The sequence below is a fragment of the Shewanella sp. HL-SH4 genome (genome assembly GCF_051164845.1).
Lineage (GTDB): Bacteria > Pseudomonadota > Gammaproteobacteria > Enterobacterales > Shewanellaceae > Shewanella > Shewanella glacialimarina.
The window spans coordinates 4,111,075-4,168,745 of record NZ_CP195037.1; the positions used below are offsets into that span (position 1 = coordinate 4,111,075).

Genomic DNA, 57,671 nt, shown 5'->3' on the forward strand with positions numbered 1-57,671 from the left:
TCATTATTTCCTTCAATCACTACCAGAAACTCATCTCCGCCTAAACGCCCGACGGCATCGTTGCTTCTAAGTGTTTTTAATAATCTGTGTGCCACTTCAATAAGAAGCGTGTCGCCGACATCATGACCTAAAGAATCGTTGATAGTTTTAAACCGGTCCATATCAATAAATAAAACCGCCACTTTAGAATTGTTTCGTTTGGCGGTGATAATCGCTTGTGATAATCGGTCTGCTATAAGTGTTCGGTTGAGTATATTTGTCAGTGGGTCTCTCGTTGCTAGGTTTCTGAGTTGTTCTTGAGCACTAATGAGACCTTTTAACATTTGCTGGATGTGATTTACTAGCTGCCCCATTTCATTTGTAGCATGAATAGTTAAGCTCTCCAGTGTTCTTGGATCTGGATTTTCAGGATCAATTTTTGATATGGACCTAGTTACTCGCCGCAAAGGCGAAGTCAATAGCCAAGAAGATAACCATAATAAAACCAAAGCAATAGTTACGGCCTGCAACAGTCCTGTAATGATTACGCTGCCGGCAAAGGTCAAAAACTGTTGCGCTAGAGGGGTGGGATTTAATTTTATTGATAACACGCCAACTTGGCGCATTTCATTATTCAGTTCAATATAGAGTTTTCTTTCACCGAGAATTTCGTCGCCGATAAAGTTAGACGTTACCCATGCAATTAAATACTTTTTTTCCTGAACGGGTTTTCTGTCGGCAGCAATAATATTCCCAGTTTCACCAGTAAGTACCGCATCTTGAACCATGCCCAGTGCCGTCATACTCGCGACAATTTGTTCGGCAAGAACAGGATCTAAAGTCCAAGCTGCATTGGTCGCGCCACCTTCAGCAGCGGTAAGGATCTCTTGAGCCAAACTAAAGGCTTCATCTCTTTGGTCTGACAGATGCAAGCTAAGCGAGTATCCACTGACTAACAGAGCAATGAGAATACTTAGCACTAAAGCGATTATGGCTTGTGTTAGCGCTAACGATTTTCTTAAATAATCTATGATGCTCATCAGTATCTATGCCCTAAAAGATCATATAGCTTAAGAAAAATAAACAACGAATGTGGATTTTTTAACCTAGCTGCCAAAATATAAAATATCCTTATATTTATTGTTCTCTTTAATCAGCTTTAAGTTAGTCACGCAAGCATCTCTTGCTGCTTCTGATTTAAATAGAAAACCATTGGGACTCTTTCCAAATAGCGGGGCTCTATCCACCGCAACGGTCTCGTCAAATTCGTTGTCATTTATCAATTCTTGCCGATAAAATTGATAGATTTGCCCATCCATTTGAATAAAGTCGACCCTTTTACTTAATAACATTCTTAACTGAGTTTTTTGATTATGAGTTTCACTATATTTTCTATTCTGCGTTGCCATTGCAGCGTACTCACCGCCAATATGTGCAATTGCTCCCTGCCATGAAATTAATGAGTATTCAGCAAGATCAGCTATTTTGTTGACCTTAAGAGCCCTTTCTGAAAGAGAAAAAAGAAAGTTTTCATAGGCGTAGATATCGCCAGTGTAATAGCCTTTAAGTCCTCTTTCAGCAATGGTTTTTTCATTGATATCTGTCACCACACTAACCTGATTTGTCAGATACTCTGCAATTCGTCTTGCGTAAGGCAGTGTTTTTGGCTTGAGTTGATAACCAGAAGGTTCTAGGCAATCTTGCAACAAGTTGACCAGTATTCCAGTGGGACCTTCTTCAATTACCCACGGAGGTAAGGACTCCCCAAAAGAGGCAACAATTTCTTTAGATTGACTAAATACAGGGTTGGAGAACATCAGTGAAAAAACGAGGGACAAGGATAATTTGACCATATTTGCTCTCAAATAGGATAAGTATTAAGACTCTGTTCAGAGTTTAGCTCACTATATACGATATGCAATTGCATAACTTGAAGTGACCTTTATGTCTACTACACATTATTTACGCTTATCGCTGTTTGTCTGTTATGGCTGCTAATGATAAGGCTTTGCCAGATTCAATGGGTCGAGTATTCCTTTAAGTTTATCTTTGTCCAAATCGGTTTCTTCAAGTGCAATTACTAATACTGATTTATGTTCATTATCAGCACGTTTAGCAATTTTTGCGGCCATATCGTAACCCACCACTGAATTAAGTGCGGTAGCCAGAATGGGGTTTTTCTCCAATGCCCGGGTCAAATGATCTGCATTGGGCTTAAATTCGGCAAACACTTTATCGGTCATGGCCTGGCAGGCATGGGTTAATAAATCAATACTGGACAGCAGTTTGTCTGCAATCAGTGGCAGCATCACATTTAACTGAAAATTACCCGATTGCGCCGCGATGGTGATGGTTGTTTCATTGCCGATAACCTCAGCAGCAATCATGGCTACGGCTTCTGGGATAACGGGGTTAACCTTACCGGGCATTATCGATGAGCCGGGTTGCAGCGCCGTTAAACTAATTTCTTGTAATCCTGCCACAGGGCCAGAGTTCATCCAGCGTAAATCATTGGCGATTTTCAATAAGGTAACCGCTAACCCTTTGAGCGCCGAAGCCATGCCTAAGGTATGATCTTGGCTACTCATATACAATGCAGGCATTACCGCCGCTTGCCAGGGGATTTGATCTTGCTGTTGCAAATAATCACATGCAAGTTTGGCAAAATTGGGGTCACAATTAACGCCAGTACCCACCGCAGTGCCGCCCAATGGTAAATGATGCAGACTTAGCTCAATGTGCTGAATTCTAGCTTGAGCACTGTTTAGCTGTTGTTGCCAACATTGCAGTTCTTGCCCAAGCGTAATCGGCATGGCGTCCATTAAATGGGTGCGACCGGTTTTTACTGTATTGGAATACTCATCGGCCAAAGTTGCTAATTTGTCACTTAAGCCCTTAATCGATGGGTACAACAAGCCCTTTAATTGCCTAACCGTACTGATATGAATGCAGGCGGGCACGACATCGTTACTGCTTTGACCCATATTGATATGATCATTAGGGTGAACTTTTGCCTGCAAAATGTTGCTAGCTAGGCTGGCAATGACTTCATTAACATTCATATTAGAACTGGTGCCAGAGCCTGTTTGGAACAAATCAATTGGAAAGTGCTGCGAAAAATCAAGCTTCTTACTGGCGATAATCGCTTGTTGAATTGCTTTGGCCATAGCGTTATCTAACAAGCCGAGTTGGCTATTAGCCTGTGCTGCAGCTGATTTTATGTCGAGTAGGGCGATTATCGCTGGCGTCGGAAAGCGCCGCTTCGAAAACTGAAAGTTATCTCGTGCGCGTTGAGTTTGTGCCTGATAATAAACATCATCTGGCACCTGAACGTTCCCCATACTGTCATGCTCTATACGCATCTTACTCATAAGGTTTTCGACTCGATTTTTGATTGGGTTAAGGTAGTGTATTCACTAAGCTTAGCAGGAAGTGCCCGTAAATGTTTATGGGGAGACCAGCGATGAATCATGCTATGCAATTATTGAAACAGCTTGAAAATAATAGAAAATATTTTTGGTTTTATAGCTTTGATTGATTTGGCGTCAATTGTATTAGTCTCGACTTGAGCTATGCGGGTATCTTGCGACTATTAATCAAGGTATAGGCCTGTTAATTGCAGCAACCGACTTGAATGTATAATCATTAATCAGTGTTAATATTGATGCATGCAGACATGTTAAAAAATTCATAAATTTACTTTACTAGAAGACATACAACCCTTTAGCGCAAGCAGCCTTAAATGATATGATATGGCAATATGTTTTAACAAAGCTAAAGCTCACCGAGTGAAGATGCGGCTATTTCGGCCCAACTATCCGCCTGATGAGTGCCGTAAATCGATTTTTATTAGAATGATGCTAGGTGTATTTCTTTCCTGTCGTCCTATAGTTAGGGCGCTTACCCTTATCGTTTTTCAGCATTACTGGAGACAAGACTCATGACAAACGTGAATACCACGCAGTTAACAACTAAGCCATCTGAAGATGGTTTTCATATGCCCGCCGAATGGGCGAGGCAGCAAGCTGTGTGGATGCTTTGGCCATACCGTCCTGACAACTGGCGCTCTGCTGGTGCATATGCTCAGGCAACGTTTGCCAAGGTGGCTGATGCCATCGGTGGTGTTACACCCGTTTATATGGGCGTGCCCAAGGCATTTTTAACGCAAGCTAAGACGGTTATGCCTGCTCACGTTACCTTGGTTGAAATCGATAGCGATGATTGCTGGGCACGCGATACTGGCCCTACTGTCGTGGTAAATGCCAAGGGCGAATGTCGTGGTATCGATTGGGGCTTTAATGCCTGGGGCGGTCATAACGGCGGTTTGTACTCTCCATGGGATAAAGACGAGCAAGTTGCATTACAAATGAACGCGCAACATGGTTTTGAGGGGTATCGCGCGCCACTTATTCTTGAAGGCGGTTCAATTCATGTCGATGGTGAAGGCACCTGCATGACCAGTGCTGAATGTTTACTTAACAGCAACCGCAACCCAGATTTGACCCGTGAACAGATAGAAGCATTACTGTCTGAGTACTTAAATGTGCAGCAGTTTATCTGGTTGGAAGATGGCGTTTACATGGATGAGACCGATGGACATATTGATAATATGTGCTGTTTTGCTCGTCCTGGTGAAGTGATTTTGCATTGGACTGATGATCAAAATGATCCGCAGTATCCTCGCTCAAAAGCGGCCTTAGATGTGTTACAAAATGCTGTTGATGCACAAGGTCGTAAGTTAAAAATCCATTTAATGCCACAACCGGGCCCTTTGTATTGCACTGAAGAAGAAGCGCAAGGTGTAGAAGTGGGCACTGGTGTACCACGCACGGCGGGTGAGCGTTTAGCGGGTTCTTACGTGAACTTTCTTATTACTAATCAGCGTATTGTGTTCCCACTACTTGATCCTGCAACTGACGATATTGCAGCTCAAAAATTACAGGACATTTTCCCTGAATATGAAATTGTTGGTGTGCCTGCACGGGAGATCTTATTAGGTGGGGGTAATATTCATTGTATTACCCAACAGATCCCCTCTGGTCAGTAAATAAAAACCAAGACCAATAGAAGACAGTGAATATTCAGTCACTGTCTTTGATGATATTTATCTTTTAGAGCAATTGATCTTTAACACAATTGCCTTTCAAGAAGAGGTTGTAACATGTTCGAAGTCACTGAGATTTCTATTGCTGAGCTGCGTGCAGCGCTTGAATCAGGTCGTACTACATCGGTTGAACTGGTTAAGTCATATTTAGCGCGAGTTGATGCTTATGACGGCCCAGCAACAGAGACTAAATTAAATGCATTAGTGGTGCGCAATCAAGATGCGATAAAAGAAGCGCAGGCTTCTGATGCTCGAAGGGCTCGTGGTGAAACACTTAGCCCACTCGATGGTATTCCTTATACCACCAAGGACAGCTACCTTGTTAAGGGGTTAACAGCAGCTTCGGGCAGCCCAGCGTTTAAAGATTTAGTGGCTCAATATGATGCCTTTGCCGTGGAGCGTCTGCGCGAAGCAGGTGCTATATGCATAGGCAAAACCAACATGCCGCCTATGGCCAATGGTGGTATGCAGCGCGGTCACTATGGTCGTGCAGAAAGTCCCTATAACGCGAACTACCTTACTGCTCCTTTTGCTTCTGGTTCGTCTAATGGTGCCGGCACTGGCACCGCGGCAAGCTATTCAGCTTTTGGTTTAGCTGAAGAAACATGGTCAAGCGGTCGAGGACCTGCATCTAACAACGGCTTGTGTGCTTATACTCCATCACGCGGTGTCATCTCTGTGCGTGGTAATTGGCCATTGACACCGACTATGGATGTGGTCGTACCTTACACCCGCACTATGCCAGACATGCTCGAAGTACTTGATGTCATCGTGGCTGATGACCCAATCACCCGTGGTGACTTATGGCGTTTGCAACCTTGGGTTCAAATCCCCAAAGCATCAAGCGTGCGACCACAATCTTATTTGGATCTTGCTGCACAAGCCGACACGCTTAAAGGCAAGCGTTTTGGGGTGCCGCGCATGTACATCAATAAAGATGAATTGGCTGGCACCAGCGAAAATCCAGGTATTGGTGGACCAACCGGTCAGCGTATCAATACCCGCGCGACAGTTATCGACTTATGGGAAGCGGCGCGCAAAGCACTTGAGTCTGCTGGAGCAGAAGTCATTGAAGTTGATTTTCCGCTGGTGTCCAACTGCGAAGGTGACCGACCTGGTGCGCCGACCGTGTTCAATCGCGGCATAGTCACCGCGGAGTTTTTGGAAGATGAGCTATGGGAATTATCAGGTTGGGCATTAGATGAATTCTTGCGTGCTAATAATGATCCTAAATTAAATAAGCTTTCTGACGTTAACGGCCATTTAATTTTCCCACATGACTTAGGCACCTTGCCAAATCGTGAGGGCGATTTAGCCGCAGGCATGGATGAATACGTCAACATGGCTAAAAGAGGGCTTAAGTCGTATAACCAAATAGACAGTGTTCCCGATGGACTGCGCGGCTTAGAGAAAACGCGCAAGCTGGATCTAGAAGACTGGATGGACGAGCTAAAACTTGATGCTGTGCTGTTTCCAACTGTGGCTAATGTGGGTCCTGCTGATGCACACCTTAATCCTGCGTCTGCCGACATAGCTTGGAGCAACGGTATTTGGGTTGCCAACGGTAATCTGGCTATTCGTCACTTAGGTGTACCAACGGTAACTGTGCCTATGGGCGTAATGGCCGACATTGGTATGCCAGTAGGTTTAACTTTTGCAGGTCGTGCCTATGACGACAATAACCTGCTTAAGTTTGCTAGTGCATTTGAATCAACGGGCAACAAGCGCGTTATTCCTTCACGCACACCAGCGCTTGGCCAATAATCACTAGGCACTGAACTAAAGCAACAGTATTAAGCTTAAGCATTACAATTGAATAATGGGATTGGTTTTACACACCAATCCCATTTTTTTACTGTAAAACACAGAAATACATAGCGCTAAATTGTCTTGGCCAAAAGCTCTTGTCTAACGATTTCAGCACCTGCACTTAAGGCATTGAGTTTACCTTTTGCCACTTGATGAGATAAGGGTGTCATGCCGCAGTTGGTACAAGGGTAAAGCTTATCAGCATCGACAAATTGAAGTGCTTTTCGCAGAGTATTTGCCACTTCCTCTGGCGTTTCTATGGTATTGCTTGCTACATCAATCGCACCAACCATGACTTTCTTACCGCGAATGAGTTCAAGGAGCTCCATCGGCACATGGGAGTTGTGACATTCAAGTGAGATAATATCGATATTTGATTTTTGCAGTTTGGGAAACGCTTCTTCATATTGACGCCACTCAGAGCCCAAGGTTTTTTTCCAATCGGTATTAGCTTTGATGCCATAACCATAACAAATATGGACCGCGGTTTCGCATTTTAGCCCTTCAATGGCTCTTTCTAAGCACGCTATGCCCCAGTCATTTACCTCATCAAAAAACACATTAAATGCTGGTTCGTCAAATTGAATAATATCAACACCCGCAGCTTCTAATTCTTTGGCTTCTTGATTCAATATAATGGCAAATTCCCAGGCAAGTTTTTCACGACTTTTATAATGATCATCATAAAGTGTATCTATCATTGTCATAGGGCCTGGTAGCGCCCATTTTATTGGTTGCGTGGTTTGCTGACGCAAAAATTTGGCGTCTTCAACAAAAACCGACTTTTGACGGCTCACTGGACCAACAACCGTGGGAACGCTGGCATCATAACGGTCACGAATTTTAACGGTTTTACGTTTTTGAAAATCAACGCCATTGAGGTGCTCAATAAAGGTGGTCACAAAATGTTGGCGTGTTTGCTCGCCATCACTGACAATATCAATACCTGCTCGCTGTTGATCGTGTAACGATAAACGCAGTGCGTCTTGTTTGCCAGCAGCTAACTCATCACCTTGTAATTTCCAAGGAGACCATAGTGTTTCAGGCTCTGCTAGCCATAGAGGTTTAGGTAAACTGCCTGCCGTTGAAGTGGGTAGTAGTATGTGTTTTTTTAATGTTTTCATTATATTGATACCGTAAATTTTGACTAACGTAACCACTGAGCTAAGCGGTTAAACCGTGCGAATAAATATATAAATTACGCATAATTAGCTGACCATTGCTCAAGTACAGTTTGATACGGTTTGATAAAATACTCCGCAGCAAATTTCCCTTGTTCCGTAGCAAGTTGGCTACGTTCTGCGCGATCATAAACAATTTGCGTCAGTGAATGATCTAGATTTTTCAAATTCGGTTGATAGCATTTCCCCGCCACGGCATTGGCATTATAAATCTCTGGTCGATAGATTTTTTGAAAGGTGCCCATTGTGCTTATGGTGCTTATCAGCTCAAGATGAGTGTAATCATTGAGTAAATCACCAAAGAAGTAAAAAGCTAACGGCGCGACACTATTTGGCGGCATAAAATAACGAACCTGCAAGCCCATTTTTTGGAAGTATTGTTCAGTTAATGACGATTCATTCGGCTGGTATTCAACCCCTAATACCGGGTGTTGGTTTTCAGTGCGATGATATGTCTTGTTATCCGAAACACTGAGGCAGATAACCGGTGGCTTAGTGAAGTGCTGTTTATAGGTATCTGAGTTAACGAAATATTTAAACAGTTTACCATGCAGTTCACCAAAGTTTTCTGGGATGCTAAATTGGGGCTGATCTTTGTTATGATCTGGCAGTAATACGCTAAAATCATAGTCGCGAACATAAGAAGAAAAGTTATTGCCGACTATGCCTTCAATACGTCTATTGGTTTTGCTATCAACAATATTGGTTTTCAAAATTTCAATCGAAGGGAAGGCTTGGCCACTGCCTGAAATGTCCATATTAACGGAAATAATTTCAAGTTCTACTGTATAGCGATCGCCTTTTGGATTATCCCAATGGGCTAATGCATTAAAACTATTATCAATCATCTTCAACGCGTTGCGTAAATTGGCCTGACGATAGCTGCCTCTGGCTAAGTTAGCAAAGTTGGTAGTGATACGGGTTTTGTCTGAAGGGTGGTAATTCTCATCAAGACAAATGCTGTTAATTGAAAATGTAAAATTATTATTCATGGCGATTTAGTATCCATTCTATGATTTCAAACCTGAGTTCATGCATTGTGCTTCTAGACATTTTTTATCTACTGATCTGATTTTCTCAGTCAGTTGTCTTACAGTCTTTTAGGTTTTTCGCCTGATGACTTAGTTAAGGAGCAGTTGTAAGTTTGTCTAGTGTTTTGCGCTGAGTAAGTTATACGTGGTTCGGTACATGAACAAAAACGGTATTATTTCACTTCAAACATGAGTCATATTCATGTTGTTTCTGTTTGAATATTAATGTGGGTGTCAGCCGGTTGAGGTTATATTTATTAGCTGGATTAGTGCATAATTTGATTGGCAGATTTGTGTAAGTAGCTGATTTTATGGGTGTATTTTTTGTTGGTGATTGTTATTGATTAAATTTTGCATTTCGCTTTGCGGTAAGATTTCTTTAGCTTGTATGATGGATCTTGTTTAAACTCGGGGTTATTAAGTGATAAAAAATGCGCCGTAAATGGAACTCCTGCCTTTTGTGGTAAGCATAGATGTTTTTCTCTAACTGTTTGTTAACATTCAATCAACTCTGCTAAAGTTAAGCCATAATGCTTTATATAATATGTCTAAAGCATAATTTAAGCTCAGTTACCGCACTTTTGTGGCGTTTCTAGTGCACTTTTTACAGGGAACTTGAATGATAAAGCTCTTAGCAAGTTTGAAGCAATCTATTGTTAGTCATACCTTGATGGCGGTTGGTGTTCGAATTTTATTAGTGATCAGCATATTAACCACCATAAGTTATTTTCATATATTCTCCGAGATAGAGTCGACCAAGTTAGCTGAATTCCAATCTTTTACCCAAGAAAGGGTGGCTAGAGAAAGCCAAATTTTCACTTTGGCAGAAGACAACCACAAATTACTAAAGCAAGATATTCTGAATTCTTATCAGCCATCAAATAAAGCAGCGATGTTGTCCCTTTTCGATCAAGACTTCATTCGCCAGAGCGATCAAGCGGTGCGTTTTAATCCAAAATTATTCGATGCAAATGAACGTGCGGGGGTTTGGATTGCAAAAGATGTCCAATTAACTGACGAGCTTAAATACCGTGCAAGTTTACTTAATACACTCGTCAGCGATTATGGCAAAAGCTGGCGCAATCGCTTCATTAATACTTATGCTTATGGTACTGAAAACTTTGCCGCCATTTATTGGCCAGAAATTCCTGATTTTACCTATCGATTAGCCGCTGATTTTGATATTCGTTTGGAAGAGTATTTTACCATTTCGATTGAAAAAAATAATCCAGAGAAAAAGACGGTTTGGACAGGCGTTTACCTTGATAAACAATCTGATATTTGGATGGTTTCAATAGAAACGCCTATATATTATCAGCAGCAACACATAGCCACCATTGGCAATGACATGTCTTTGGATGAACTGTTCCAAAGAACGATTAATCAGGCTCCCCAAGGGGCGTATAACCTTATTTTTCGTCACGATGGTCGCTTGATTGCACATCACAATTACATTGAACAACTTAAAGCGGCTGATGGTCAGTTTATTATTAATCGGGATGGTAACGATTCATTAAAATCAATTTATCAAGCGGTAATTAATGCAGAACCGAGCCAAAAAATGATTGAATTGACACAGATAGATTCTTATTTAATGGTCAGTAAGCTATCAGGCCCTGGTTGGTATTATGTCAGTGTTATACCTAAGGCCCTGGTGAGTAATGTGGCTTCTAGTACGGCAATAATTGTATTTATTTCAGGGTTTATTGCACTTGGAATTGAGTTGCTGGTGCTATTTTTTGTGATGAGAAAGAAAATTACCCAGCCTTTATCAAAACTTAATCATGCCACCCTCGCATTATCTAGAGGTGAACAAGCAGGAAAGTTAGATGATCTTCGCCCAGATGAATTGGGGCGTCTTGCCAGTGCGTTTAATGCAATGAATCATAATTTAATTAAACGTGACAATCAGCTGGCGACTGCAAATAAAGTACTGGAAACACAATTACATCAAATACAGTTAAGTCAAAGTAACCTTGCTAATGCGCAAGCTGCTGCGCGTTTAGGGAGTTGGCAGTATGACACTGTAACTAAACAATTAATCCTGTCAAAAGAGCTGGTTAAATTATTGGAGTTAAATTCATCTCAAGTAGCAACGCTCAATATCGAAGGATTATTTAATCGGTTAGGCAAAAGTGTTAATGGACCCATATCAGATGTGTTTAAGCAGTTTATCGAACATGGTGTTGCTTTTAGTATGAGTCATGAGTTAATTAGCATTAATGATAAGCATGATCGCAGTTATGTTCATTCAACAGGACAGGTTGAGCAAGATGGACTGCGTTTGACTGGTACAGTACAAGATCTAAGTGAGCAACATAAAGCGGAACAAGCTAAAAAACAAAGTGAGCAGTTGTTCCGTAACGTGTTTCATAATTCGACTATTAGCATGGCTGTGGTAGGACTTGATGGCAAAATATTACAAGCTAATAACACACTCTGCAAAACGTTCGGCTATACCTATGATGAAATCAACCTGTTAAATTATGTCGATTTACTTCAGCCAAGTGAACGTGAATTAGGTTACAAACAATTAGAGCTTATTCGTCATGCACAAGCGAAGTCATTTGATACAGAAATAACCTTGGTCTGTAAAAATGGTACAGAACTTTGCTGTTATATTAATGTTTTTGTTCAAAAAAATATCGATGGCCTAGCCGACTATATTTTTATTCAGTGCATTGATATTAGCTTAAGAAAACAAGCTGAACTTAAATTAAATCAGTTAGCTTTTCATGACCCTTTGACTCATTTAGCTAACAGAACATTATTTATTGAATTTCTGACCAAGGCAGTAAGGCAGTATAAACGTGATGCTGAACACAATTTTGCTCTGTTGTTTCTTGATTTAGATGGATTTAAATTAGTCAATGATAGTTTAGGTCACTTAGAAGGCGATAAATTACTCGTTGCGATCGCTGAAAGGTTGAGTCATGAAATACGTAATTCAGATACTCTGGCAAGATTTGGTGGCGATGAATTTTGTATATTAATGGAGTGTATTACAAATGAAGATCAGGTGGTTAAACTTGCCGAGCGTATTAATAGGTCACTTAATAAACCCTTTATGTTAAATAATGAGTCTGTTGTGACCAATGCTAGTATCGGTATTGTTTTGGCGAGCAAAGAGCTACTTGATGCGCAAGAATATTTACGTGATGCAGACAGTGCTATGTACCATGCAAAGCGTGAAGGCCGAGGGGGTTATGCAATCTTTAATGAAGATATGCATATGATGGCGAAAAATCAGTTAAGGTTGCGTAATGAGTTAAGTCAGGCTGTAGATGAAAAGCAATTTATTGCTTATTTTCAACCAATTATAAAATCTAGTACAGGCCATGTAGCCGGTTTTGAGGCATTAGTTCGTTGGTTGCACCCAACCAAAGGATTGATTGAGCCGATAAAGTTTTTAGGTATAGCTGAAGAGATGCGAAGGATAGCTGAAATTGATTATCTGGTTATTGATCAAGCATTAGGCCAAATAACCCAATGGCGTGAACAGTTAAAACGCGATGATTTAACCGTGAGTTGTAATGCGTCGAGTGACTTAATCTCAACTTATCATGTTGTTGATAAACTCAAAGCACTTTTAGACAAGCATGGATTGCCCGCACACTGCCTTAATATTGAAGTCACTGAAAGTGTATTAATTAATGATCCAGAAACAACGATGAAAATATTATATCAACTGCAGGCCATCGGAATTAATATTCATTTAGACGACTTTGGCACTGGTTTTTCTTCGCTGAGTTATTTACATCGTTTTCCCATTCATAACATAAAGATTGATCGCAGTTTTGTTAGTCGGTTAATGGATAGTGAAAAAGATCATGCCATTGTTGAAAGTATAGTGTTGTTAGCTAATCGCCTCGGAATTGCAATAACAGCAGAAGGGGTAGAAACAAAAGCGCAATATCAGGCATTACAAAAAATTGGTGCAACCAAAACTCAGGGTTATTACCACAGTAAACCAGTAGACTCAGATTCAGCGATGACGCTATTACTGGCTGATACAAAGCAACTTACCGAATTCTAATTAGTGGATGTTAATTGTTGCACATTGGAGATAAAATTTTTGGTGAAAATCTCTCATTAGCCTATTCTTTAGTTATATGAAAAGTCATATTTTTTGCGTTAATTCAACAAGGCACCAGTGACATTTAAATTAAACTGTTTGATTATGCTAAGTTGTATGACTATGACTATGACTATGACTATGAATATGGATAGTAAAGTGGAAATATCTGTTTTGGTCAGTGTTGCGCAGACAGTAACAATATTCAAGATTAAGTCATTTTTATTCGTTAATCAACATACAGCCTTAACCAACCAATTAGTTTTTGCAATGATGGACAAATAATGATTTCTGATACGCTTAAACAACGAGCTCAGGCATTCGACTATTTATTTGATGCAGTGGTTGTCACTGATATGCAGGGTATTATAGCGGATTGGAATAAAGGCTCTGAAGCCCTATATGGCTACTCTAAAGCTGAGGCTATCGGCCAGCCTGTGAATATTTTGCATGTGCCCGAAGACAGCGATCATATCTCTTCTGAAGTGATATCTGCGGTAGAGAAGCAAGGTAAATGGACTGGTGAAGTAAGAATGCGGCATAAAAATGGCAATATTGGCTGGGTTGAGTCTATATGTGTGCCTATTTATGATTCAACTAACCAGATGATTGGCGCATTAGGGATCAATAGAAATATTACTGAGCGTATCATCGAAACTAAGCGGCTTGAGCATTTAGCGCATTACGACTCCTTGACAAAAATTCCTAATCGTTATTTAGTACTTGATCGCTTAGAGCATTTAATCGCGCAAAGTGAGCGAAATAGCCTCCGCTTTGCGCTGTTTTATATTGATTTAGATAAATTCAAAATCATTAATGACACAAAAGGTCATGCGTTTGGAGATAAAGTATTACTCGAAACCGCACAACGGCTTAAACGATCTATTCGTCACGCCGATACGGTTGCAAGAATTGGTGGAGATGAGTTTGTTCTGTTATTAGAAAACATAGCAAGTGAGGACGTTATTTCGTCAATGATTGATACTTTATCTAACAAGCTAAGCCAAATTTATACCATTAATGGTAAGCCGTTTGAGGTGAATTGCAGTATTGGTGTCGCAATTTATCCGGATGATGGCACCACGTCAGATGCCTTGCTTGCCTGTGCGGATAAAGCTATGTATAAATGTAAAAAACAACATCAAAATATTGAATGTTAATTCAACATTTAATGCTATTTCATGTGTATTTTTTATATGACAACATCACCCACTCTTTATAAGTTCTGGTAGCAGCACTTAATCAAAAGTATCGATATATTATGTCCCACAGAATCCTTCTGTATCATAATTGAGATAACCATCTCAATACTATTAAGGACGTAAATGAGTAAGTTAAATTGGGGAATTGTCAGTACGGGCAGAATTGCTGCTTTGTTTTGTCAAGATATAGCCTTTGCTGAAAACAATCATTTATATGCAGTAGCTGCTAGAACTCAAGATGATGCTGATGTATTTGCGCAGCAATATCATGTAGAGAAAGCTTATCAGGGCTATCAAACCCTGTTTGACGATCCTGATGTTGATATCGTGTATATTGCAACGCCACATAATTTTCACTTCCAGCAAACCTATGATGCGTTAATGGCCGGGAAACATGTGCTGTGTGAAAAGCCGATGACAGTTTCGGTTGAAGAATGTCAAATATTGGTCGATTTAGCTAAAGCGAAAAACTTGCTGTTGATGGAGGCGTTGTGGACTTACTTTTTACCCGCCCTTAAACATGCTAAACAGTGGTTAGATGATGGCCTAAATGGTCAGCTAAAGCATATCAAAGTTGATTTTGGCTATCCTATTCCATTTAATCCTGATGATCGAGCCTATAATCCGCAGTTGGCTGGTGGTTGCTTGTTAGATATGGGGATTTATCCTTTGGCAATTTCTAATTACTTTCTTGATGCTGATATAGGCAATCTTTATGTTCAAGCACATTGCTGTGAAACGGGCGTGGAAGATGATGTCATTATCATAGCAAAAAGCGAGCAGGTGATGGTGAGTTTAGCCGCATCGTTTCAGTGCCGTTTGTCGAACAATGCTTATATAATTGGTGATAAAGGTTACATCATTATTCCAGATGCCTTTAGGGCGAGTAAATGTCACTTGTATCATCTTGATGAGCAAGTCGATACCTTTTCTGACAACAGGCAATCGCTAGGTTATCATTTTGAAGCAGAAGAGGCTTACAGACTAATTGAGAATGGCATATTTGAAAGTAAGGTGGTGTCACATCGACACAGTTTGCTGTTGCAATCACAAATGGCAAAAGTAAAATCACTGATTAATAAAAGTTGATTTTCAGGCTGTTTGCCGGGACATTCAATGACAACTTTGATTGATTTAGTTGTTGTCAGTCAATCTTTGTTAGATCAACAGGTAATAGAAATGTTTTATACTTTTGCATGCTGTCTTGCCAATCTGGGTTGTTGCTAAGTAACACAATAAGAGGATTAATTGCCTTAAATTGAGTACTGAGTGCTTTGGGAGCCAGAATATGACGAGTATATTTGTCGTGAGGCTTAGAAGATAAGTAAAGTTGTTGATTTTTTTCGAGTAAGCCTTGGTAGTAAATGGATGTTGCTCTAGACACAATAGCAAAGTCAAAACGTTTTTTGATAAGCATATTAATCAGTTGTGATTCGTTAGAAGTGTCAATGCGAGTCATTAAGCCGTCAGCGACGAGTTTGTCTATAGTGTGATAACGAAAACCCAATATGCCCCCGACGACTTTACCGTACAAAGCTTGCTTATTAACAAATTCGACAGGATTAATTAGATGAGAAATTATATCATCTTGATCGCGCATTAGTGGCTCTGACCATAAATAAGTTGTTTTATCTTTGTCTTTAAACCAAAAAGGGTTTACGCCGATAACCATACCGTCAAATTTCTGTGTCTCGAGCAAATGATTAAGACGTTTTCGAGGAATGTAAGACACGCTGAAATGGTAATCTTGTTGCTGTTGGTTAAAAAAATGTGCCACATCATAAAGCAGGCCTATTTCATTTTTACTATCAATTACATAAGGCGGCATATAGTGATAGGTATACAGTGATATATCTTGGCGTGTGTGTTTGCTTGTGGATGTTTCTCCCCACGCACTAAAACAGCTTAATAGTGTTATTAGTAAAATAAGTTTCAATCTGCACTCCTTTCCAGGTTGAGTTATTTACATCAATTTATCATTTCATCACATAAATCAAGCTCAATAACCAAGCAATCCTATGCATTGTTTTATACTAGCCTATGGTAACCAAGTTAGCACATTCTAATGTTGTAATTAAACCAAGATATTTTCATAAACAACACTGTTAATCTCTAAACTGCGATCCCTAATACATAATCTATTTAGTATTGTTGCTATATCTAAGTAACAAGATAAGCATAAGTGACTGACTAATAGGCTCATTAGGTCTTAACATTATCAATATTAGTTTCTTTGCATAATAAATGCTCAACATACCAGTGTTTGGTTTAAACGTTTTACGACTGAATTGACCTTTAAATGTGTATTGAGAGGTTTTATGTTATCCCTATTTACCACATTAGCTGATTGGCTAGTATTTTCAGTATTGGGTTTGGTTCCCGGAACTAAACTCGGCGATGCGATTCAGTTTTTTATTGAAGACACCACTAAGATATTCTTCCTGCTAGTATTGATGATTTACGTCATAGCGTTGATCCGTGCTTCACTCAATATTAACCGGGTACGTGATTATTTAGCCTCAAAAAATAAATTTATGGGTTATTTAATGGGGTCAACATTCGGCGCTATCACCCCTTTTTGTTCCTGCTCCAGCATACCGATTTTTCTGGGATTCACATCCGCGGGAATACCTGTAGGTATTACCATGTCGTTTCTCATCACGTCACCGCTTATAAACGAAGTGGCAGTTCTATTGTTGTTAAGTTTAGTTGGATGGCAAATAACTGTTATTTATATTCTAGTAGGTATGGCAATAGGTATTGCTGCGGGGATGTTTCTTGATCTCATTCGGGCTGAAAAAATGTTACAGCCATTTGCACTTAAGGCATATCAAACCGCAAATCAGCCAGATAGCCCTCAGAAAACTCATACTAAGTTGACGTTTAAAGCACGGCACGATTTTGCCAAAGCGGAGTTGTTAGATATTTTAACTCGGGTATGGAAATGGGTTTTTATTGGGGTAGGATTAGGCGCAGCTTTACATGGTTTTGTCCCTGACTTGTGGTTTGCTGCCAATTTAGGTAGCGGCCAATGGTGGTCTGTGCCAATGGCGGTGTTAGCTGGCATTCCTCTGTATTCAAATGCAACTGGGATTATTCCAGTTATGGAAAGTTTAATCATTAAAGGGCTTCCGCTTGGTACAACATTAGCATTCTGTATGAGTACCGTTGCAGCAAGCTTTCCTGAATTTATCTTGTTAAAGCAAGTCATGACCTGGAAGTTACTGACTATCATTTTTATGCTTTTACTCGTTTCATTCACCCTTGTTGGGTGGATAATTAATGTTATTTATATTTAATGGTGGCCTTATGAAAAAAATTGAAGTGCTTGGCAGCGGATGTGCAAAATGTGTCAAAACGGCAGCATTAATTCAGGCAGTTGCAGATGATTGTGGCGTGACAGTTAGCGTGGTTAAAGAGCCAAGTCTTGAGGTATTACTTAAACATAATGTAATGAGTACGCCCGCGGTTGTAATAGATAATCAATTAGTGCACACAGGGTCTATACCGGATAAAGACGCGGTTCAGAAATGGTTGCTAAAATAGACTCACTGTAATGGCAGCCATAAATGGATTTACAAAGCCATGTGCAGGATTATATCTGACGAATGGGTGAGTTCGTCTCCGTATCAGGCTTAATGTTTTATTTATCTTATACTTGCGTCTTTAATGGTTCCATCAGTAGAATGTCAAATCTACAACGGGTTCATTATTAAGTCGGAGTTTTCATTGAGGTTAATATTAAAATTAGTCAGCAGCCTTTTACTGTTGTTTATCATTTTTTCGACTATTTATTTTTTAGTTAATCGTGTGCCTGACCGTTCTGTCGAGCAACTTAAGCCACAATGGGCACAAACTCCATCACAGTTTATTGATATCAGGGGTATGCAGGTACACTTAAGAGATGAAGGGCCACGTGATGATGCCATCCCTATAGTGCTGTTACATGGTACAAGCTCATCGCTTCACACCTGGGATGGCTGGGTTAATGCGTTAAAAGATCATCATAGAGTTATTCGTTTTGACTTACCCGCCTTTGGATTAACAGGCCCAGCCTTAGACAGCAATTACAGTATTGAAAGTTATTCCCGTATTGTTATTGAGGTGCTTGATAAGCTCGAGGTCGACCGTGCTATTTTGGTTGGTAATTCTTTAGGAGGGTATGTGTCGTGGGCTACGGCTGTCTTTTATCCTGATCGCGTTGCGCAGTTGGTGTTGATTGATTCCAGTGGATATCCATTTCAACCAGAGTCAATCCCAATAGGCTTTAGAATTGCTAGCACGCCGATTTTAAATAAACTCATGCAACAAGTGCTACCAAGGGGACTTGTCGAAAGCAGTGTTAAAAATGTTTATGGTAATCCTGAGCTGGTCACCCCTGAGCTAGTGGAGCGATATTTTGATCTCACTACCCGATCAGGCAATAGGCAGGCCTTAACCGAGCTGTTGCCAAAACTCCGTTCCGGGCAGCTAGCATCGCGATTATCTGAGCTTAAACTGCCCACTCTGATTATTTGGGGTGAGCAAGATAGGCTTATTCCGCCTCAAATTGCAGACCAATTTCACCAGGATATTGTTGGTAGCCAACTAGTGCGCTTTAACGAACTTGGTCATGTTCCTCAGGAAGAAGACCCGCTTAAAACCGTTAATGCTTTCAAAGCCTTTTTAGCGCAACAACCAAAAGTGAATCGTTGAATATAAGTCGTTTTTCATTTGTTGTTTGTCATGACTATGAATTTAATAATGCATTAATGTTAACAGGGTAGATGTTTTATGCGGCTAGATAAATTTGTACTTAAAAGTACATTATTTACTAAAGCTCAAGTTATAGATCAAATTAGTCTTGGTAATATCAGGGTTAATGGTGTGGTGAATACTGACATGACTAGCCAGGTGCATGAAAATAACCTGATTCAATTAAATGGGCAGACGCTTACCACAAGGCCATTTCGTTATATGTTGATGCATAAACAGGCTGACACCATTTGTTCTAATGCTGATGGCCATTATCCTTCGTTACTTAATAGCATCGATGTTGCCCATAAAGACGAGCTGCATATCGCAGGGCGCCTAGATGCCGACACCACAGGGCTTGTGTTGATAACCGATGATGGACGTTGGTCATATAATATTACTCGACCAGAGTGTGTTTGCCGTAAAGTGTATCGAGTGCAGTTAGCTAAACCTATTAACCATGATGCAATAGACTTGTTTAAAATAGGCTTATTGTTGCAAGGTGAAAGTAAACCTACATTACCCGCCGAACTGGTTATTATGAGTGATACTGAGGTGCTGCTATCGATTACAGAAGGGCGATATCATCAAGTTAAAAGGATGTTCTTTGCCATAGGCAATCGCGTGAACGGCTTACATCGTCAACAAGTAGGTGAAGTGATGCTTGATATGCCAGTTGGCCAGTGGCGAGACTTAACAGCAGACGAAGTGAGTTCGTTTCAATAAGAAAATCAAACTGAAATGCTGCTAAATAAAATGTTAAAAAGGCTTTACCTGTGGAAGGTAAAGCCTTTTTGCTGAGCGGTGTAGTCATTATCAAATTTAGGTTAATACGAATAATATTAACCGGTTACTATAACCCTTGTTGGTATTGGGCATTAGTTGAAATGGTGACTAACTGCTTAAGGCTCGTTTTCGATTCAGTAATCCCTTTCAGCACGTTTTCAAAATGGCTGACTAATTCCACTTTATCTATTTTAGCTTTAGAGCCTGAGCCTATGTCGGTTAAGTCGATAAAGAACTCATCAAACAAATGCGATAAGTCTTCAACCGCGTCAATATTTAAAAATTGTTCGTGGTTATAAATACTCGGGTAACCGCCTTTTTGTTTATCAACCGCAAATGAAATGCCTTTAACATTGGTGATGGTTGTGGCTTTTTCACATTTCAGCATACAGCCATCTTCAATACTGGGCTTGTTACAGCCAACCGTTTGCTGGAAGAAGCACTGTCTGCTAGTCATCATCAAAATAGGGTGGTAAATACTGTAAAGCATTTTAAAGTTTTTCGGTCTAGCAATATTCTTAATTTGGTTACGGTTTATTTCATTTGAAATAAACGCGCCAGCGCAATTCAGTCTCTCTTGCAGCGTTAACAAAGCATATGAGTTAGTGGTATTGAGAAACGGCCCAGCAATCCACTCAATGCCCATATTGGTCGCAATAAACGCCACACCGGTATTGTTACTGACTATGCGTTTAGGCTTTACTGTTTCTAACAACCTAACGGATTCCAGATAGTCTTTCCCAATTAACACTGCCGGAAACCACGGAATTAATCTTGGGTTACGCAAAAATATGTCAATGTACTTGTTGTCATTAACTTTAAAGCTTTCAGGCAATTTAAAGTAAATGTCAGCGTCTGTGACGTCACACAAATCAACATCTTTTTCATCGCAAATAAGCAATGACAATGTTGGCTGGGTATTTAATTTGGGGTAATGGGTTAATGCCGGTAAGGTTACCGCGCCTATGTATTCTCTTTTTGTCAGCTTGAACAACAGTTGATTTTTCATCTGCGTTAGTTGGCTAAAAGGAATGCTTAAGTCACTCTCTAACCCATCAAAATTAAACGGTAATAACTCAAATTCACTTTGCTTAAGACTTTTAAAGCGTTTTACTATTGCCGCTTCGTCAATACGAGAATCTGTTGCTAATGTCAGTGTTACTGCCGATTGAATTTCAACTGTGGTGTCTTTTGTGACAGCAGTAATGGTTAAGGGCTCGTTTAGCTTACCTGAGAAATGCAGTGACAAGCTGATTTTTTCAATGCTGAGTTGGCTCACCTTATCGGCTACCAGTGAAACGATGGCATCTTTGTCTGATGACAGTGTTTGCTGCGCCTCTTGAATTTGCACCACCGAAATGGCATTACTTTTATCATTGGCATGTTTAAAGCTGTTATCGCGCGGATTGTCGATAAACATGTCTTTAGTCAGGTTGCCCTTCAAAAAAGAGTTAGTAAAGTCGCGGTTAAACACTTTATAAAGATTTGAGTCATCTGACAGCAATTTGCCTGATTCCACAAATTTATCAATTTGCTTACGCCAGCTATCCACTACCGTATGGACATATTGCGCGCCTTTAATACGACCCTCAATTTTTAATGAGTCAACTCCGGCGTCCACTAACTCAGGCAAGTCAAAATAAGCTGAATTATCTTTGAGGTTTAGTGGAAACTTATTGCCCGCAGCAGTAATGTCATATTCATCACGACACGCTTGGCTACAGCGGCCACGGTTGCCTGAGTTGCCCACACTGACTGAACTTGAATAGCACTGGCCTGAAAATGCAATACATAATGCACCGTGCACGAAGACTTCGGTTAGTACATCTAAATCATGTGCATAACGGGTGAGGCTTTTGATTTCAGCCAGATTCATTTCGCGCGACAAATTAACCCGGGTTGCGCCCACTTTGGCTAAAAAGCCAATTTGGCCTTCATTGTGGGTGGTTAATTGTGTTGACGCATGGATAAGTAAGCTAGGGAAGTGTTTGTTGACTAGGTGAAACAAAGCCAAATCTTGAACAATAATGCCATCTATGCCGGTATTAACCAGTTGATTCAGCAATTTAACCAAAGTCGGTATTTCATTTTCAAGGATCACGACATTCATGGTCAAAAAAACTTCGCATTGATATCGATGGGCTAGGGAAATAACACCAAGAAGATCATCAAACGTAAGGTTAGCGGCGCGATTTCGTGCGTTAAAGGTTTCTAAACCACAATATACCGCGTTCGCGCCAGCAATGATTGCTGCTTTAATTGCGTCAACATCGCCGCCTGGTGCGAGTAATTCGATTTTTCTATTCATGATACTTTCGCTATTTGGGTTAATGTTGCTTAAAAGAAACAGGCGTTAAAGCCAAATTAGGTGCCGACTCTTTTTATTCTTTATTGATTTTGTTGGTCTTGTTCTGCCTATAGCAAAACGGTTAATCAATATGAATCATCAATACGAGTAGGTATTCAGTGTTTACTTATCAAAACGGGAAGACTAAACGTTAGGGTAAATAAAAAGGCCTTCATTAATATTGTGATTCTTATCCCATAGTTGGATATCACAATGAAGGCCTTAATTTACTGTGTCAATTCCTGCTTACAACGGCGGTTGACTTGCAAGGTACTCATCAAATGTACCGTGGAAGTTGACCAATTTTTTATCTTTTACGTCAATAATGCGTGTTGCAAGTGATGAAACAAACTCACGATCATGGCTAACAAATATTAATGTGCCTTCAAATAATTTCAACGCTTGGTTAAGCGCTTCAATTGCTTCCATATCCATGTGGTTAGTTGGCTCGTCCATGATCAATACGTTAACGTCCATCATCATTAACTTACCGAATAACAGACGATTTTTTTCACCACCAGAACAGTTGCGCACTTTCTTGTTCGCGTCATCTTCAGTGAATAATAAACGACCCAACATGCCACGTACCATAAGGTCGTTGTGCTTAGGTGTACGCCATAATGACATCCAGTCAAATAAAGTCATGTCATTGTCAAAATCTGCGCTACTGTCCTGCGGACAATAACCAATGGCAGCATTTTCTGACCATTTAATCCGGCCATGGTTATGTTTAATTTCTTCAACTAAACAACGTAGTAGTGTTGTTTTACCCACGCCGTTTTCACCAATAATAGCCAGTTTTGAACCTGCGTCTAAAATAAGATCGCCATGTTCAAATAATACTTCATCAAAACCGTGCCCAAGCTCTTCTAACACTAATGCTTGGCGATGTAGTTTTTTACATTCAGTAAAGCGTATAGACGGGGTAATACGGCTTGATGATTTAACATCATCAAGTTTAATTTTGTCCATTTTCTTAGCGCGAGAACTGGCTTGTTTGGCTTTGGAAGCATTAGCGCCAAAGCGGTTAACGAAGTCCTGTAACTCTTCAATCTCAGCGCTCTTTTTCGCATTACCAGCCAGAAGCTGTTCACGCAATAAACTTGATTGTGCGAGGAAGTACTCATAATTACCAGGGTAAATCCGCAGTTCGCCATAATCGATGTCTGCCATGTGGGTACAAACAGAGTTTAAAAAGTGTCTGTCATGGGAAATAATAATCATGGTGCATTTGCGTTTGTTCAATTCGTTAGCAAGCCAACTAATGGTATGAATGTCCAAGTTGTTGGTGGGTTCGTCAAGTAGCAGTATGTCGGGGTTGGCAAATAATGCTTGTGCTAATAACACTCGCAATTTCCAACCTGGGGCAACCTGTGCCATCAAGCCATAGTGAAACGACTCTTCAATGCCTGCTTCTAATAGGATTTCGCCAGCGCGACTTTCAGCGCTATAACCGTCCATTTCTGCAAATTGGCTTTCTAAGTCACCGACGCGCATGCCGTCTTCATCACTCATTTCTGCCTGGGAATAAATGCTGTCACGTTCTTGTTTCACTTTCCAAAGTGCCACATCGCCCATGATCACCGCGTCAACCACGCTAAAGTTTTCGAAAGCGAATTGGTTCTGGTTCAAGGTGCCTACTTTTAAGCCTGGCGAAATTGATACATTGCCTGATGTTGGAGCCAGTTCACCACTGAGAATTTTCATGAATGTGGATTTGCCACAACCATTAGCACCAATCAAGCCATAACGATTGCCGTGGCCAAATTGCGCCGAAATGTTTTCAAACAACGGCTCTGGGCCAAACTGCATAGTAATATTTGCGGTAGAAATCAAAACATGTATCCAATTGAGTAATTACAGAATATTGATCGACAAAAAAGCGATAATCGGCTTTAGTGAGAATAAGACTGACCTGGGTGTATTAGTAGGCGCCGAATTATACAGGGAAGTAGTCAATTGTCGATTTATAATGCGATCTAGTTTGCATTATGAGGATGTGTTTTGCGGTTTATTTGTTTTATTGAATAATATATTTGCGATAAATTAACAATGGTTGAACTTTCAGCTGAATACTTAGAGGTAACCTAGTTAAACAAAGCCGGATGTTACTGATTAATAATGCCGTGTGATTCAATATTTATAGTGAGATTAATCCATTTCTGTTAGCGTTTAATCTTGTACAATTTAACCTCAAATAAGCCTAAGTAGCACGTCATGTCTAAAAATACCTTGCCTAAATCAGTCATTGCTAAAATTAGTGCCCCAAGTCTTTTATCTGAACGCTTTGTTATTCGTCGCTTCATCACGTCTGATTTAGTGGTTTTTTCTGAATATCGAAATGTTGCCGACATCGCCAAATATCAAAGTTGGACTGCATACAGTTTAGATGATGCTAAGCAGCTACTAGCACAAACGGATTACACTGATTTCGCTGTGCCAGGTAATTGGTATCAATTGGCGATTGCTGATCCATTAACCGATCAAATACTGGGTGACTTAGCGGTACATTTCATTGATGAACAACAAGTTGAAGTGGGCTTTACCGTTGCGCCACAACACCAGAACCAAGGCTTGGCAACACAAGCATTACTGGGTTTACTAGAGTATTTATTTACTGAGTTGAGGCTGCATCGTGTTATTGCAATGACTGATTGTTTAAATAAAGCCAGTATAGCAGTGTTAGAAAAAGCCAATTTTCGACAAGAAGGCCATTTTAAGCAAAATGTGATGTTTAAAGGGAAGTGGGGCGATGAATACCTTTATGCCATGCTAGCAAGTGAATTTAGTCATTGTTAAGCCAATTGGGTTATTATCTTCTTTTAGGCTCATCAACAGAATCACTTAATAAGTAATAACATGACTTGTAATCAATGTGATGAATCAATTTTTATACAAAAACTGGGACGATGCTTGCGGTGTATGGCACAGTTAACTGTACTATCTGTGATCGGCTGGCCGTTATGGTGGTGGTTTTATGCAGAACAGCCAACTAAGGTAGAATCGATAGGGTTACTTTTTTTCTGTTCAGCTTTTAGTGCGTTATTGCTACTGCATCTTCTTTTTCTAGCTTACTATGAAATTAAAAAGCGCATCACGTGAATTGCTGATAAATAGGCTTAAAGGCTGGTAATATTGGATGTTTGCTTGTGTCATCATATCAGCTTGATATCTGTTTTTAACTTAGCTTATTGCAATAGGAAATGTCAATAACTCAGTACTAAAAGTAATCTCAAAAATACACTGGCAATGTAAAGCTTATTTACGCTTTTGCCATTTAAACAAGATTGAATACTTCCATAAACTATTAATAACTAAATAGCCAATAGCAGCAAACACCACGCCTAAAACAAAGCAGCCGAGTAAAAAAGGTGGCCCTATGGTCGATATTGATGTTTCTACCCATTGCCAACTTGCTTCAAATTCAAAGGGTAACTTTTCAACCCCGAGTAATTTTACCCCTAATAAATATGCCATGTAGAACATAAATGGCATGGTGATAGGATTTGTTATCCATACTAATGCCACCGCAATTGGAATGTTAACGTTAAATAAAATGGCTAACCCGGCAGCGGCAACCATTTGAAATGGCATTGGTACCCAACCAATAAAAAGACCTACCGCAAAAGCCCCAGGGGCAGATTTACGGTTCAACACCCATAAATTGGGTTTATCCAATAATTTACCAAACACTCGCAAATATTTATGCTTTTGAAGTGTTTTTGGGTCAGGCAAAAATCTTTTTATGAATTTTTTTGGCATCTTGAGTGATTACTGTCTTTACTAGTAGCCTATGAATCGATTTATATTCGGCTTCTGTATCAGTAGCCTCATTGGATTACTTTGGCCTGTAATCCCATCGCCTTGGTGTTTACCTTTTTTATTATTCTTGGCTTTGGTCTGCCTATTCAAAGCACCTCGATTAAGTGGTGCTTTTTTTGCTGTTTTTTGGGTAAGTATCTATTTCTATTCGTTAGACTTTCAGGTGGAAGTTACACCAAAAACTAACAAAACCTTTACAGCGGAGATAGTATCACTAGTAAATCATAACCGCGACTGGATAAGCATTGATGTGCGTGTAATTGAGCCTAAATTAACCAATATTAATATATCTGGTTTATTTAAAACCATAACAGGCGATCAAATTTACCGTTTAACTTGGCAACAAGCGCCAAAAGTAGAGCTAGGTCAAATATGGCAGTTTGATTCAAAATTAAAGCCTATTACAAGTATAGCTAATCAAGGCGGTTTTAATCAGCAAAGGTATTATATTAATCGCCATATTGTCGCAAAAGGGCGAGTTAAACAGGCTGACTTGTTATCGTATCAGCCGTCTTTGCGCCAGCGTTGGTTAACTGAGTTTGCAGCCATTACCCCCAAGATAGCCAATGGTGATCTGCTACTGGCACTACTGTTTGGTGATAAAAGCCAAATATCTGATCAGCGTTGGCAGCAATTACGTCAAACGGGTACCGGCCATTTAATTGCCATTTCTGGATTACATCTGTCAGTGGTGTTTGGTTTAGTATTCGGCTTGTGCTTTTTAATGCTAACCCGGGTTAAGCTGGCGCAAATTGCTATGGGCAAAGTTAACTTGCAGTTCGGTATGTTTGCTGTTTATTTAGCATTAACTTTGGCAGTATTGTCAGCATTGGGTTACGCCTATCTTGCCGGCTTCGCTGTTGCCACTCAGCGCGCCCTGTTTATGTTGATATTCTTGGTACTGTTTAGTGTGTTAAAACAGCATCACAGTGTTTGGCAACGACTAATGTATGCCTTGGCGGGAGTGTTGTTTATTGACCCGTTATCAATGCTTAGCGCAGGTTTCTGGCTATCTTTTATTGCACTGGCCATTATCTTACGCTTTGTTGATACCTCAGTAAGTCATGCTAAAAAAGTATCCACAGATCATCATTGGCGACAAAAAGTGACAGGCTATATTGGGTCCCTGTGGTCAATTCAGTGGCGATTAGCCTTAGGTCTAGGCTTATTGCAAGCACTGTTATTTGGCACGTTATCGATTCACAGTATCTGGATAAACCTCATTGTTGTGCCTTGGTTTAGTATATTGGTTATCCCCATTGTATTGAGTAGTTTTATAGTCTGGCTGGTGTTGAGCCCCTTAATACATTCCGGCGGTCTAGCGAGTCTATTTCAGTTTTCAAGTGCCAATGAACTTAGCTTCGATAGTGTTTTATTTATTGTAGCAGACAAACTACTTGCCTCTTTTAGTCAGCTATTAACTTGGTCTAGTGACTTTAGTCATAATGTTGTTTACGTCAGTGAGTCATGGGTTGTGGCGGGTATGTTTAGTTTGCTGGGATGGACATTACTGCTGACATTTCGCTGGTCATTTAGCCGTTTACTTACTCATTCATTTAATGGCAGTAAATCAATATTCAATCAACCCGGTCAATCAAATAAGATAGCTAAAATTAATCATCATGGGATCATATTACTCACCGCTTTAGTAATGAACTTGCCATTAATACAATTGGCTATTAGCAAAATGTCGCAGATGGATAATACAGGCGGTCAAAGTCAGGTTTTTACCTTAAATGGACCAATTTATCTTCATGTACTAGATGTAGCACAAGGTTCTGCCATCGTACTTCAACAACAACACCGAGCCATGATTTATGATACCGGCGCAGCCTTTGGTGACTTTAGTTATGCTGAACGGGCAATATTGCCTTTTCTACAGGCAAGGGGCATCACCCAGTTAGATTATATTGTCATAAGCCACCATGATAATGACCACAGTGGCGGGTTAATGCCGATGTTAACGGCATTTCCCAATACCCACTTAATTGCTGATAATGGTAAGGCATTAATCAATCGAGCGGCTGACCTGGTTAACATTAATATCAGTGATTGCCATTCAGCATCATGGCAATGGGGAAGGGTACAAATATCCACTTTGTCAGATCATTTAGGCTCAGATAAAGATAACAATCAATCCTGCGTAATGATGCTGAATATCGAATTTGAGAATGATCACCTTCAAACTGTTGAACAAGGTGCAGACCATCTCGGTAAAGGTGAACTAATGTCTATACTTCTACCCGAATTAACCGCGAAGGCTTTTGCTGTATTGCTGACGGGTGATATTGAGGCGAAAAGAGAGCAAAGTTTAATATCAAACAAGCAACAGATAGATGCTGATATTGTGTTTGTGCCGCACCATGGCAGCCGTACTTCATCTACCGACACTTTTATTGATGCCGTGTCACCACAATTAGCCATAGTGAATGCGGGTTTTAATAATCAATACGGATTTCCTAAATCTGATGTGATGACGCGTTATCAACAGCGGGGGATAAAGACTCTTATCAGCGGAGAACAGGGACAAATTAGTATCAAGTTTAAACACACTGGTTATCAAATAAGCACTTATCGCAACGATTTAGCGCCATTTTGGTATAACCGTTTGTTTAGATTTGGCCAGATAGTTAAAGCAGAGTAGAATGTTGCTTATGTTTGTCAGTTAAGAATTATATAAATGTCGTCATACTCTGATAATGAAATGTGGAGCGTTTTTAAACGCTTAATGATTTATGTTTTACCGATGAAAGCCATGTTTATTATGGCGGTATTGGCCTTGCTTACCTATGGCGCGGTTGATGCTGGTTTTATTGCGTTTATTAAACCTTTTATTGACCAAGGTTTTGCCTCATCAGCGACTACCGTCGCCGGAGTTGAAATACCCTCCCATGGTGGTTTTAATACCGACAATGACATTATGCGAATGGCACCTTTTGTGGTGATCGGCATGTTTACTTTACGCGGTTTGGCTAACTTTGTGTCGACCTATTGTGTGTCTTACATGAGCGCTCAACTTATCATGGACATGCGTCAACAGGTTTTTGAGCACTATCTACATTTACCTGTCAGTTACATTGACCGTGAAAACAGTGGCAACCTTATTTCTCGTGTGACCTTTGATACCGAGCAAATTGCCAGAGCATCAGGCAGTGCGCTTATTTCGATTGTTCGAGACTCAATGACAGTTATCGGCATGTTAGCCATCATGTTTTATTTCTCGTGGAAATTGTCTCTGTGTATCTTGGTAATTGGCCCCGTTATGGGCATTGTTATCAGTGTGGTCAGTAAACGTTTTCGTAAAGTGTCTAAGCAAATTCAATCCGCAATGGGCGGAGTAACAGCCACAACCGAACAAATGATCAAAGGCCATAAAAATGTGCTGTCATTTGGTGGTCAAAAAACTGAAATGGCGCGTTTCTTTAAAGTGAATGACAGTAATCGTCATCAAAATATGAAGCTAGCAGTGGCGCAGTCAGTTAGCCAACCGTTAATTATGGTCATTGGCTCATTCGCATTAGCATTTGTGTTGTATGCTGCCAGTTGGGACAGCATGAAGGCAGAGCTAACGGCCGGTACCTTCACCGCCATTTTAGGTGCAATGATGGCCATGTTACAGCCAATTAAAAACTTAACCCGCGTCAATGCTGAATTTCAGCGTGGTATTGCAGCCTGTACCACCATTTTTGAATTATTAGATACCCCAGTAGAACCCGATACCGGCACCCATAGCGTCGATCGTGTTAAAGGACATTTACAATTTAATAGCGTCAGCTTTAGCTACCCAGAACAAGACAGAAAAGCCCTAGATCAAATTGAGTTTGATGTTAAACCGGGCAAAACCGTCGCTCTAGTTGGCCGTTCTGGTTCTGGTAAATCGACTATCGCTAATTTGATCACCCGTTTTTATGGCGGTTTATCAAATGGTGATATTTTACTCGATGGCACCAGCATTTATGATTACCAATTAAAAAGTCTTCGTAATCAAGTGGCATTGGTGTCTCAGCAAGTCACGTTATTCAATGACACAATAGCTAACAATATAGCCTATGCCTACCCTGGTGAAGCTACCCGTGAGCAAATAGAACAAGCTGCAGAGCTTGCTTACGCCATGGAGTTTATCAACACCTTGCCCGATGGGTTAGACACTCAGGTAGGGGAGAATGGGGTGTTGTTATCTGGCGGTCAGCGTCAGCGTATCGCTATTGCCCGTGCCATGTTACGTGATGCACCGGTATTGATTTTAGATGAAGCAACCTCGGCGTTGGACACTGAATCAGAAAAAGCGATTCAAAAAGGTTTAGATAACTTACGCCATAACCGAACCTCAGTGGTTATCGCGCATCGTTTATCAACCATTGAATCGGCCGATGAAATATTGGTTATTGATCAAGGTAAAGTTATCGAGCGTGGCGTACATAAAGATTTGATTACCCAAAACGGGGTGTATGCCAACTTGTATCAAATGCAATTTAGCAGCTAGGTTTTTACCTCAATGCAAAAATGGATAAATCAAATTTGGTATCAAGGCCACTGGGCAAGGTGGCTTTTACTGCCGTTGTCGGCGTTGTTTGCTGTTATTAGCCATATCAGACGTTCGCTGTTCATATTTAGTATCAAAAAAGTCACCCAACTGCCTGTGCCTGTCATTGTTGTTGGTAATATTACTGCTGGTGGTAGTGGTAAAACCCCAACGGTGATTTATCTAATTAACTTACTACGAGCCAATGGTTTAAAACCTGGCGTTGTAAGTCGTGGTTATGGGGCGAGTATTGATGGTGTAATCAGTGTCACTCAGTCAAGCAAAGCTGTTGATGTGGGTGATGAGCCATTAATGATTGTCAATCGTACCCATGTACCTATGGTGGTTGGCAGTCAACGCGTATTAGCTGCGCAAACATTATTAGCTGACTTTGATGTTGATGTGATCATTTGTGATGATGGCTTGCAGCATTACGCATTAGGGCGTGACATTGAAATCGCCCTAGTAGATGGTGCACGTCGTTATGGTAATCAATGTTTACTGCCAGCAGGGCCATTAAGAGAAGGCTTGTGGCGTTTAGATAATATCGACTGGATTATCAATAATGGTGGTCCGCTATTAGCAAAGACTCAAGGGCCGGAAGAACAGCTGATGCAATTAGTGCCAGCGCCATTATGTAGGGTTAAACCACATTCGTTTGATAAAGCCTTAGTCCCAGACTTGTTTGATACAGAGGTATCAATCATTGAACAACCTATTGTGGCGATAGCAGGTATTGGTAATCCACAACGTTTTTTTGATAGTTTGATTCAACAAGGTTATCAACTTAAGCAGACCGTGGCTTTTGCCGACCATCAAGCTTACGATCAACAACAGCTGATTGAGCTATCAACACAAACCCCTTGCTAATGACCGAAAAAGATGCGGTTAAATGTCGCGATTTTGCATTACAAAACTGGTGGTATTTACCGGTAAATGCGAAGCTAAGTGAACAATTTGATATTCAGTTTATGAGTCGAGTGACTCAACTTATTCAACTTAAAAAGGAAATCTAAATGGCTTTTGATAAAAAGTTACTTGATATTGTCGCTTGCCCTGTGTGCAAAGGTAAACTGGAATTTGACAAAGAAGCCCAACAGCTAATTTGTAAGTTTGATAAAATTGCCTATCCGATTAATGATGGTATTCCAGTTTTACTAGAGAATCGTGCTACGCCATTGGTGGCAATAGATTAAACTTGATATTAGATTTAATCATTTACTCCCCAATATGATCGTTGAGTTTTAACATTTAGATAAAAAGTCCAGGGGGAGCTAGGTTCACATGGCTAGGACTTTTTGTTATTAAATCGGCAAGTTGCACAGCAAATCACCATTTAGCAATGTTATGGTAATTTTTACTTGCAAGCGTTAGCCAACGCCCTTAATATGGCGACCGCTTTGTTAGGAAATCAAAGTCAGTACACCCGTAGCTCAGTTGGTTAGAGCACTACCTTGACATGGTAGGGGTCGGTGGTTCGAGTCCACTCGGGTGTACCAATTTAATCTTATCCAATTTCCAATATACACCCGTAGCTCAGTTGGTTAGAGCACTACCTTGACATGGTAGGGGTCGGTGGTTCGAGTCCACTCGGGTGTACCATTTCTTGTTTATCCTTTCCTCTCTATCTGTAATAAAGTCCCTTGTTTTAAACTATACCAATAGTTTGTTACCACTTTTAAGCGTGATGTTTTTTATGCTGCAACTTTCGATGTGATTATTTATTTGCCACTTAACTCTAGTCATTCAAAGTGATTAAGGCGCGGATATTAGTCTCACTGCGTCGATCGATGAACCGCCCCAAACGTATTCGTAATGTGATGATTGTACAATCTCTTCGACGCATCTTGGAGTGAATAGCGCGTAGCAAGCCGTTAATGGGTTTCTTACCGACGTATAATGAATGCCTTCAATTGCAGATTTTCGCTGCTGTGCTCCAAACTGCTGTGCTTCGCTATAATTTGTTTGGTGGTAAATCGACGACTTTGACATGGCTTCTAAACTTATCACTGTGCTGTCAGTTAATTCGGCGCTAAATACACAACGTAAGCCTCGCATGATAATCGTGTCATAATGAACCCCTTTGATAGCCATTAGCATCTTTTGTTGATGATATTTGGTTTCTGCAATTGCTGTGTCGATATCATCGGCAAGATAAAGTACCCCGAACGAACCATTAGAGAAACGACTGCCATCTTTATTGATGTGGGTAAAAGGGGCTGTGGCGTATGAGCAGCCATTAATACCAAAAGGTATATCTGCTTTGTTAACCAAATCAATATGGCCAAGCTGATCCAGTAACCTTGGGTTGGTTAGACTTTGTAATGCAAAAATAGTATCAAAATCTTCCACAGAAGCGACATCATCAAACATCGAAATGGGTGGAAATTTTGAATTGATAAGTCTATATGCAACCTGATGCTCAACGGTTGATATTGTAGTCATTACCAACCACCACTTCGCATGCTATCGACACGGCTAAAGACTTCATGCAGTTCAGGAAAGCCTCCACCTTTTATTATATCCAGCGGTTTACGCCCCTCAAAATAGGGATTGGCGTTTTCCATCTGCATAAAGCCATATACGTTTTCAGGATTGGAGAAATACATTCTAAGTGCTGCGTGAATGTTCAGTATGTAACTAATGCGTGTTAGCTGATCTTTGTCGAGCACGAATTTCGCCTCTGGTTTTTTAAATGCAAAGTAAGAAGAGCGAGGTAAACGTAAAATATTGAGCATATCTTTTGGCGCACAGCCCCATTTTTCTAGAATAGATACAGCGGCACTAAAACCCACTTTTGAGGTCTTTGCGTCTGCAAAATCAATGTTTGATGTATTGGTATTGTATGCAGTCATAACAATTACTCTCCGTTTTACATTTAAGCTAGAGTGATAACAGGTTTTAATGTTAGCTATATTAGTATTGCATAGGTCTTATTTTAGACCTAAATAGGTTTTTAGTCCAATTTCAGACCGGGGTGTTCTTGGTAAGTATCCTAATGCGATTGAGTCAGTAGAGTCTAAATGAGGTGAACACTGGTAAAAATGGCCTTAGGGAAAAACTTTTTTGTAAAAGAGTGGTAGATAGTACTAAAGCCCGCATAAACAAACTTGAACATGAGCTTGAAGGCAGAGAAGTTGAATGGGCATATAATATAATTAAGGTAGAATTATAACTTACTGATACTTAATTGATATTTAGGTATCTGATAAACATAAAAAAGCAGAATAATGTCATAAACATTATTCTGCTGAGTGATGCTAACTATGATGTTAGTTAAGTCGTATTAAAGACTTATAGCGCGAAAGTACGTGATACAGAGATCACTGCGCGGGTATCACTTGCATCGCTATCTAGGCTGGTATCTTCTACCGCTAGGTTAAAGTCGAAACCTTCCCAGCTTGTCATGTATTCTGCACGATAATGGTTGTAAGAAGCATCGTCGCCCCATGCCCATTTGTCTTCATCTTGCGATGTTGAACGGTCAAAGCTAACACGAATATCATGACCTTCAGCAACTGTAAAAGTATGCGCCGCCATTATGATGTAATGACCTGCATCAACACCAAAATAATCCCATGTGTACCAAAAGTTTAATTCACTTTGCCCCAGTGATGATGCATAACCAAACTTGGTATATAGCTCTGGGTAGTAATATTCATCAGAGGCGTCATCACCATGATAGGTGTAATAAGCAAGACCAGCATCGATAGATAATTTATCTGTTAGCTCATAATATTTACCTGCGTAAAAATCAAGTTCTAACCAGGTGTCATCCGCGTCACCAAAGTCTACATTTGATGCCCAAGAACCCACGTACCAACCATCATCCGCTGCATAGTCTAGGCTAGCTTGTAATGCCGGGCCGCTATCCGTTTGGCTAACACCGTTAAAAGTATAATCAGACGTTGCATTAACTGTGGTGCTTAACTCTCCAGCCATTACTGAGGTTGGTAAAGTGAATAAACTTAATAGTGCTAATTTTTTAATTGTGGTGTTCATCATCATTCCTTTTTCATTATTGATTTAGTCTAACAACTCGATCTTATTGAAATCGATTTTATTATCTTTTGGAGAGAGTTCTATTGCTCCTACTTTACGGTAGTTAGATTTTAAGATGTAAAGGAAACAGCTTAGTATTAAGCCTATGGCAAGCGCGCCTACCCATTGGATCTCTAAAAAGTCTAGTTTGAATAGTAATGTTAAGCAACTTAGCAGCACAATATTTCCGATGATGTAAGTCAGTTTACCAAAACGCTCAACCGTTAGGTTTAAGTTGTCTGTATATAATCGGACTAGCGAATCGAGTGAGTTGATCACAAATGTGATACCCACAATTACCATAGCAAGGTTGTAGAAGCCTGATGTATCGATTCCGTTAGAGCTGTAGTAGTAAAGCACTGTGAACCAAATTGCGATGGGTATTGAAGGGAATACCATCATAGCAATTAATACTTGATAGGTTTTCATTCCACCAACAAAACGTGAAGTAAATTGGCCAATCATGATGCTCCATGCAAACCACCAAAACAGATAGAACTCATGGTAGTCATTAAACGGCAGCACAAAGTGATGTATGTTACCGAAGTAGTCACCAATTAATGCAAAGGTAGTAAAGAATTCACCCACACTTGAGTCATCTGATAAAAAGGCGCCAGACCACATCACGGCAATCAAACCAAAGAATAACCAAGTGCTAGCTAGGCTAAGGTAACGAACATATCGGATGCTGGTGCTAGAGTAAACTGCTGCAGCGATAACCAAAAATACGATGAGATAGAAGCTGCTTACAATGGATTCACCGTCACCTAATTGTGGTAAATACCAAGGTAAATTGGTCAATAATAAGTAGGCAGTAAAGGCACAAGTCCCGATAATGACAAGGTTATTGATAAATTTAATCAGCGGAATTTCAAAATATTTTACTCTTGGCTCAATTACGCAAAAGTAAAAACAGGTTAAAAAGTAAAAAGCCCAAATCAAGCAGGCCCAAAAACCAAACTCAATTGCCAGCGGATTACTAAAACTATATTCCGGACTAGTGGCTAAATCGGCATATCCTGCAAACTCAGTTAACGGGAACATGATTAAGCCAACATCTAGCCCTGAGGTGAATAAAATCGCAATAAAGGTAAATTTTCGCACCGGCGTGACACCAATGCACTGCATGTTACCCCAACGATAAATCACAAACGCGATAGCGGCAAAAGTAAATAAAATGCCTATTGATAACCAGGTCGTCATTATTTGACTCCTGAATAAAGGGTGTGTGCAAACATAGTGTTGGCTCCTTGTTGTATGTTTTTAATGCCATAGAACAATTTTTAAAGGCTAAATGCCCTCAAGCCTTAAGTATCGTACTGACGATAGTTAAACCCTGATAGATTGATCTTGGCTAAATTGGCCATTTACAAAAAACGTAGGTTGACCATCAACCTGTTATAGATGGGCATTAATTCATACCCATTAACTTAATAAGTATTAATTGGCCGCTTAGGTGCTTGTAAGCGTTGTGATGTTTGCCACTTTTCGGCTAGCGTTACTTTTGCCATACTTGGTACCAGTGGCGTTTTACCTAAAATCAAATCGGCAGCACGCTCGGCAACCATGATGGTCGGTGAGTTCAAATTCCCATTAGGAATGGTTGGGAAAATAGATGAGTCAACGACTCTTAAACCGTTAATACCGTGAACTTTTGTTTCTGAATCAACCACGGCCATCTCATCTTCGCCCATTTTGCATGAGCAAGAAGGGTGATAGGCACTTTCAACAGAACGTCTGACAAAACGGTCAATTTCTTCATCGGTTTGTATTGCTAAGCCTGGTTGAATTTCTTCACCACGATATTCATCTAAACTCGGTTGATTAATAATTTCACGGGTTAAGCGAACGCAGGCTCTAAAGCCTTCAATATCATCTTGATGTGATAAATAATTAAACTGAATTTGCGGGGCGACTTTGGCATCATTTGATACAACCGTTACCGCGCCACGGCTTTTAGGCTTGTTGTGACCAATATGCACTTGAAAACCATGACCTGCAAAGGCTTCTTTACCGTCGTAGCGCATAGCTGCGGGTAAGAAATGATATTGTAGATCCGGCCACTCTAAACCGGCTTTTGAGCGGATAAAGCCACAGGACTCAAAATGATTAGTGGCCCCCAAACCAGTCTTATTTAAAATCCAGCGAGCACCAATAAACAGTTTGTTTAAAGGATCAATTTTGCCATTAAGCGTAATCGGTTTTAAACACTTAAATTGGAAGTAAAACTCTAAGTGATCCTGCAGGTTTTGACCTACACCGGGTAATTGATGAACTTGCTCAATACCTGCACTGGCTAAAGTACTTGCATCGCCAATACCGGACAATTGCAAAATATGCGGTGAACCAATTGAACCAGCTGATAGAACCACTTCTTTATTGCAGTTAACATCAATTAACTCGCCTTTACGTTCGTAACGCACGCCGACAGCGGTTTTACCTTGCATAATCACTTTATGCACAAGCGCATGAGTGACCACGGTTAAATTCGGGCGTTTCATTGCTGGGCGAAGGTACGCATTTGCCGTAGACCAACGTACGCCGTTTTTAACTGTCATGTGCATTGGGCCAAAGCCTTCTTGCTGACTGGCATTGTAATCACTCGTCGCTAGGTAGCCAGCATCGACACCAGCATCAACAAAAGCTTGATATAACGGGTTTTTCATTTCATTACCGTTATTAACCGCTAATGGGCCTTTATCACCGCGATAAACATTACCGCCAAAAGACCATGTTTCAGCTTTTTTAAAGTAAGGCAGACAGTGAGCGTAATCCCAGTCTTTTGCACCTTCTTGCTGCCACTCGTCAAAATCACGTGCATGACCACGTACGTAGACCATGCCATTGATTGATGATGAACCACCTAATACCTTGCCACGCGGGCAATGCATACGGCGATTGTCCAAATGTGGTTCGGCTTCGGTTTCAAACTGCCATGCATACTTTTTAGTATTCATGGGAATTGAAAGGGCAGTTGGCATTTGGATAAAAATGCTCTTGTCGCTACCACCGGTTTCAAGTATCAGGACTTTATTGTCTGGGTTTTCCGTTAAGCGGTTGGCTAATACACAACCTGCGCTACCGGCACCAACAATAATATAATCGTATTCATGAGACATTTGCGTAGACATTAATTGGGTCACTCCTAAAATGGGCTTTCAAGTGACTGCATACCAACGTAAACAGCTTTTATTTGGGTGTATGCTTTTAATGTTTCAGAGCCATTCTCACGACCAATGCCAGACATCTTGTAACCACCAACCGGCATTTCTGCAGGAGAGGCACCATAAGCATTTATCCAACAAATACCGGCTTGCATTTGATGAATAACGCGATGTGCACGGGTAATGTCTTGCGTAAATACACCTGCCGCTAAGCCCAGGTGAGTGCTATTGGCACGTTTAACGACTTCATCTTCATCAGCAAAGGTAAAGACTGACATCACAGGGCCAAATATTTCTTCTTTCGAAATCGTCATCTCATCAGTGCAATCTGTAAATACAGTCGGCGCCACAAAGAAACCATTCGGTGCATTGTCAGGTGTTAATGCTGTTCCGCCTGTTAATAAGGTGGCACCTTCTTTTTTACCGATTTCAATGTAGTCGAGTACTTTTTGTTGATGGTCGCGTGAAATCAATGCACCAAAATTGGTGTCAGGGTGCATTGGGTCGCCACAAACGATGTTTTGCTCAGTACGCTCTTTTAAGCGTTGGATAAAGCGCGGATAAATATCTTGCTGCACAAACACGCGAGTACCGTTGGTACACACTTCACCTTGAGTATAGAAATTAGCTAACATCGCGGCTGATACTGCATTTTCAACATCGGCATCGTTAAAGATAATCAATGGCGATTTTCCGCCAAGCTCCATGGTCACTTCTTTTAGTGAACCCGCCGCCGCAGCCATGACTTTTTTACCGGTACCGACTTCACCCGTAAATGACACTTTAGCGATATCTTCATTGGTGGTGAGCCATGCGCCAACTCTACCGTCACCTTGAACAACGTTAAACACGCCATCTGGCACACCCGCTTGAGTGAATATTTCAGCTAAACGCATTGCGCCGCGAGGTGTTTCTTCTGAAGGTTTGAAAATCATTACGTTGCCGCATGCAAGTGCCGGGGCTGCTTTCCAACAAGCAATTTGTAACGGGTAGTTCCATGCGCCAATACCGGCACAAATACCTAATGGCTCACGGCGAGTATAATAAAAATCCGCTCCAACAGGCTGTTGATTGCCTTCAATACTTGGGGCGAGACCGGCAAAGAACTCAATTGAGTCGGCGCCAGTGACGATATCGACAACCGAAGCTTCTTGCCATGGTTTACCTGTATCCAATACTTCGCCTGCAGCAAGTTCATCATTGTGCTCACGTAGTAGGGCAACGGCTTTTAATAAAATACGGCTACGTTCTATAGGCGTCATCGCCGACCAAACAGCAAAACCTGCTTTGGCACTTTCTATAGCAGCTTTTTGCACAGACTCGGTTGCCACTTCAACTAAATAACTGACTTCGCCAGTAGCAGGGTTGATAACCTGGAAGGTTTCGCCACTACCATTTGCAATGTACTTACCGTGAACATAATTTTGATAGGTGATTAACGCTGACATTCAATTTCTCCGTGTTGCACGATCACAGCCTCGATAAAGGCTTTAGATAAAATTTGGGCTTGTTTAAAATCTTCTGTAGGGGTGTGGCTTAGCGCGCTGCGTAACCAAAAACCGTCAATAATTGCTGCGGTTTGCTTTGCTGCATTAATGGCTGCCATATTTGGCAATAATTGTTTGAACGAAAAAAGCAGGTTGCTATATAAGCGTTGGCTATTAATGTGTTGAAGTCTTGCCAGTCCCGGATCGTGCATTGCTTGAGACCAAAAGCTTAACCATGTTTTTGCCGCGGCGTTTGAACGTTGTAAATCGGTGAAATTGGCTTCAACTATCATTAATAATCTTGCCGTTGGGGTTAAGGTTTTACCTGATGTCCTTGCCAGTAATGATTGCTTTAACTCTTCAAGTAAAAATTTCTGCGTGGCTTCAATCAACCCTTGTTTACCACCAAAGTAATGGCTAATAATGCCTGATGACATTCCAGCTATGCCACTAATGGTATTAATGGTGGTTTTTTGCAATCCAAAACGTTCAACCGACATTAATGTCGCTTCAATTAGCTGTTGTTGTCGCGCACTTTTCATAACAGGTCTTGGCATTAATGATTTCCTTTTTTTATCTAGCTAATCATTGATTGAACGTTCAATTAACAACGATCCTAATGATTAGAGCACTAACTATCAAGTTTTTATTTGATTTAGATCACATTAAGCTATTTGATCTGCCGTTAGGTTTTTAGTTATTTATTTGTATAAGTTGTTGTTATTTATAAAGTAAATTTTACATCTGACATGTGGTTGACTAATTTATGTCAATAATAAAAGATTTGTGCTGAAAGCATTGTTGCTGATGAATTTAAGTGGTATCTGCTATTCGAATTGAATTCTAGTTAAATTGATAATCTGAACTAATAGCATTGCAATAATCGTAAAAGCGCGACTAAAGACAACTAACCATAGATTTCAGAGGTATGTTTTTGGCAGCATTGCTTCGATAAAATACATAGAGCAACTTGAAAGGTGAAATTTTGATTGCTTCGGATAAATTATGTACTCATATTAAAGTGAATAGCGTCTTTTAAATATCAGCTATCGTGGCAATTGAAATATTGTGTTGATTATTGAACAAGCAAAATCTGTGGACCCGAACTCGGATAAACACATTCACCAAAATAAGATAACCAGGTTAATAAGATGGGTAGTACTGCAATGATCATGTGGAGCGTATTATTTGGTGCGATTGGAATGGGGTATTTTGTTTATGGTAAACGCCAACAAGCAATTGTTCCGTTATGTATGGGTATGGCTTTAATGGTCTATCCGTACTTTGTTGCCAGTGTAACGAGCTTAGTTATAGTCGGTATGGTGTTAGTTGCAATACCGTTTTTTGTGCGCCGCTAATTTTATATATTCATAGGCTATTGCAGATAAAATTTATTATTTCTTTACGCCGTTCACTCGCACAAGCTTAATGAGCGGCGTACATTTATTCGTTTTAAACTTAATCTATTTCAACAAAAATAATGCCTTTTCGTTGAATGTAACTCAATCGCCAGCCAAAGAGAATAGCAGCAGAGGTAAGCCCTGCAATCAGTCCAATCCAGAATCCATGCGCACCTATCGCGGGAACAATATAGTCGGTATAGGCTAATACATATCCTAATGTCATGCCGATAAACCAATATGAAAAGAGGGTAATGTAGAAGGCACTGCGAGTGTCTTTGTAACCCCGTAGTGCTCCCGCCGCCACAACCTGAATAGAGTCCGATATTTGGTATAAGGCTGCCATTAACATCAAGCTTCCGGCTAACGCGACAACCTCAGGATTATCATTATATAGTAGAGCTATTTCGTGTCTAAATACGACGGTTGAAATAGCGGTTAACATAGCGAGAGATAACGACAGTCCTAAGGCGACATAAGTGACTAGTTGCGCTATATCGGTTCTTTCTCGACCAAGATAATACCCAATGCGAATAGATGCAGCGATACCAATCGACAAAGGCAACATGAATACTATAGATGAAAAATTTAACGCTATTTGATGACTTGCTACTACATTAGCGCCCATTGGCGCTAAAAATAATGCAATAACCGCGAATAGGCTTACTTCAAAGAACAACGCCATTGCAATCGGGAATCCCAATTTAGTCATTGACTTCATGGTGGACCATTTAGGGGCATAAAACTGTTTAAAGGGGGCAATATCAATAAACTTTTTATCAACAAGCATATAGATGGTCATAGCAATTAACATTGCCCAAAAGACCATAGCGGTTGCTATTCCACAGCCAGCACCACCCATTGCTGGAATGCCAAATCCTCCATAAATAAAGATATAGTTTGCAGGGATATTGACCGCCAAGCCAACAAAGCCAATCACCATAGTCGGTAAAGTGTAAGATATGCCTTCACTGCAACCGCGGAGCACTTGATATAAAGCGAATGCAGGTGCGCCCCAGAGAATGCCATCTATATATCCTACCGTTAAGCGATACAGTTGTGGCTCTAAATCCATTAAATCTAAGATATAGCTTGAAGAGGCTAAAAATAACATCACACCCAAGGCGCCTATTATGGCAATATATCCAGCTTGAAACAGTAAGTTTGGGATCACCTTCTGGTTATCGGCTCCATGATGCTGTGAAAATACTGGCGTGAAGGCCATCAGTAGGCCTTGAACAAATAAGATGGCCGGTAGCCATAAACTGGTGCCAACAGCGACAGCGGCCATATCGACAGCGCTGACTCGTCCTGCCATAACAGTATCAATAAAGCCCATCATAGTTTGAGTCACTTGGGCGATTAATATTGGTAATGCGAGTTGTATTAAGCGCTTGGCTTGAAAGCCGGTGTTGTTCATATTAAGCCTATTAATAAACGAGAGTTACTTTATGTTTACAGGAATTGTACAAGCCACATGTGAAGTGGTATCGGTTCAACAGCAAGCCGGATTGAAACGTTTTGAAATTGCGCTAAAGCCTGAATTGCTTACCGGATTACAAACAGGAGCCAGTGTTGCAACCAATGGTGTTTGTTTAACGGTTACTAAGATATCGAATGATAAGGTTTTTTTCGATGTAATGGAAGAATCATTAGAGCTAACTAATCTAGATAAAGTACAGCGGGGCGACCTAGTTAACATTGAGCGCTCGTTAACCTTTGGCAGTGAAATTGGCGGACACATTTTATCGGGCCATATTCATACGCAAGCTGAAGTGGTATCGGTAAGTGATACTGCTGAGCATTATGATATTGAGTTAGCGTTAGATGCAAAGTGGAAAGACTACGTGTTTTATAAAGGCTTTGTCGCGGTGAATGGTTGTAGCTTAACGGTAGGGCAATTGACTGAGCGTGGTTTTAAATTGCACCTTATTCCTGAAACGCTAAGATTAACTAATATCAAAGCCCACCAAGTTGGCGATAAAATGAATATTGAAATTGACAGTCAAACTCAAGTTATTGTTGATACGGTTGAGCGCATTTTAGCTAAAAAGCAACAGGGTTAGTTTCGTGCGACAACCAAGCCAAGTACTAATAAATTTGCTCATCATCTGAATCAATAAATAATTGAATGGTCCGCTTGCTGTCATCTAAATGCATTTTAATGTGGATAGGGTTACAGCAGATTCGACAATCATCATAATATTCTTGATCGCCACAACTCGAATCAATGGTGACATGTTGATGCTGACCACAATGTGGATAGCTTATTAAACGTGACAACAATCTCATATCTTGTACTCCAGTGATGGAATTTAACGCATTTACCGTGCTTGATTAAATATAGCCCTATTTTAGTTATACCGCATTGAGTGTAATGCATGAGTTTATTCAGTTTTGGCAGTATAGAAAGCCGTTAAAGGTTGATCCATTACTATGTTGTCACATACAATCAGGCACTACATTTTTGGGTAACTAAGACTCTTGTACTGTCTTTATTTCAAAAATGTGTTCATAACTTTTATTCACTATTTACCAAGTGGCCCTACGTGTGGGTCACCACTGGACAAGGAATTTTCATGCCTATTATTACATTGCCTGATGGCAGCAAACGTGAGTTTGCGAATCCCGTATCTACCCTTGATGTCGCCGCTGACATTGGTCCCGGTTTAGCAAAAGCCTGTATTGCAGGTCGCGTTAACGGTGAACTAAAAGATGCTTGCGATTTAATTTTTACCGATGCGGATTTATCTATCATCACGGCTAAAGATGAAGAAGGTGTTGAAATTCTTCGCCATTCTTGTGCGCATTTATTAGGTCATGCTATCAAGCAACTGTGGCCTCAAACCAAAATGGCCATTGGTCCTGTTATCGATAACGGTTTTTACTATGATATCGATTTAGAGCACAAACTTACCCAAGATGATATAGATGCTTTAGAAAAACGCATGCTAGAGTTGGCCAAAACAAACTATGACGTGGTCAAGCGCGTTGTGACTTGGCAAGAAGCCCGTGATGCATTCAGTACCCGCGGTGAAGAATACAAAATTGCCATCTTAGATGAAAACATCAGCAAAGATGCTACGCCTGCACTTTATGATCATGAAGAATACATCGACATGTGTCGTGGTCCGCACGTGCCGAACATGCGTTTTTGTCAACACTTTAAGTTAATGAGTGTTGCTGGTGCTTATTGGCGCGGTAATTCTGATAACAAGATGTTACAACGCGTTTACGGTACGGCATGGGCAGATAAAAAAGCCCTTAAAACGCACCTTACACGATTAGAAGAAGCGTCTAAACGCGATCATCGTAAAATCGGCAAGCAATTAGATCTTTATCATATGCAAGAAGAAGCGCCAGGCATGGTGTTTTGGCACAATGATGGTTGGAGCATATTTTTAGAACTTGAAAAGTTCATTCGTCAAAAGCTAGGTCAATACACTTATCAAGAAGTGAAAGGCCCACTAATGATGGATCGCGTGTTATGGGAGCGTTCAGGCCACTGGGATAAATACTCAGAAGCTATGTTTACTACTAATAGCGAAAGTCGTGAATATGCCATTAAGCCGATGAATTGTCCTGGTCACGTGCAAATTTTTAATCAAGGCCTAAAGTCATACCGTGACTTGCCATTGCGTATGGCTGAGTTTGGTTGTTGTCATCGTAATGAACCATCGGGTTCACTGCATGGCTTAATGCGCGTGCGAGGCTTTACCCAAGATGATGCCCATGTGTTCTGTACTGACGATCAAGTGCAAACAGAAGTGAGTGCATGTATTCAAATGGTATATGACACATATGGCACATTTGGTTTTGAAAATATTGTCGTCAAATTATCCACTCGCCCTGAAAAGCGTATTGGTGATGACGATATGTGGGATCGTGCTGAAGAAGCGTTAAAGCAAGCGCTTAAAGCTAATAATATCAAATATGAGATATTACCAGGCGAAGGTGCTTTCTACGGTCCTAAGATTGAATTTACTTTACATGATTGTTTAGATCGCGCTTGGCAGTGTGGTACTGTACAATTAGATTATGCGTTACCGACTCGTTTAGGCGCAACATATGTTGCAGAAGACAATAGTCGACAAACACCGGTAATGATACATCGTGCCATTCTTGGCTCATTAGAACGTTTCATCGGTATCTTGATTGAAGAGTATGCTGGTAAATTTCCAACATGGCTTGCACCTATGCAAGTAGTTGTGATGAATATTACTGACAAACAGTCTGAATATGCAGAAGAAATTGTAAAAAACTTCAAAAAACAGGGCATTCGTGCATCTTTTGACTTGAGGAATGAGAAGATAGGCTTTAAAATACGCGAACACACCTTAAGACGTGTGCCTTATTTGTTGGTCGTAGGTGATCAAGAAGTTGAGAATAAGGAAGTTGCGGTGCGTACACGTGATGGTATTGATTTAGGTAAGCTTAAAATCGAAGATTTTGCTACCATGATACATCAACAGATTTCGCTCCGTAGTCTAAAATTGTTGGAGGAATAGGTCATAAAGATCAAAAGAACAGCAGGGCGACAACCAGCGCCTAATAGAATCAATGATGAAATCACCGGTGTTCCTGAAGTCCGTTTATCGGACATAGATGGTGAGCCCATTGGTATCGTTAGCATTAAAGAAGCTCAAAGCGTCGCGGATGAAGCAGGGGTAGACCTTGTTGAAATCAGTCCAAACGCTGAGCCTCCAGTTTGTCGCATAATGGACTACGGTAAGTTCCTTTTTGATAAAGCGAAAGCGCAAAAGGAACAAAAGAAGAAGCAGAAGCAGGTTCAGGTTAAGGAAATTAAATTCCGTCCTGGAACTGATATAAACGACTATCAGGTAAAACTACGCAACCTGATTCGTTTTCTAGAAGATGGGGACAAAGCGAAAATTACGCTGCGTTTCCGTGGTCGCGAAATGGCACACCAAAACCTAGGTATGGATCTTTTGAACCGTATCAAGGCTGATTTGGAAGAGTATGCGGTTGTTGAATCTTTCCCGAAAATGGAAGGTAGACAAGCAATTATGGTGCTAGCACCTAAAAAGAAATAGTAGGGCAACCTAAAAGTAGCAAAAGTCTCTTGAGGCTTTTGCTCGCCTTACGTTTATTAAATATCCCAATGCGGAGTTTTAGAAATGCCTAAAATGAAAACAGACAAGGGTGTGCAAAAGCGCTTCAGAAAAACCGCTAATGGTTTCAAGCGCAAACAAGCACACTTACGTCATATTTTGACCAAGAAGAGCACTAAGCGTAAACGTCACTTACGTGCAAAATGTTTAGTCGCCAAGTCTGATGTGCCAGCAATTGCACGTCAACTACCATACGCTTAATTAAAGGAGCAATGAACAATGCCTAGAGTTAAGCGTGGTGTAACCGCTCGTGCTCGTCACAAGAAAGTACTTAAACTAGCTAAAGGTTATTATGGCGCTCGTAGCCGTACTTTCCGTGTTGCTGTTCAAGCAGTAACTAAAGCTGGTCAATATGCTTACCGTGACCGTCGTCAAAAGAAACGTCAATTCCGTCAATTATGGATTGCACGTATCAATGCGGCTTCTCGTCAAAATGGTCTGTCTTATAGCCGTTTCATTAACGGTTTGAAAAAGGCGTCTATCGAAATCGATCGTAAGATTTTGGCTGACATCGCTGTATTCGACAAAGTTGTATTTACAATTTTAGTTGAAAAAGCAAAAGAAGCTTTAACTAAGTAATTAGTTAATCGGCTTTGAAAAAGGAACCTTAGGGTTCCTTTTTTTATGATTTTTTTTTGATAAGATTTAGAATCATTAATATAAATTAGCCAATAATTTAGTTATCGATTGTCAAAAAAGGGACCCCTAGTTGCATTGTTTATACTACAGCAGAGTTAATTGGTTGGATTAATCATTATTTATCAGCATAATAGTCAAGTCTGTAAACAGTGATATTTAAAAGCTTTCAGACCATCTTATTTGTCGTTTATCCAGTTAATTTTCTATTCACTGAAGCTTAGTCAACTATACGCCGTAATTGCTAAATCTTGGGGCGGTATTAATAGATTAAATATGTATCATGGCTGGGTTGACTATCTGCTTGCTAGATTTGATGTATTTAAATTAGAATTACACTATGAGTAACTACTAAAACTGTGAAATCAAACACGTCTCAAATTCCGCATAAGCTAGCGAGTCTAACCACATTGGTTGCCGCTGAATTTAGTGTAGGCGGTTCATTATCCCGTCATGTGCATCATTACCGTAGTCGTCAAACCCAGACTGATATGGCGATAGCAGTAAGTGAAGCTATCGCAAAAAAAATCAACTTAATTTTGGAAGCAGGTACAGGGGTCGGTAAAACTTTTGCTTATCTTATTCCTGCGTTATTAAGTGGCAAACAAGTCGTTGTAAGCACTGGCAGTAAAAACCTGCAAGAACAATTATTTTTAAAAGATCTCCCTGCATTGCTAACCATGTTAGATATTCAACCAAGAATTGCTTTGCTTAAGGGCCGTAATAACTACTTATGTCAATTACGCTTAGATAACCAAATGCAGCATGCCAGTCAGTATCGAGAGCAGGCTTTAGATGACTTACTTAAAATAAATCAGTGGGCGGTACTCAGTAAAGATGGTGATATAGGTAATCTAACGTCAGTGTCTGAAAATTCAACCATGATCTCAAGCATTGTCAGTACCAAAGAAAGCTGTACCGGCAAGAAGTGTGATTTTTATGACGTGTGTTTTACCCGCAAAGCACGTGTTAAAGCCATGGAAGCAAAGCTGGTCGTGGTAAATCATCATTTATTTTTTGCCGACAGATTACTCAAAGACACTGGTTTTGCTGAACTGCTTCCAGATCCTGATGTTGTCATCTTTGACGAAGCTCATTTAGTGCCCGATATTTGTATCAGTTATTTTGGTAGTCACATCAGTAGCCGTGAAATTGATAAGCTGTTAAACAGTTTAGTCACTATACACAAACAAAAAATTCGTGACAGCATTCAGATTGAACACTTTGCTAACCGCTCAATCATGCAACTAGCTCAGTGGCATAATGAGATGTTTGACAGTGGTAAAACTGATTGGCGTCAGGTGTTATCGACTAAAGCACTTATTATTAGTGCTTGGGCATTACATCAATCATTAACCGAATTAAGTGAATTGCTGACACACCACTTAGGCCGCGATGATAATTTAGATAATGCTTTTGAACAAATCCACGAATTGAATGATAGATTAAAAATATTTTTCGAATGCCAAGACCCCCAAGCTGCTTACAGTGTTGAATATGGGCCACGATTTATCACACTTCGAGCGTCGCCTATTAATGTCGCTAAACAATGTGAGCAATTATTTGACCCTAAGACGAGTTGGATTTTTACCTCGGCAACATTACAAGTTAACCGTCAGTTATCTCATTTTGCAAAAGAACTCGGGCTACAGAAAGCGACTCAGGTTATTTTAGACAGTCCATTTGATTATCCAAACCAAGCGATGTTCTGTGTGCCACGGCATTTGGGCAAAGTAGGGCAAACTCAGCATAGCGCCAAACAATTGGTAGAAGTGTGTGTTAAAGCCATCAATGCTGCGCAAGGGCGCACCTTTATTTTGTTCACCAGTCATAGCATGTTAGAACAAGTTGCTAGTTTATTGCGTAGCCAAGTGAGTTACCCATTACTGGTGCAAGGCCAGGGCAGTAAGCAAAGCTTATTGAATAAATTTCGACAACTGGGCAATGCAGTGTTACTCGGCACGGGCAGTTTTTGGGAAGGAGTTGATGTTCGAGGTAAATTACTGAGCTGCGTAATTATTGATAAGTTGCCTTTTGTGTCGCCTGATGATGCTTTATATCGAGCAAGAGCCGCTAGCGCAGAACGACAAGGACTTGATCCTTTTACGACTATTTCATTACCCCAAGCTGTTATTGCATTAAAGCAAGGTGTCGGCCGGCTTATTCGTGACGAGAAAGACCGTGGTGTGTTGATTTTATGTGATAATCGCATTGTTAATCGCCCTTATGGACAAGCTTTTATTAATTCATTGCCGCCAATGCATCGTACCCGTGATTTAGATACCGCATTGCACTTTTTAAAACAAATCCCATAAGTTATCATAGCGACCTAATTTCTGTTCCATATTGGTTGTAAACATGACATTTCACACTCCACTGCGTGTTCTTGCGCTTGATACCTGCACCGAGTCTTGCTCTGCTGCGCTGACGATTGATGGTAAGGTTTATTCCCGCACAGTCGATGCACCGCGTGAGCACAGTCAACGTATATTGCCAATGGTGGATGAATTACTAAAAGAAGCTCAAGTGAAGCTAGCAGAAGTTGATGTTATTGCTTATGGTCGTGGACCTGGCAGTTTTACTGGCATTCGTATTTGTACCAGTATGACCCAAGGTTTAGCCCTGGGAACTGATTTACCAGTTATCGGTATTTCGACATTAGCTGCGATGGCACAAATGGCAATTACGGCTTTTCATGCTGAGCAAGTATTTTGTACTATTGATGCACGTATGAACGAAGTGTACGTGGGGCAATTTGTTGCAAAAGAGGGCATAGCGACCTTGGTTGGTATCGAGCATGTTTGTTCACCGCAAGAGGTTGAGCTGCATTTGGACGGCAGTAAAGCGATTGTCGCCTGTGGAACTGGTTTTGAAGTGTATCCTGCGTTACTTAAGTTAGCAGATAATATTCAATTGCAAGATGAGCTTAAATACCCTGATGCCAAAGCAATGCTCACTTTAGCTGAATATGGCGTTAGCCAACATCAACATACTAGTGTGGATGAACTTGCCCCAGTGTATATCCGAGATAAAGTGACCTGGAAGAAGCTACCGGGTAGAGAGTAATATTAAAAATGATCCTAATGGCATAAAGTAATAACTTTGCTAAACTGTTTAATGATAAAAGCAGCTTAAGTTTTATGAAAAGTTTGCCATTGGCAATAACTTGTTGGCTAAGTTATAGTCGATTATAATTTATTTTAATGTTAAATATTAAACTACACTGTATTTGAATACTACAGATATAAATACTCCGAGATAAGCATAAATGCAGATAAATCAGTCATCGGTTCATCAAACAGCAACTCAACAAGGCTTTAAAACGTCTTTGAGTCAGGCTGTTGCTGGTAATCGTCCGCTAGAATCAGTGACTGATATTAACTCAATCAATTCCAGTCAAACCGTTAAAAATAATATCCTTTTAGGCCAACCCTCAGCCAATGACATCCAAATTGATGTCGAAGCTTCTGCATTAAGTCAGCAAGAAAGAGAACAAACAGTTGAGAATTCAGGCTTGTTTGAGTTTAAAGGCAATACGCAGCTTTTTGACCATACAACCATTTCTGTGTCCGATAGCCAACAAAATAAAGTTGAATATGATGCTGATAAACAGACTAATCGTAGTGCAATAAATGTCTATCTGATGACCCAGCATTCAGCAAAACGAGATGAAATTCAACAGATGGTAGGTATTGATCTTTACGCTTAATTTATCTATTGGTGTTGATCTATTTGATTATTTTAGCTCTTTGCTACTTCTTTTAGTGTCTTATTACGACAACATTGTATCTTAATGTTTTACAAGCATTCCCTCCTGCTGACAATTCTGATTTACTAACGTCAATTATTCTATAAATAATCTCAATATTAATGACCCATTTTAATCATAATAGCTTATCAGCTTCATCATCTGGCATTCCTAGTCGAGGCCGTTTTGTGCTGGAACTGATAGTGGCCTTTTTATTAACAAGGCTGCCCTTTATTAGCGTGCCGTTTAAATGGTTTGAAAGTTATTTCCATGAATTGTCGCACGGGATAGCGACCATAATGTCGGGTGGGATGGTCAACTCTATTCAGCTTTTTCCTAATGGCGCAGGTCTTTGCTATAGCCAAGGAGGTAATGCGATATTTATTGCATTTGCAGGCTATTTGGGTGCGGCGCTTTGGGGTTACTTGATTTTCTTACTAGCCACATGGCGAGATGGCATCAGATTTACTTTGTCTTTATTGGCCTTTACTATTTTAGCGTCAATTATATTGTGGGCGAGGGACTTGTTGAGCATTGCTATTTTATTATGTTTAACTGGACTTATTTTGTTACCACTTAAATTAAAAAATAGTCGTCCTTTAAATAGTTTACTGCGTATATTAGGATTGATGATAATCCTCAATGCAATGGCAAGTCCCATGGTGTTATTTGGTTTGGCAGGTCAGGGCGATGCAGCAGCATTAGCGCAAATGACTTGGATCCCCGCTTGGATTTGGGTTGTTATTTGGTTAGTGGTGAGCTGTGGTATGTTATGGCTCAGTTGGCAAAAAGTTGATTCAATAAAAAGGAATGTGAAATGAAACGTAAAATAGCACTCGCGATAGCGATTAGCTTCGCAACTGTTGGAATGTATTCAACCGTATTGGTTACTCCAGCACAGGCAGAGGAAGTTAAAGTGAATGATGCCTTGGCCGCTGCGGTATCAAGTGATTTTAGAACAGCGTCCAATAAGTTAAGAGATAGCGCCCGTAACCCAGCTGAAACACTTGCTTTTTTTGATGTAAAAGCTGATCAAACAGTTATTGAACTTTGGCCCGGTGGTGGTTGGTATGCAGAGATCCTTGCGCCTTACTTAGCCAAAAATGGTCAGTACGTTGCAGCCAACTTTGAAACAAAACCTGCGGAAGAAAATCGTCAGACTGAATATTATAAATCAGCGGGTTTAAAGTTTGAAAAGTGGGTAGCAGATAATAAAGCATCTGTCGGTAATGTGCAGTTTGTGACGTTAAGCCCGCCTGAAAAATTTAACTTAGGTAAAGATAATTCAGCTGACCATGTGCTGACATTCAGAAACCTACATAACTGGGCAATGAAAGGGCAATTAGAAGGTGTGTTTAATGCAGCTTATGCTGTGTTAAAAGACGGCGGTACTTTCGGCGTGGTTGAGCATAGAGCGAATGTTGGTATGGCAGCGGAAAGTGGCTATATGGAACAAAATCAAATGGTGGAATTAGCTAAAAAATCGGGTTTTGAATTGCTAGCAAGTTCAGAAGTAAATGCTAATGCCAAAGACACAAAAGATTATCCTAAAGGGGTGTGGACATTACCCCCACGTCTTGCAATGGGTGATGAAGATAAGCAAAAATATATCGATATCGGTGAAAGTGACCGTATGACATTAAAGTTTATTAAAAAAGCGAAGTAAATTATGTCATTAAATGAGCCAAAGTGCTGTTTCACAGCAGTGGAGCAAGGTCAGCCAATGACATTCGCTTTGGCCCATTTAACCTTATCGGCTATGCGATATGGCCATGCTGACAAGCCAATTATTTTGGCATGCCACGGTTGGCTAGATAATTTAAACAGTTTTATACCCTTGGCAGAGTCTTTTTTACAATCAGATTTAGCCAATCATTACCAACTTATTACTTTTGATTGGCCTGGACATGGCTTTTCAGATCACCGTCCAGGGCTATATCCGTTACATTGGGTTGACTATTTGTATGATTTGCATGCGCTTATTAATTTTATTCAGCCTGATCCAAATCAATCAATAATTCTTTTAGGTCATTCCCTTGGCGGCATTATTGCAAGTGCCTACAACGCCAGTTTTCCCCAGCGTATATCCCAATTAATTCTTATCGAAGCACTTTCCCCTTTATTTGAAGATGCTAATAATAATGCATCAAGAATAAGTCGTAGTTTCAGTCAACATACTCATTTACTGACTAAGCCATTTCAAGCTAACACAAAAGGATATTCGTCAATTGACATCGTGGTGAAAGCGAGACAACAACTGACCGGGATGGACCCAGTTTGGTGTCAACTTATTACAAAAAGAAATCTCGAGTTTATTGATGAACTTTACTATTGGCGAAGTGATCCGCGGTTAAAATTAGATTCTGTGTATAGAATGAGTTTTGAACAAGTCGATGCATTAATGAGCCAAAGCACTACTGATACCTTGTTAGTGCTAGGGAAAACTGGTTTTAAGCAGTTAAAATCAGCTCAAGTGCAGGCTAAAAAATGGTTTAAGCATCTTGAAATCGCAGAAATAGACGGCGATCATCATCTACATATGGGTAATGCTGTTGGATTATGCTTATTAATTCGAGCATTTATTCTAAAATAAATGTTAATGAAGCTTAAAGCGCTATTATTTTTGTGCCAATTATGTGATTATGTTCAAAATTAAAACGCTTGTATGATTTTAGGTATAGGCGATAACAATAACAACGCGTTGACTGATTATTGCCATATCATAACAATAGCCAATAACAGGAAAACGTTTTTAGCCACTGACGGGGAATGCACGTCTTAGCACAGTGGCCATTATAGGAGACACACGTGGACCAGCCTTGGATTAATCACCTCCCAGCCAATGTACCGGCTGAGATAGACCCGGATCAATTTCCTTCATTGGTCGCCATGTTTGAAAGCGCTGTAGCGAAATACGCTGATCAGCCTGCTTTTATTAACATGGGTGCAACCATGACTTATCGAAAGCTTGAAGAAAGAAGTCGCGCTTTTGCCGCTTATTTACAAAATGAACTGAAGCTTGAAAAAGGCGATCGAGTGGCATTAATGATGCCAAATCTACTCCAATACCCGATAGCACTATTTGGTGTATTGCGTGCTGGTATGGTAGTAGTCAATGTTAATCCTCTTTACACTCCAAGAGAACTTAAGCACCAATTAATAGATTCTGGTGCTAAAGCCATCGTTGTTGTATCTAACTTTGCCAAAACGCTAGAAGAAGTTGTTGATCAAACTGCAGTGGAGTCTGTGATAATTACTGGCTTAGGCGACCAACTTAGTGCGCCAAAACGGACTTTAGTTAATTTTGTAGTCAAGTATATTAAAAAAATGGTGCCTAAGTATCATTTACCACACGCACTTTCATTTCGAGACAGCTTATCTAAAGGGCGACGATTACAATACGTCAAACCAGATGTTAGCGGTGATGATTTAGCCTTTTTACAATATACCGGTGGCACAACTGGGGTATCTAAAGGTGCAATGTTAAGCCACCGCAATGTTGTTGCTAACGTTTTACAGGCAAATGGCGCATACTCGCCGGCATTAGATGATGGTAAAGAGTTTGTTGTTACTGCTTTACCGCTTTATCATATTTTTGCATTAACGGTAAATTGCTTATTATTTTTACATAAAGGCAGTCAAAATTTATTAATCACCAACCCAAGAGATATTCCAGCATTTGTTGGTGAGCTTAAAAAATATCCCTTTACGGCATTAACTGGCGTTAACACCTTATTTAATGCCTTAGTTAATAATGACGACTTCAAAAGCTTAGATTTTAGCGGCCTAAAACTGTCAATTGGCGGTGGCATGGCAGTACAAAGAGCCGTTGCTGATAAATGGCAAGCGATCACCAAAACTCGCTTACTGGAAGGATATGGATTAACGGAAGCTTCACCTTTAGTGACTTGTTGTCCGTATAACTTAGAAGGTTATAACGGCTCCATTGGTTTTCCTGCGCCATCGACATTTATTCAAGTGCGTGACGATGATGGTAAAATATTAGCTCAAGGTCAAACCGGTGAGCTTTTTGCTAGAGGGCCGCAAGTTATGCAAGGTTACTGGCAGCGTCCTGAAGAGACCGCCAAAGTAATTGATAAAGACGGTTGGTTAGCTACTGGCGATATTGGTTACATGGATGAAAAGGGCTTTTTCTTCATAGTCGATCGTAAAAAGGACATGATTTTAGTCTCCGGCTTTAACGTATTTCCAAATGAGATTGAAGAAGTTGTAGCACTTCATCCAAAAGTGCTTGAAGTCGCTGCTGTCGGTGTTGCCAATGATGCTAGCGGTGAATTAGTCAAAATATACGTGGTTGCAAAAGATAAGTCATTGTCTGAAAAAGAGCTGATTGAACATTGCCGCCATCATTTAACGGGATATAAAGTACCAAAACTGGTAGAATTCCGAGACGAATTACCAAAGACCAATGTGGGTAAGATTTTACGCAGACAGCTTCGAGACGAAGCCAATAAAGCGTAAATTTGAAAAACCGGCATCTAGCCGGTTTTTTGTTTTTAAGCCCATAAAACAAATGGAGTAAGCTGTGTTTGCGTTCGAGTATATAAGTAATGATGATGCGTTAGCCTCGTTAGTAAAGCAATATGAGCAAGCTAGCTTGCTAGTGTTAGACACAGAATTTGTTCGCACCCGTACTTACTATGCACATCTGGGCTTAATTCAAGCTTATGATGGCAAAACACTAGCATTGATTGATCCTGTCGCTATCAAAGATTTATCGTCATTTTGGTCATTACTAACCAATGAAAATATTATTAAGGTGCTTCACTCTTGTAGTGAAGATCTTGAAGTCTTCGCCCATTATGGAGACTGTCAACCTAAGCCATTATTTGATAGTCAAATTGCGGCTAGTTTAGCGGGTATGGGGCATGGTTTAGGCTATGCTAAATTAGTTGAGCAATGCTTAGGTATTGAACTAGACAAAGGTGAGTCACGCACCGATTGGATGAAACGGCCTTTAAGTGATGCTCAGCTTCAATACGCAGCGAATGATGTATCTTACTTATATCAGATATACCCACAAATTCTACAAAAGCTGACTGAGCAAAATCGTCTAGATTGGTTATATGAAGAAGGCGAAAGGATAATCCAAGGACGCTTAAGTGGTGTTGATCCTGATGAAGCTTATTTGAAAGTTAAGAATGCTTTCCAATTGACTCGCCCGCAACTTGCTATCTTAAAAGTCATGGCAGCATGGCGCCTTGAAAAAGCGGTCAATCGAAATTTAGCTCTTGGGTTTGTTGTTAAAGATCATGCACTCATTGCACTCGCTAAAAAAGCGCCTACAAGTTTGGCAGAGTTAAATCAGCTAAATGATTTAACTGATCAAGAAAAGCGTTTTCATGGAAAGGACTTATTAAAAGTCATCGCAAATGCAGACATGGATAACCCGCCAGAGGAAGTCGATGTTATTGCTTTAAAGTCAGGTTATAAGTCATCTTTTAAATTGATTAAAACGTGTTTAACTGACATTAGTGAGCAACAGTCTGTACCGCTTGAGTTTATTGGTTCGAAACGTTTAATTCATCAATTCTTAGTTTGGTTATTCGAAGGTAAGCAGGGCGATAAGCCATTAATTTTACAAGGTTGGCGTGGTGCGTTAGTGGGCAATAAGCTAGATAGTATTGCCTTTGATGGTCAATAGTTTTAGCGTTAATTGTTGGTTCCCATAACAAATGTAGCAATTAAAGTTAAAAAGGATATGAATTCATCCTATCCTTTTTACTTTTTGATTAGGTAGATAAATCATTAAAATAAAAGATTTATCACACTACTTAGTCTCTGGTAAAGTCACGTTCAACTCTAGAACAGATAAATTATCATCATTTTGTTCTAATTGAACCGTGACCTGATCATCAGATATTTGCACGTATTTACGGATCACTTCGATGATTTCTTGCTTCATTCTTGGCAAGTAGTCAGGCGCACCGCGTTCACCACGCTGATGGGCTACAATGATTTGCAAACGCTCTTTGGCTAAAGAGGCCGTATTAGGTTTTTTAGTACTTCTGAAATAATCAAGTATGGACATAATTAGCTACCGAATATCCTTTTTAGGAAACCTTTCTTTTCTTCTGTTATAAAACGAATGGCTACATCTTCACCTAAAAGGCGGGCAACCGTATCGCTATATGCTAGGCCTGCATCACTTTCTTGATCAATGATAACAGGTACACCAGAGTTAGATGCTTTCAACACAGCTTGTGACTCAGGAATTACCCCTAAAAGTTCAATTGCTAGGATCTCTTTAACATCTTCAACACTCAGCATTTCACCAGTTTTAACACGCGCAGGAGAGTAACGTGTTAATAATAAGTATTCTTTTATTGGTTCAAGATTCTCTTCTGCACGGCGTGAGCGACTTTGTAACATACCTAAAATACGGTCAGAGTCCCGTACTGAACTGACTTCTGGGTTGGTCGTTACAATGGCAATATCGGCAAAGTAAAGCGCCATCATGGCACCTTGCTCAATCCCTGCAGGGGAGTCACAAACAATATAATCAAAATCTTTAGATAAATCATCTAGCACCTTGCCCACACCTTCTTTAGTCAGGGCATCTTTATCACGAGTTTGTGAAGCTGGCAAAATGAACAACTTATCACAACGCTTATCTTTAATCATAGCCTGATTTAAGTTAGCCTCACCATTGATTACATTTACAAAATCATAAACTACACGGCGTTCACAGCCCATAATTAAGTCTAGATTACGTAAACCGATATCAAAATCGATAACGACGGTTTTTTTACCTTTTAGTGCTAGGCCAGTTGCAATAGCTGCACTTGAGGTTGTTTTACCCACACCGCCTTTTCCTGAAGTGACAACAATAATTTGTGCCATGTGTATTTTTTCCTTAAATTTGCCTTATTGTGGCAATATTTCAACAGTGAGAGACTCGCCATCTAGGCGAACACAACCTCTTTGTGCATGGCAATGTTGTTGCAGGTTTTCTGCGATCCAATATTGCCCAGCAACGGAAACAAGTTCGGCTTCAAGCGAGCTCGCTATGATAACACTTTGTGTATCACCGCCAGCGCCAGCCATAGCCTTACCGCGTAAAGCGCCATATACATGGATGCTACCATCTGCTATGACCTCAGCGCCATTGCCAACAGCACCAAAAATGACTAAATCCGCATCTTTTGCATATATCTGTTGGCCAGAGCGAATATTTTGTTTAACTATTTTAGTTCCACGAGGTGGAATTGTAGCGGCTGTAGCTTGTTTACCCGATCGAACGACAGCTAATCCTAAGTCCTTAGCTTGAACAGAAAAGGGAATAGAAGCTTCAGTTATCCCTACAATAACCAACTGACGCTGATTCAACAGTGCTTTTAATACTGCTAAATCAATTGGGGTATCATCTAAGGCACTTAGATTTAAAATTAATGGTGCACCTAGAAAAAATTGTGGCGCCTCAGCTAATTTTTTATCAAGCTCTAAAGCA

49 protein-coding genes, 2 tRNA genes and 1 pseudogene (2 of these 52 only partly in view) are annotated in these 57,671 nt (G+C 40.3%); 31 read left to right on the plus strand and 21 right to left on the minus strand.

What is annotated here, in order from left to right; genetic code table 11:
* From ACRWQL_RS19025 to ACRWQL_RS19035, 3 genes are all read right to left on the minus strand, one after another.
* Positions 1-1,019, minus strand: partial view of a putative bifunctional diguanylate cyclase/phosphodiesterase gene (locus ACRWQL_RS19025; RefSeq protein ID WP_434951622.1) — the 5' portion only. Its footprint begins 991 nt before the window's first position; the window shows 1,019 of its 2,010 coding nt (coding positions 1-1,019); it begins with the start codon at positions 1,017-1,019; its stop codon lies off the left edge, out of view.
* 66 nt (positions 1,020-1,085) lie between these two features.
* Positions 1,086-1,832, minus strand: coding sequence for a hypothetical protein (locus ACRWQL_RS19030; RefSeq protein ID WP_434951624.1), 747 nt, complete (start codon positions 1,830-1,832; stop codon positions 1,086-1,088).
* A 141-nt stretch (positions 1,833-1,973) separates the two neighbouring features.
* Positions 1,974-3,350 (minus strand): lyase family protein, encoded by a 1,377-nt coding sequence (locus tag ACRWQL_RS19035; RefSeq protein WP_434951625.1) that lies wholly within the window; start codon positions 3,348-3,350, stop codon positions 1,974-1,976.
* Between the two features lie 569 nt (positions 3,351-3,919).
* Here ACRWQL_RS19035 and aguA point away from each other — a divergent pair.
* Both aguA and ACRWQL_RS19045 read left to right on the plus strand, forming a co-directional pair.
* Positions 3,920-5,026 carry an agmatine deiminase gene (gene aguA / locus ACRWQL_RS19040; RefSeq protein ID WP_434951627.1) on the plus strand — a complete coding sequence of 369 codons (1,107 nt, stop codon included), beginning with the start codon at positions 3,920-3,922 and terminating at the stop codon, positions 5,024-5,026.
* 114 nt (positions 5,027-5,140) lie between these two features.
* Entirely contained in the window at positions 5,141-6,847 is a 1,707-nt protein-coding gene (locus ACRWQL_RS19045; protein ID WP_434951629.1) for an amidase, read from the plus strand.
* A gap of 116 nt (positions 6,848-6,963) precedes the next feature.
* On the opposite strand, the gene ACRWQL_RS19050 is transcribed toward ACRWQL_RS19045, so the two are convergent.
* Entirely contained in the window at positions 6,964-8,016 is a 1,053-nt protein-coding gene (locus ACRWQL_RS19050) for a methionine synthase (protein ID WP_434951631.1), read from the minus strand.
* A gap of 74 nt (positions 8,017-8,090) precedes the next feature.
* On the minus strand, positions 8,091-9,065 hold the full coding sequence (locus ACRWQL_RS19055) for a DUF1852 domain-containing protein (RefSeq protein ID WP_434926273.1): 975 nt from the start codon (positions 9,063-9,065) through the stop codon (positions 8,091-8,093).
* A gap of 658 nt (positions 9,066-9,723) precedes the next feature.
* Between ACRWQL_RS19055 and ACRWQL_RS19060 the strand changes: the two genes are divergently transcribed.
* From ACRWQL_RS19060 to ACRWQL_RS19070, 3 genes are all read left to right on the plus strand, one after another.
* Positions 9,724-13,140, plus strand: a complete 3,417-nt coding sequence (locus tag ACRWQL_RS19060; protein WP_434951633.1) for an EAL domain-containing protein — start codon at positions 9,724-9,726, stop codon at positions 13,138-13,140.
* Between the two features lie 323 nt (positions 13,141-13,463).
* Entirely contained in the window at positions 13,464-14,339 is an 876-nt protein-coding gene (locus ACRWQL_RS19065) for a diguanylate cyclase domain-containing protein (RefSeq protein WP_434951635.1), read from the plus strand.
* 165 nt (positions 14,340-14,504) lie between these two features.
* Complete coding sequence (locus ACRWQL_RS19070; RefSeq protein ID WP_434951637.1) at positions 14,505-15,470, plus strand: Gfo/Idh/MocA family protein; 966 nt, start codon at positions 14,505-14,507, stop codon at positions 15,468-15,470.
* Between the two features lie 55 nt (positions 15,471-15,525).
* Here the strand turns inward: ACRWQL_RS19070 and ACRWQL_RS19075 are convergent, their stop codons facing one another.
* On the minus strand, positions 15,526-16,317 hold the full coding sequence (locus ACRWQL_RS19075) for a hypothetical protein (RefSeq protein ID WP_434951639.1): 792 nt from the start codon (positions 16,315-16,317) through the stop codon (positions 15,526-15,528).
* 382 nt (positions 16,318-16,699) lie between these two features.
* Here ACRWQL_RS19075 and ACRWQL_RS19080 point away from each other — a divergent pair, with 382 nt between their 5' ends.
* The 4 genes from ACRWQL_RS19080 (at position 16,700) to ACRWQL_RS19095 (ending at position 19,841) form a co-directional block, all read left to right on the plus strand.
* A complete protein-coding gene (locus ACRWQL_RS19080; protein WP_434926267.1) occupies positions 16,700-17,680 on the plus strand; it encodes a permease in 981 nt (326 codons plus the stop codon).
* Between the two features lie 10 nt (positions 17,681-17,690).
* Positions 17,691-17,927, plus strand: a complete 237-nt coding sequence (locus tag ACRWQL_RS19085) for a thioredoxin family protein (RefSeq protein ID WP_434926266.1) — start codon at positions 17,691-17,693, stop codon at positions 17,925-17,927.
* 264 nt (positions 17,928-18,191) lie between these two features.
* Entirely contained in the window at positions 18,192-19,076 is an 885-nt protein-coding gene (locus ACRWQL_RS19090; RefSeq protein ID WP_434951640.1) for an alpha/beta fold hydrolase, read from the plus strand.
* A 78-nt stretch (positions 19,077-19,154) separates the two neighbouring features.
* On the plus strand, positions 19,155-19,841 hold the full coding sequence (locus ACRWQL_RS19095) for a pseudouridine synthase (RefSeq protein WP_434937903.1): 687 nt from the start codon (positions 19,155-19,157) through the stop codon (positions 19,839-19,841).
* Positions 19,842-19,968: 127 nt separating this feature from the next.
* Here ACRWQL_RS19095 and ACRWQL_RS19100 read toward each other — a convergent pair whose 3' ends face one another.
* Together ACRWQL_RS19100 and ACRWQL_RS19105 are read right to left on the minus strand one after the other, a co-directional pair.
* Complete coding sequence (locus ACRWQL_RS19100) at positions 19,969-22,209, minus strand: peptidase U32 family protein (protein ID WP_434951642.1); 2,241 nt, start codon at positions 22,207-22,209, stop codon at positions 19,969-19,971.
* Positions 22,210-22,494: 285 nt separating this feature from the next.
* Complete coding sequence (locus ACRWQL_RS19105) at positions 22,495-24,084, minus strand: ABC-F family ATPase (RefSeq protein ID WP_434926262.1); 1,590 nt, start codon at positions 24,082-24,084, stop codon at positions 22,495-22,497.
* Positions 24,085-24,465: 381 nt separating this feature from the next.
* Here ACRWQL_RS19105 and ACRWQL_RS19110 point away from each other — a divergent pair, with 381 nt between their 5' ends.
* On the plus strand, positions 24,466-25,047 hold the full coding sequence (locus ACRWQL_RS19110; RefSeq protein WP_434951644.1) for a GNAT family N-acetyltransferase: 582 nt from the start codon (positions 24,466-24,468) through the stop codon (positions 25,045-25,047).
* Between the two features lie 60 nt (positions 25,048-25,107).
* The gene (locus ACRWQL_RS19115; protein WP_434951646.1) at positions 25,108-25,350 is read left to right on the plus strand and encodes a DUF3624 domain-containing protein; all 243 of its coding nucleotides are present in this window, start codon (positions 25,108-25,110) and stop codon (positions 25,348-25,350) included.
* 156 nt (positions 25,351-25,506) lie between these two features.
* Here the strand turns inward: ACRWQL_RS19115 and ACRWQL_RS19120 are convergent, their stop codons facing one another.
* Positions 25,507-26,010 (minus strand): DUF2062 domain-containing protein, encoded by a 504-nt coding sequence (locus tag ACRWQL_RS19120; RefSeq protein WP_434951648.1) that lies wholly within the window; start codon positions 26,008-26,010, stop codon positions 25,507-25,509.
* A 31-nt stretch (positions 26,011-26,041) separates the two neighbouring features.
* Here ACRWQL_RS19120 and ACRWQL_RS19125 point away from each other — a divergent pair, with 31 nt between their 5' ends.
* The 6 genes and pseudogenes from ACRWQL_RS19125 to ACRWQL_RS19150 all read left to right on the plus strand — a co-directional run bounded on the left by ACRWQL_RS19125 (position 26,042) and on the right by ACRWQL_RS19150 (position 32,194).
* Positions 26,042-28,714, plus strand: coding sequence for a DNA internalization-related competence protein ComEC/Rec2 (locus tag ACRWQL_RS19125; RefSeq protein ID WP_434951650.1), 2,673 nt, complete (start codon positions 26,042-26,044; stop codon positions 28,712-28,714).
* A gap of 36 nt (positions 28,715-28,750) precedes the next feature.
* Positions 28,751-30,553 carry a lipid A export permease/ATP-binding protein MsbA gene (gene msbA / locus ACRWQL_RS19130; protein WP_434951652.1) on the plus strand — a complete coding sequence of 601 codons (1,803 nt, stop codon included), beginning with the start codon at positions 28,751-28,753 and terminating at the stop codon, positions 30,551-30,553.
* Positions 30,554-30,565: 12 nt separating this feature from the next.
* A pseudogene (gene lpxK / locus ACRWQL_RS19135) lies at positions 30,566-31,608 on the plus strand (tetraacyldisaccharide 4'-kinase).
* On the plus strand, positions 31,609-31,788 hold the full coding sequence (locus ACRWQL_RS19140; RefSeq protein WP_434926255.1) for a Trm112 family protein: 180 nt from the start codon (positions 31,609-31,611) through the stop codon (positions 31,786-31,788).
* A 226-nt stretch (positions 31,789-32,014) separates the two neighbouring features.
* A tRNA-Val gene (locus ACRWQL_RS19145) sits at positions 32,015-32,091 on the plus strand.
* 26 nt (positions 32,092-32,117) lie between these two features.
* Positions 32,118-32,194, plus strand: a tRNA-Val gene (locus ACRWQL_RS19150).
* A 153-nt stretch (positions 32,195-32,347) separates the two neighbouring features.
* On the opposite strand, the gene ACRWQL_RS19155 is transcribed toward ACRWQL_RS19150, so the two are convergent.
* The 7 genes from ACRWQL_RS19155 to betI form a co-directional block, all read right to left on the minus strand.
* Positions 32,348-33,037: an RES family NAD+ phosphorylase gene (locus ACRWQL_RS19155; protein WP_434931794.1), complete on the minus strand. Its 690-nt coding sequence runs from the start codon at positions 33,035-33,037 to the stop codon at positions 32,348-32,350.
* Positions 33,037-33,447, minus strand: a complete 411-nt coding sequence (locus ACRWQL_RS19160; protein WP_434951654.1) for an antitoxin Xre-like helix-turn-helix domain-containing protein — start codon at positions 33,445-33,447, stop codon at positions 33,037-33,039. Before ACRWQL_RS19160 ends, ACRWQL_RS19155 begins: the two co-directional genes overlap by 1 nt.
* A gap of 439 nt (positions 33,448-33,886) precedes the next feature.
* Complete coding sequence (locus ACRWQL_RS19165) at positions 33,887-34,594, minus strand: TorF family putative porin (protein WP_434951656.1); 708 nt, start codon at positions 34,592-34,594, stop codon at positions 33,887-33,889.
* Between the two features lie 24 nt (positions 34,595-34,618).
* Positions 34,619-35,836: a BCCT family transporter gene (locus tag ACRWQL_RS19170; protein ID WP_434926251.1), complete on the minus strand. Its 1,218-nt coding sequence runs from the start codon at positions 35,834-35,836 to the stop codon at positions 34,619-34,621.
* Between the two features lie 227 nt (positions 35,837-36,063).
* Positions 36,064-37,752, minus strand: coding sequence for a choline dehydrogenase (gene betA / locus ACRWQL_RS19175; protein ID WP_434953436.1), 1,689 nt, complete (start codon positions 37,750-37,752; stop codon positions 36,064-36,066).
* A 26-nt stretch (positions 37,753-37,778) separates the two neighbouring features.
* Positions 37,779-39,245 carry a betaine-aldehyde dehydrogenase gene (gene betB, locus ACRWQL_RS19180; protein WP_434951658.1) on the minus strand — a complete coding sequence of 489 codons (1,467 nt, stop codon included), beginning with the start codon at positions 39,243-39,245 and terminating at the stop codon, positions 37,779-37,781.
* The gene (betI, locus tag ACRWQL_RS19185; protein ID WP_434937879.1) at positions 39,233-39,841 is read right to left on the minus strand and encodes a transcriptional regulator BetI; all 609 of its coding nucleotides are present in this window, start codon (positions 39,839-39,841) and stop codon (positions 39,233-39,235) included. Before betI ends, betB begins: the two co-directional genes overlap by 13 nt.
* A 594-nt stretch (positions 39,842-40,435) precedes the next feature.
* Here betI and ACRWQL_RS19190 point away from each other — a divergent pair.
* Entirely contained in the window at positions 40,436-40,642 is a 207-nt protein-coding gene (locus tag ACRWQL_RS19190) for a hypothetical protein (RefSeq protein ID WP_434951659.1), read from the plus strand.
* A 100-nt stretch (positions 40,643-40,742) separates the two neighbouring features.
* Here the strand turns inward: ACRWQL_RS19190 and ACRWQL_RS19195 are convergent, their stop codons facing one another.
* Positions 40,743-42,104 carry an MATE family efflux transporter gene (locus ACRWQL_RS19195; RefSeq protein WP_434951661.1) on the minus strand — a complete coding sequence of 454 codons (1,362 nt, stop codon included), beginning with the start codon at positions 42,102-42,104 and terminating at the stop codon, positions 40,743-40,745.
* A 31-nt stretch (positions 42,105-42,135) separates the two neighbouring features.
* Between ACRWQL_RS19195 and ACRWQL_RS19200 the strand changes: the two genes are divergently transcribed.
* The gene (locus ACRWQL_RS19200; RefSeq protein WP_434951663.1) at positions 42,136-42,750 is read left to right on the plus strand and encodes a riboflavin synthase subunit alpha; all 615 of its coding nucleotides are present in this window, start codon (positions 42,136-42,138) and stop codon (positions 42,748-42,750) included.
* Between the two features lie 25 nt (positions 42,751-42,775).
* Here the strand turns inward: ACRWQL_RS19200 and ACRWQL_RS19205 are convergent, their stop codons facing one another.
* A complete protein-coding gene (locus ACRWQL_RS19205) occupies positions 42,776-42,976 on the minus strand; it encodes a CPXCG motif-containing cysteine-rich protein (RefSeq protein ID WP_434951665.1) in 201 nt (66 codons plus the stop codon).
* Between the two features lie 287 nt (positions 42,977-43,263).
* On the opposite strand from ACRWQL_RS19205, the gene thrS reads away from it, so the two are divergent.
* The 12 genes from thrS to rnd all read left to right on the plus strand — a co-directional run bounded on the left by thrS (position 43,264) and on the right by rnd (position 55,865).
* Positions 43,264-45,192, plus strand: coding sequence for a threonine--tRNA ligase (gene thrS / locus ACRWQL_RS19210; RefSeq protein WP_434951667.1), 1,929 nt, complete (start codon positions 43,264-43,266; stop codon positions 45,190-45,192).
* 3 nt (positions 45,193-45,195) lie between these two features.
* Positions 45,196-45,738 carry a translation initiation factor IF-3 gene (gene infC, locus ACRWQL_RS19215; protein WP_264177979.1) on the plus strand — a complete coding sequence of 181 codons (543 nt, stop codon included), beginning with the start codon at positions 45,196-45,198 and terminating at the stop codon, positions 45,736-45,738.
* Between the two features lie 84 nt (positions 45,739-45,822).
* Positions 45,823-46,017 (plus strand): 50S ribosomal protein L35, encoded by a 195-nt coding sequence (gene rpmI, locus ACRWQL_RS19220; protein WP_055023949.1) that lies wholly within the window; start codon positions 45,823-45,825, stop codon positions 46,015-46,017.
* 18 nt (positions 46,018-46,035) lie between these two features.
* Entirely contained in the window at positions 46,036-46,395 is a 360-nt protein-coding gene (rplT, locus tag ACRWQL_RS19225) for a 50S ribosomal protein L20 (protein ID WP_226415616.1), read from the plus strand.
* A 416-nt stretch (positions 46,396-46,811) separates the two neighbouring features.
* The gene (locus ACRWQL_RS19230) at positions 46,812-48,767 is read left to right on the plus strand and encodes an ATP-dependent DNA helicase (RefSeq protein ID WP_434951669.1); all 1,956 of its coding nucleotides are present in this window, start codon (positions 46,812-46,814) and stop codon (positions 48,765-48,767) included.
* Positions 48,768-48,810: 43 nt separating this feature from the next.
* Positions 48,811-49,518, plus strand: coding sequence for a tRNA (adenosine(37)-N6)-threonylcarbamoyltransferase complex dimerization subunit type 1 TsaB (tsaB, locus tag ACRWQL_RS19235; protein ID WP_434951671.1), 708 nt, complete (start codon positions 48,811-48,813; stop codon positions 49,516-49,518).
* A 202-nt stretch (positions 49,519-49,720) separates the two neighbouring features.
* On the plus strand, positions 49,721-50,161 hold the full coding sequence (locus tag ACRWQL_RS19240; protein ID WP_434931799.1) for a hypothetical protein: 441 nt from the start codon (positions 49,721-49,723) through the stop codon (positions 50,159-50,161).
* A gap of 161 nt (positions 50,162-50,322) precedes the next feature.
* Entirely contained in the window at positions 50,323-51,021 is a 699-nt protein-coding gene (locus tag ACRWQL_RS19245; RefSeq protein WP_434931800.1) for a M50 family metallopeptidase, read from the plus strand.
* Complete coding sequence (locus ACRWQL_RS19250; RefSeq protein ID WP_434931801.1) at positions 51,018-51,866, plus strand: class I SAM-dependent methyltransferase; 849 nt, start codon at positions 51,018-51,020, stop codon at positions 51,864-51,866. The genes ACRWQL_RS19245 and ACRWQL_RS19250 overlap by 4 nt, the downstream gene beginning before the upstream one ends.
* Positions 51,867-51,923: 57 nt before the next feature.
* Positions 51,924-52,793 carry an alpha/beta fold hydrolase gene (locus ACRWQL_RS19255; RefSeq protein ID WP_434951673.1) on the plus strand — a complete coding sequence of 290 codons (870 nt, stop codon included), beginning with the start codon at positions 51,924-51,926 and terminating at the stop codon, positions 52,791-52,793.
* A gap of 215 nt (positions 52,794-53,008) precedes the next feature.
* Complete coding sequence (gene fadD, locus ACRWQL_RS19260; RefSeq protein WP_434951675.1) at positions 53,009-54,682, plus strand: long-chain-fatty-acid--CoA ligase FadD; 1,674 nt, start codon at positions 53,009-53,011, stop codon at positions 54,680-54,682.
* Between the two features lie 64 nt (positions 54,683-54,746).
* The gene (gene rnd, locus ACRWQL_RS19265) at positions 54,747-55,865 is read left to right on the plus strand and encodes a ribonuclease D (protein WP_434951676.1); all 1,119 of its coding nucleotides are present in this window, start codon (positions 54,747-54,749) and stop codon (positions 55,863-55,865) included.
* A gap of 126 nt (positions 55,866-55,991) precedes the next feature.
* Here the strand turns inward: rnd and minE are convergent, their stop codons facing one another.
* The 3 genes in view from minE to minC are tightly spaced (at most 24 nt apart) and all read right to left on the minus strand, a layout consistent with a single transcriptional unit that may run on beyond the window.
* Positions 55,992-56,252 carry a cell division topological specificity factor MinE gene (gene minE / locus ACRWQL_RS19270; RefSeq protein ID WP_434926236.1) on the minus strand — a complete coding sequence of 87 codons (261 nt, stop codon included), beginning with the start codon at positions 56,250-56,252 and terminating at the stop codon, positions 55,992-55,994.
* 2 nt (positions 56,253-56,254) lie between these two features.
* Positions 56,255-57,064, minus strand: a complete 810-nt coding sequence (gene minD / locus ACRWQL_RS19275) for a septum site-determining protein MinD (protein WP_226415632.1) — start codon at positions 57,062-57,064, stop codon at positions 56,255-56,257.
* A 24-nt stretch (positions 57,065-57,088) separates the two neighbouring features.
* A protein-coding gene (gene minC / locus ACRWQL_RS19280; protein WP_434951678.1) for a septum site-determining protein MinC crosses the window boundary here: on the minus strand, positions 57,089-57,671 show its 3' portion. It continues 83 nt past the right edge of the window; 583 of the gene's 666 nt are visible here — the last part of the coding sequence; the start codon falls outside the window, past its right edge — the gene reads right to left on this strand; it ends in the stop codon at positions 57,089-57,091.

What these genes read in the sequence shown, in the direction of transcription:
- ACRWQL_RS19030 (WP_434951624.1), bottom strand. Translation starts at nt 1,832, where the DNA reads ATGGTCAAATTATCCTTGTCCCTCGTTTTTTCACTGATGTTCTCCAAC.
- ACRWQL_RS19035 (WP_434951625.1), bottom strand. Translation starts at nt 3,350, where the DNA reads ATGAGTAAGATGCGTATAGAGCATGACAGTATGGGGAACGTTCAGGTG.
- aguA (WP_434951627.1), top strand. Translation starts at nt 3,920, where the DNA reads ATGACAAACGTGAATACCACGCAGTTAACAACTAAGCCATCTGAAGAT.
- ACRWQL_RS19045 (WP_434951629.1), top strand. Translation starts at nt 5,141, where the DNA reads ATGTTCGAAGTCACTGAGATTTCTATTGCTGAGCTGCGTGCAGCGCTT.
- ACRWQL_RS19050 (WP_434951631.1), bottom strand. Translation starts at nt 8,016, where the DNA reads ATGAAAACATTAAAAAAACACATACTACTACCCACTTCAACGGCAGGC.
- ACRWQL_RS19055 (WP_434926273.1), bottom strand. Translation starts at nt 9,065, where the DNA reads ATGAATAATAATTTTACATTTTCAATTAACAGCATTTGTCTTGATGAG.
- ACRWQL_RS19060 (WP_434951633.1), top strand. Translation starts at nt 9,724, where the DNA reads ATGATAAAGCTCTTAGCAAGTTTGAAGCAATCTATTGTTAGTCATACC.
- ACRWQL_RS19065 (WP_434951635.1), top strand. Translation starts at nt 13,464, where the DNA reads ATGATTTCTGATACGCTTAAACAACGAGCTCAGGCATTCGACTATTTA.
- ACRWQL_RS19070 (WP_434951637.1), top strand. Translation starts at nt 14,505, where the DNA reads ATGAGTAAGTTAAATTGGGGAATTGTCAGTACGGGCAGAATTGCTGCT.
- ACRWQL_RS19080 (WP_434926267.1), top strand. Translation starts at nt 16,700, where the DNA reads ATGTTATCCCTATTTACCACATTAGCTGATTGGCTAGTATTTTCAGTA.
- ACRWQL_RS19085 (WP_434926266.1), top strand. Translation starts at nt 17,691, where the DNA reads ATGAAAAAAATTGAAGTGCTTGGCAGCGGATGTGCAAAATGTGTCAAA.
- ACRWQL_RS19095 (WP_434937903.1), top strand. Translation starts at nt 19,155, where the DNA reads ATGCGGCTAGATAAATTTGTACTTAAAAGTACATTATTTACTAAAGCT.
- ACRWQL_RS19100 (WP_434951642.1), bottom strand. Translation starts at nt 22,209, where the DNA reads ATGAATAGAAAAATCGAATTACTCGCACCAGGCGGCGATGTTGACGCA.
- ACRWQL_RS19110 (WP_434951644.1), top strand. Translation starts at nt 24,466, where the DNA reads ATGTCTAAAAATACCTTGCCTAAATCAGTCATTGCTAAAATTAGTGCC.
- ACRWQL_RS19115 (WP_434951646.1), top strand. Translation starts at nt 25,108, where the DNA reads ATGACTTGTAATCAATGTGATGAATCAATTTTTATACAAAAACTGGGA.
- ACRWQL_RS19120 (WP_434951648.1), bottom strand. Translation starts at nt 26,010, where the DNA reads ATGCCAAAAAAATTCATAAAAAGATTTTTGCCTGACCCAAAAACACTT.
- ACRWQL_RS19125 (WP_434951650.1), top strand. Translation starts at nt 26,042, where the DNA reads ATGAATCGATTTATATTCGGCTTCTGTATCAGTAGCCTCATTGGATTA.
- msbA (WP_434951652.1), top strand. Translation starts at nt 28,751, where the DNA reads ATGTCGTCATACTCTGATAATGAAATGTGGAGCGTTTTTAAACGCTTA.
- ACRWQL_RS19140 (WP_434926255.1), top strand. Translation starts at nt 31,609, where the DNA reads ATGGCTTTTGATAAAAAGTTACTTGATATTGTCGCTTGCCCTGTGTGC.
- ACRWQL_RS19155 (WP_434931794.1), bottom strand. Translation starts at nt 33,037, where the DNA reads ATGACTACAATATCAACCGTTGAGCATCAGGTTGCATATAGACTTATC.
- ACRWQL_RS19160 (WP_434951654.1), bottom strand. Translation starts at nt 33,447, where the DNA reads ATGACTGCATACAATACCAATACATCAAACATTGATTTTGCAGACGCA.
- ACRWQL_RS19165 (WP_434951656.1), bottom strand. Translation starts at nt 34,594, where the DNA reads ATGAACACCACAATTAAAAAATTAGCACTATTAAGTTTATTCACTTTA.
- ACRWQL_RS19170 (WP_434926251.1), bottom strand. Translation starts at nt 35,836, where the DNA reads ATGACGACCTGGTTATCAATAGGCATTTTATTTACTTTTGCCGCTATC.
- betA (WP_434953436.1), bottom strand. Translation starts at nt 37,752, where the DNA reads ATGTCTCATGAATACGATTATATTATTGTTGGTGCCGGTAGCGCAGGT.
- betB (WP_434951658.1), bottom strand. Translation starts at nt 39,245, where the DNA reads ATGTCAGCGTTAATCACCTATCAAAATTATGTTCACGGTAAGTACATT.
- betI (WP_434937879.1), bottom strand. Translation starts at nt 39,841, where the DNA reads ATGCCAAGACCTGTTATGAAAAGTGCGCGACAACAACAGCTAATTGAA.
- ACRWQL_RS19190 (WP_434951659.1), top strand. Translation starts at nt 40,436, where the DNA reads ATGGGTAGTACTGCAATGATCATGTGGAGCGTATTATTTGGTGCGATT.
- ACRWQL_RS19195 (WP_434951661.1), bottom strand. Translation starts at nt 42,104, where the DNA reads ATGAACAACACCGGCTTTCAAGCCAAGCGCTTAATACAACTCGCATTA.
- ACRWQL_RS19200 (WP_434951663.1), top strand. Translation starts at nt 42,136, where the DNA reads ATGTTTACAGGAATTGTACAAGCCACATGTGAAGTGGTATCGGTTCAA.
- ACRWQL_RS19205 (WP_434951665.1), bottom strand. Translation starts at nt 42,976, where the DNA reads ATGAGATTGTTGTCACGTTTAATAAGCTATCCACATTGTGGTCAGCAT.
- thrS (WP_434951667.1), top strand. Translation starts at nt 43,264, where the DNA reads ATGCCTATTATTACATTGCCTGATGGCAGCAAACGTGAGTTTGCGAAT.
- rpmI (WP_055023949.1), top strand. Translation starts at nt 45,823, where the DNA reads ATGCCTAAAATGAAAACAGACAAGGGTGTGCAAAAGCGCTTCAGAAAA.
- rplT (WP_226415616.1), top strand. Translation starts at nt 46,036, where the DNA reads ATGCCTAGAGTTAAGCGTGGTGTAACCGCTCGTGCTCGTCACAAGAAA.
- tsaB (WP_434951671.1), top strand. Translation starts at nt 48,811, where the DNA reads ATGACATTTCACACTCCACTGCGTGTTCTTGCGCTTGATACCTGCACC.
- ACRWQL_RS19240 (WP_434931799.1), top strand. Translation starts at nt 49,721, where the DNA reads ATGCAGATAAATCAGTCATCGGTTCATCAAACAGCAACTCAACAAGGC.
- ACRWQL_RS19245 (WP_434931800.1), top strand. Translation starts at nt 50,323, where the DNA reads ATGACCCATTTTAATCATAATAGCTTATCAGCTTCATCATCTGGCATT.
- ACRWQL_RS19250 (WP_434931801.1), top strand. Translation starts at nt 51,018, where the DNA reads ATGAAACGTAAAATAGCACTCGCGATAGCGATTAGCTTCGCAACTGTT.
- ACRWQL_RS19255 (WP_434951673.1), top strand. Translation starts at nt 51,924, where the DNA reads ATGACATTCGCTTTGGCCCATTTAACCTTATCGGCTATGCGATATGGC.
- minE (WP_434926236.1), bottom strand. Translation starts at nt 56,252, where the DNA reads ATGTCCATACTTGATTATTTCAGAAGTACTAAAAAACCTAATACGGCC.
- minD (WP_226415632.1), bottom strand. Translation starts at nt 57,064, where the DNA reads ATGGCACAAATTATTGTTGTCACTTCAGGAAAAGGCGGTGTGGGTAAA.